62 protein-coding genes and 1 pseudogene (1 of these 63 only partly in view) are annotated in these 57,671 nt (G+C 29.0%); 9 read left to right on the top strand and 54 right to left on the bottom strand.

What is annotated here, in order from left to right; genetic code table 11:
* The 4 genes from LEQ07_RS03865 to LEQ07_RS03875 form a co-directional block, all read right to left on the bottom strand.
* Positions 1 to 662, bottom strand: partial view of a PAS domain-containing protein gene (locus tag LEQ07_RS03865; protein ID WP_263329615.1) — the 5' portion only. 409 nt of this gene lie to the left of the window's left edge; only the first 662 of its 1,071 coding nucleotides appear in the window; the start codon lies at positions 660 to 662; its stop codon lies off the left edge, out of view.
* Positions 663 to 766: 104 nt separating this feature from the next.
* Entirely contained in the window at positions 767 to 1,261 is a 495-nt protein-coding gene (locus tag LEQ07_RS03870) for a thioredoxin family protein (protein WP_263329616.1), read from the bottom strand.
* Between the two features lie 198 nt (positions 1,262 to 1,459).
* Positions 1,460 to 1,582, bottom strand: a complete 123-nt coding sequence (locus LEQ07_RS20700) for a hypothetical protein (RefSeq protein ID WP_332842898.1) — start codon at positions 1,580 to 1,582, stop codon at positions 1,460 to 1,462.
* Positions 1,549 to 3,438 (bottom strand): molybdopterin-dependent oxidoreductase, encoded by a 1,890-nt coding sequence (locus LEQ07_RS03875; protein WP_332842899.1) that lies wholly within the window; start codon positions 3,436 to 3,438, stop codon positions 1,549 to 1,551. Before LEQ07_RS03875 ends, LEQ07_RS20700 begins: the two co-directional genes overlap by 34 nt.
* Before the next feature lie 176 nt (positions 3,439 to 3,614).
* Here LEQ07_RS03875 and LEQ07_RS03880 point away from each other — a divergent pair, with 176 nt between their 5' ends.
* Entirely contained in the window at positions 3,615 to 4,145 is a 531-nt protein-coding gene (locus LEQ07_RS03880) for a GNAT family N-acetyltransferase (protein WP_046822810.1), read from the top strand.
* A gap of 29 nt (positions 4,146 to 4,174) precedes the next feature.
* On the opposite strand, the gene LEQ07_RS03885 is transcribed toward LEQ07_RS03880, so the two are convergent.
* Together LEQ07_RS03885 and LEQ07_RS03890 are read right to left on the bottom strand one after the other, a co-directional pair.
* Positions 4,175 to 5,104, bottom strand: a complete 930-nt coding sequence (locus tag LEQ07_RS03885; protein WP_263329617.1) for a chemotaxis protein — start codon at positions 5,102 to 5,104, stop codon at positions 4,175 to 4,177.
* Positions 5,105 to 5,431: 327 nt separating this feature from the next.
* Positions 5,432 to 6,088, bottom strand: a complete 657-nt coding sequence (locus LEQ07_RS03890) for a hypothetical protein (RefSeq protein WP_263329618.1) — start codon at positions 6,086 to 6,088, stop codon at positions 5,432 to 5,434.
* A gap of 438 nt (positions 6,089 to 6,526) precedes the next feature.
* On the opposite strand from LEQ07_RS03890, the gene LEQ07_RS22855 reads away from it, so the two are divergent.
* Both LEQ07_RS22855 and LEQ07_RS03900 read left to right on the top strand, forming a co-directional pair.
* Positions 6,527 to 6,679 carry a hypothetical protein gene (locus tag LEQ07_RS22855; protein WP_263329619.1) on the top strand — a complete coding sequence of 51 codons (153 nt, stop codon included), beginning with the start codon at positions 6,527 to 6,529 and terminating at the stop codon, positions 6,677 to 6,679.
* A 5-nt stretch (positions 6,680 to 6,684) separates the two neighbouring features.
* Positions 6,685 to 7,125: a patatin-like phospholipase family protein gene (locus LEQ07_RS03900; RefSeq protein ID WP_263329620.1), complete on the top strand. Its 441-nt coding sequence runs from the start codon at positions 6,685 to 6,687 to the stop codon at positions 7,123 to 7,125.
* A gap of 40 nt (positions 7,126 to 7,165) precedes the next feature.
* On the opposite strand, the gene LEQ07_RS03905 is transcribed toward LEQ07_RS03900, so the two are convergent.
* Complete coding sequence (locus LEQ07_RS03905; RefSeq protein ID WP_263329621.1) at positions 7,166 to 9,082, bottom strand: methyl-accepting chemotaxis protein; 1,917 nt, start codon at positions 9,080 to 9,082, stop codon at positions 7,166 to 7,168.
* Complete coding sequence (locus LEQ07_RS03910) at positions 9,027 to 9,245, bottom strand: hypothetical protein (RefSeq protein ID WP_263329622.1); 219 nt, start codon at positions 9,243 to 9,245, stop codon at positions 9,027 to 9,029. The genes LEQ07_RS03905 and LEQ07_RS03910 overlap by 56 nt, the downstream gene beginning before the upstream one ends.
* Positions 9,246 to 9,544: 299 nt before the next feature.
* Here LEQ07_RS03910 and LEQ07_RS03915 point away from each other — a divergent pair, with 299 nt between their 5' ends.
* Together LEQ07_RS03915 and LEQ07_RS03920 are read left to right on the top strand one after the other, a co-directional pair.
* The gene (locus LEQ07_RS03915) at positions 9,545 to 10,102 is read left to right on the top strand and encodes a DUF6143 family protein (protein WP_046822920.1); all 558 of its coding nucleotides are present in this window, start codon (positions 9,545 to 9,547) and stop codon (positions 10,100 to 10,102) included.
* 103 nt (positions 10,103 to 10,205) lie between these two features.
* Complete coding sequence (locus LEQ07_RS03920) at positions 10,206 to 10,676, top strand: cupin domain-containing protein (protein WP_046822919.1); 471 nt, start codon at positions 10,206 to 10,208, stop codon at positions 10,674 to 10,676.
* Between the two features lie 52 nt (positions 10,677 to 10,728).
* Here the strand turns inward: LEQ07_RS03920 and LEQ07_RS03925 are convergent, their stop codons facing one another.
* From LEQ07_RS03925 to LEQ07_RS03975, 11 genes and pseudogenes are all read right to left on the bottom strand, one after another.
* A complete protein-coding gene (locus LEQ07_RS03925; protein ID WP_263329623.1) occupies positions 10,729 to 11,439 on the bottom strand; it encodes an MIP/aquaporin family protein in 711 nt (236 codons plus the stop codon).
* Between the two features lie 25 nt (positions 11,440 to 11,464).
* Entirely contained in the window at positions 11,465 to 12,622 is a 1,158-nt protein-coding gene (locus LEQ07_RS03930; RefSeq protein ID WP_046822918.1) for an iron-containing alcohol dehydrogenase, read from the bottom strand.
* A 48-nt stretch (positions 12,623 to 12,670) separates the two neighbouring features.
* Positions 12,671 to 13,096, bottom strand: coding sequence for a GlcG/HbpS family heme-binding protein (locus LEQ07_RS03935; RefSeq protein ID WP_046822917.1), 426 nt, complete (start codon positions 13,094 to 13,096; stop codon positions 12,671 to 12,673).
* A 33-nt stretch (positions 13,097 to 13,129) separates the two neighbouring features.
* Positions 13,130 to 13,489 carry a glycerol dehydratase reactivase beta/small subunit family protein gene (locus tag LEQ07_RS03940; RefSeq protein WP_046822916.1) on the bottom strand — a complete coding sequence of 120 codons (360 nt, stop codon included), beginning with the start codon at positions 13,487 to 13,489 and terminating at the stop codon, positions 13,130 to 13,132.
* Positions 13,479 to 15,326 (bottom strand): annotated as a pseudogene (locus tag LEQ07_RS03945) (diol dehydratase reactivase subunit alpha). The gene LEQ07_RS03940 and the pseudogene LEQ07_RS03945 overlap by 11 nt, the downstream one beginning before the upstream one ends.
* A gap of 28 nt (positions 15,327 to 15,354) precedes the next feature.
* Positions 15,355 to 15,777 (bottom strand): diol dehydratase small subunit, encoded by a 423-nt coding sequence (locus tag LEQ07_RS03950; protein WP_046822914.1) that lies wholly within the window; start codon positions 15,775 to 15,777, stop codon positions 15,355 to 15,357.
* A gap of 20 nt (positions 15,778 to 15,797) precedes the next feature.
* Positions 15,798 to 16,373, bottom strand: coding sequence for a propanediol/glycerol family dehydratase medium subunit (locus LEQ07_RS03955; protein ID WP_046822913.1), 576 nt, complete (start codon positions 16,371 to 16,373; stop codon positions 15,798 to 15,800).
* 16 nt (positions 16,374 to 16,389) lie between these two features.
* Positions 16,390 to 18,054 carry a propanediol/glycerol family dehydratase large subunit gene (locus tag LEQ07_RS03960; RefSeq protein WP_046822912.1) on the bottom strand — a complete coding sequence of 555 codons (1,665 nt, stop codon included), beginning with the start codon at positions 18,052 to 18,054 and terminating at the stop codon, positions 16,390 to 16,392.
* A 296-nt stretch (positions 18,055 to 18,350) separates the two neighbouring features.
* Positions 18,351 to 19,085 (bottom strand): response regulator transcription factor, encoded by a 735-nt coding sequence (locus LEQ07_RS03965; RefSeq protein ID WP_263329624.1) that lies wholly within the window; start codon positions 19,083 to 19,085, stop codon positions 18,351 to 18,353.
* 11 nt (positions 19,086 to 19,096) lie between these two features.
* Positions 19,097 to 20,302, bottom strand: a complete 1,206-nt coding sequence (locus LEQ07_RS03970) for a sensor histidine kinase (RefSeq protein WP_332842915.1) — start codon at positions 20,300 to 20,302, stop codon at positions 19,097 to 19,099.
* Between the two features lie 310 nt (positions 20,303 to 20,612).
* Entirely contained in the window at positions 20,613 to 20,963 is a 351-nt protein-coding gene (locus tag LEQ07_RS03975; protein WP_332840881.1) for a hydrogenase maturation nickel metallochaperone HypA/HybF, read from the bottom strand.
* Between the two features lie 208 nt (positions 20,964 to 21,171).
* Here LEQ07_RS03975 and LEQ07_RS03980 point away from each other — a divergent pair, with 208 nt between their 5' ends.
* Complete coding sequence (locus LEQ07_RS03980) at positions 21,172 to 22,095, top strand: DUF5692 family protein (protein ID WP_263329625.1); 924 nt, start codon at positions 21,172 to 21,174, stop codon at positions 22,093 to 22,095.
* A gap of 38 nt (positions 22,096 to 22,133) precedes the next feature.
* On the opposite strand, the gene LEQ07_RS03985 is transcribed toward LEQ07_RS03980, so the two are convergent.
* The 10 genes from LEQ07_RS03985 to LEQ07_RS20710 all read right to left on the bottom strand — a co-directional run bounded on the left by LEQ07_RS03985 (position 22,134) and on the right by LEQ07_RS20710 (position 30,593).
* Positions 22,134 to 22,466: a winged helix-turn-helix transcriptional regulator gene (locus tag LEQ07_RS03985; protein ID WP_046823547.1), complete on the bottom strand. Its 333-nt coding sequence runs from the start codon at positions 22,464 to 22,466 to the stop codon at positions 22,134 to 22,136.
* Between the two features lie 142 nt (positions 22,467 to 22,608).
* Positions 22,609 to 22,806 carry a hypothetical protein gene (locus tag LEQ07_RS03990; RefSeq protein WP_263329626.1) on the bottom strand — a complete coding sequence of 66 codons (198 nt, stop codon included), beginning with the start codon at positions 22,804 to 22,806 and terminating at the stop codon, positions 22,609 to 22,611.
* Positions 22,807 to 23,080: 274 nt separating this feature from the next.
* Complete coding sequence (locus LEQ07_RS03995) at positions 23,081 to 23,668, bottom strand: FtsX-like permease family protein (RefSeq protein ID WP_263329627.1); 588 nt, start codon at positions 23,666 to 23,668, stop codon at positions 23,081 to 23,083.
* A 158-nt stretch (positions 23,669 to 23,826) separates the two neighbouring features.
* Positions 23,827 to 24,198, bottom strand: coding sequence for a hypothetical protein (locus LEQ07_RS04000; protein ID WP_263329628.1), 372 nt, complete (start codon positions 24,196 to 24,198; stop codon positions 23,827 to 23,829).
* Between the two features lie 2 nt (positions 24,199 to 24,200).
* A complete protein-coding gene (locus LEQ07_RS04005; protein WP_263329629.1) occupies positions 24,201 to 24,887 on the bottom strand; it encodes an FtsX-like permease family protein in 687 nt (228 codons plus the stop codon).
* Between the two features lie 96 nt (positions 24,888 to 24,983).
* Positions 24,984 to 25,748: an ABC transporter ATP-binding protein gene (locus tag LEQ07_RS04010; protein ID WP_263329630.1), complete on the bottom strand. Its 765-nt coding sequence runs from the start codon at positions 25,746 to 25,748 to the stop codon at positions 24,984 to 24,986.
* A 139-nt stretch (positions 25,749 to 25,887) separates the two neighbouring features.
* Positions 25,888 to 27,432: a murein biosynthesis integral membrane protein MurJ gene (murJ, locus tag LEQ07_RS04015; protein WP_263329631.1), complete on the bottom strand. Its 1,545-nt coding sequence runs from the start codon at positions 27,430 to 27,432 to the stop codon at positions 25,888 to 25,890.
* 154 nt (positions 27,433 to 27,586) lie between these two features.
* Entirely contained in the window at positions 27,587 to 28,867 is a 1,281-nt protein-coding gene (locus LEQ07_RS04020; protein ID WP_263329632.1) for a YeeE/YedE family protein, read from the bottom strand.
* A 44-nt stretch (positions 28,868 to 28,911) separates the two neighbouring features.
* Positions 28,912 to 30,180, bottom strand: coding sequence for an FAD-dependent oxidoreductase (locus LEQ07_RS04025; RefSeq protein ID WP_332842900.1), 1,269 nt, complete (start codon positions 30,178 to 30,180; stop codon positions 28,912 to 28,914).
* 14 nt (positions 30,181 to 30,194) lie between these two features.
* Positions 30,195 to 30,593 carry an NAD(P)/FAD-dependent oxidoreductase gene (locus LEQ07_RS20710; RefSeq protein ID WP_332842916.1) on the bottom strand — a complete coding sequence of 133 codons (399 nt, stop codon included), beginning with the start codon at positions 30,591 to 30,593 and terminating at the stop codon, positions 30,195 to 30,197.
* Positions 30,594 to 30,852: 259 nt separating this feature from the next.
* On the opposite strand from LEQ07_RS20710, the gene LEQ07_RS04030 reads away from it, so the two are divergent.
* The gene (locus LEQ07_RS04030) at positions 30,853 to 31,746 is read left to right on the top strand and encodes a LysR family transcriptional regulator (RefSeq protein ID WP_263329633.1); all 894 of its coding nucleotides are present in this window, start codon (positions 30,853 to 30,855) and stop codon (positions 31,744 to 31,746) included.
* A 162-nt stretch (positions 31,747 to 31,908) separates the two neighbouring features.
* Here LEQ07_RS04030 and LEQ07_RS04035 read toward each other — a convergent pair whose 3' ends face one another.
* From LEQ07_RS04035 to LEQ07_RS04075, 10 genes are all read right to left on the bottom strand, one after another.
* Positions 31,909 to 33,099, bottom strand: a complete 1,191-nt coding sequence (locus LEQ07_RS04035; protein WP_263329634.1) for an APC family permease — start codon at positions 33,097 to 33,099, stop codon at positions 31,909 to 31,911.
* Positions 33,100 to 33,282: 183 nt separating this feature from the next.
* Entirely contained in the window at positions 33,283 to 33,579 is a 297-nt protein-coding gene (locus LEQ07_RS04040) for a hypothetical protein (protein ID WP_263329635.1), read from the bottom strand.
* Between the two features lie 131 nt (positions 33,580 to 33,710).
* Positions 33,711 to 34,241, bottom strand: a complete 531-nt coding sequence (locus LEQ07_RS04045) for a helix-turn-helix domain-containing protein (RefSeq protein WP_263329636.1) — start codon at positions 34,239 to 34,241, stop codon at positions 33,711 to 33,713.
* Positions 34,242 to 34,411: 170 nt separating this feature from the next.
* Entirely contained in the window at positions 34,412 to 35,242 is an 831-nt protein-coding gene (locus tag LEQ07_RS04050; protein ID WP_046824082.1) for a 4Fe-4S binding protein, read from the bottom strand.
* Positions 35,235 to 35,372: a CD1871A family CXXC motif-containing protein gene (locus LEQ07_RS04055; RefSeq protein ID WP_167335613.1), complete on the bottom strand. Its 138-nt coding sequence runs from the start codon at positions 35,370 to 35,372 to the stop codon at positions 35,235 to 35,237. The genes LEQ07_RS04050 and LEQ07_RS04055 overlap by 8 nt, the downstream gene beginning before the upstream one ends.
* 9 nt (positions 35,373 to 35,381) lie before the next feature.
* Positions 35,382 to 36,113 (bottom strand): TlpA family protein disulfide reductase, encoded by a 732-nt coding sequence (locus LEQ07_RS04060; protein WP_263329637.1) that lies wholly within the window; start codon positions 36,111 to 36,113, stop codon positions 35,382 to 35,384.
* Positions 36,110 to 36,481, bottom strand: coding sequence for a hypothetical protein (locus LEQ07_RS04065; protein ID WP_263329638.1), 372 nt, complete (start codon positions 36,479 to 36,481; stop codon positions 36,110 to 36,112). Before LEQ07_RS04065 ends, LEQ07_RS04060 begins: the two co-directional genes overlap by 4 nt.
* Positions 36,482 to 36,660: 179 nt before the next feature.
* Entirely contained in the window at positions 36,661 to 37,461 is an 801-nt protein-coding gene (locus LEQ07_RS20715) for a POT-type proton-dependent oligopeptide transporter (RefSeq protein ID WP_332842901.1), read from the bottom strand.
* 80 nt (positions 37,462 to 37,541) lie between these two features.
* On the bottom strand, positions 37,542 to 38,018 hold the full coding sequence (locus LEQ07_RS20720) for a hypothetical protein (protein WP_332842902.1): 477 nt from the start codon (positions 38,016 to 38,018) through the stop codon (positions 37,542 to 37,544).
* A 1,296-nt stretch (positions 38,019 to 39,314) separates the two neighbouring features.
* Positions 39,315 to 40,460 carry a hypothetical protein gene (locus LEQ07_RS04075; protein ID WP_263329639.1) on the bottom strand — a complete coding sequence of 382 codons (1,146 nt, stop codon included), beginning with the start codon at positions 40,458 to 40,460 and terminating at the stop codon, positions 39,315 to 39,317.
* 531 nt (positions 40,461 to 40,991) lie between these two features.
* On the opposite strand from LEQ07_RS04075, the gene LEQ07_RS04080 reads away from it, so the two are divergent.
* Complete coding sequence (locus tag LEQ07_RS04080; protein WP_263329640.1) at positions 40,992 to 41,132, top strand: hypothetical protein; 141 nt, start codon at positions 40,992 to 40,994, stop codon at positions 41,130 to 41,132.
* 101 nt (positions 41,133 to 41,233) lie between these two features.
* Here LEQ07_RS04080 and LEQ07_RS04085 read toward each other — a convergent pair whose 3' ends face one another.
* From LEQ07_RS04085 to LEQ07_RS04130, 10 genes are all read right to left on the bottom strand, one after another.
* A complete protein-coding gene (locus tag LEQ07_RS04085) occupies positions 41,234 to 41,746 on the bottom strand; it encodes a superoxide dismutase family protein (protein WP_046821917.1) in 513 nt (170 codons plus the stop codon).
* Positions 41,747 to 41,869: 123 nt separating this feature from the next.
* Positions 41,870 to 43,267, bottom strand: coding sequence for a PTS fructose transporter subunit IIC (locus tag LEQ07_RS04090; protein ID WP_046821918.1), 1,398 nt, complete (start codon positions 43,265 to 43,267; stop codon positions 41,870 to 41,872).
* 2 nt (positions 43,268 to 43,269) lie between these two features.
* Positions 43,270 to 43,731 carry a PTS sugar transporter subunit IIA gene (locus LEQ07_RS04095; RefSeq protein ID WP_046821919.1) on the bottom strand — a complete coding sequence of 154 codons (462 nt, stop codon included), beginning with the start codon at positions 43,729 to 43,731 and terminating at the stop codon, positions 43,270 to 43,272.
* A gap of 28 nt (positions 43,732 to 43,759) precedes the next feature.
* Positions 43,760 to 45,637 (bottom strand): BglG family transcription antiterminator, encoded by a 1,878-nt coding sequence (locus LEQ07_RS04100; protein WP_263329641.1) that lies wholly within the window; start codon positions 45,635 to 45,637, stop codon positions 43,760 to 43,762.
* Between the two features lie 220 nt (positions 45,638 to 45,857).
* Entirely contained in the window at positions 45,858 to 46,307 is a 450-nt protein-coding gene (locus tag LEQ07_RS04105) for a GNAT family N-acetyltransferase (RefSeq protein ID WP_332842903.1), read from the bottom strand.
* 101 nt (positions 46,308 to 46,408) lie between these two features.
* Positions 46,409 to 46,864: a thioredoxin-dependent thiol peroxidase gene (gene bcp, locus LEQ07_RS04110; protein WP_046821922.1), complete on the bottom strand. Its 456-nt coding sequence runs from the start codon at positions 46,862 to 46,864 to the stop codon at positions 46,409 to 46,411.
* Between the two features lie 227 nt (positions 46,865 to 47,091).
* A complete protein-coding gene (locus LEQ07_RS04115; RefSeq protein WP_263329643.1) occupies positions 47,092 to 47,475 on the bottom strand; it encodes a CarD family transcriptional regulator in 384 nt (127 codons plus the stop codon).
* Positions 47,476 to 47,706: 231 nt separating this feature from the next.
* Complete coding sequence (locus LEQ07_RS04120; protein ID WP_263329644.1) at positions 47,707 to 48,579, bottom strand: 4Fe-4S binding protein; 873 nt, start codon at positions 48,577 to 48,579, stop codon at positions 47,707 to 47,709.
* A gap of 203 nt (positions 48,580 to 48,782) precedes the next feature.
* Positions 48,783 to 49,211, bottom strand: coding sequence for a hypothetical protein (locus LEQ07_RS04125; RefSeq protein WP_263329645.1), 429 nt, complete (start codon positions 49,209 to 49,211; stop codon positions 48,783 to 48,785).
* A 96-nt stretch (positions 49,212 to 49,307) separates the two neighbouring features.
* Complete coding sequence (locus LEQ07_RS04130; RefSeq protein ID WP_046821926.1) at positions 49,308 to 50,375, bottom strand: sulfurtransferase; 1,068 nt, start codon at positions 50,373 to 50,375, stop codon at positions 49,308 to 49,310.
* A 329-nt stretch (positions 50,376 to 50,704) separates the two neighbouring features.
* On the opposite strand from LEQ07_RS04130, the gene LEQ07_RS04135 reads away from it, so the two are divergent.
* Positions 50,705 to 51,451: a hypothetical protein gene (locus LEQ07_RS04135; protein WP_046821927.1), complete on the top strand. Its 747-nt coding sequence runs from the start codon at positions 50,705 to 50,707 to the stop codon at positions 51,449 to 51,451.
* Positions 51,452 to 51,583: 132 nt separating this feature from the next.
* On the opposite strand, the gene megL is transcribed toward LEQ07_RS04135, so the two are convergent.
* The 5 genes from megL to nhaC form a co-directional block, all read right to left on the bottom strand.
* A complete protein-coding gene (megL, locus tag LEQ07_RS04140) occupies positions 51,584 to 52,777 on the bottom strand; it encodes a methionine gamma-lyase (RefSeq protein WP_046821928.1) in 1,194 nt (397 codons plus the stop codon).
* 194 nt (positions 52,778 to 52,971) lie between these two features.
* The gene (locus LEQ07_RS04145; RefSeq protein ID WP_046821929.1) at positions 52,972 to 54,549 is read right to left on the bottom strand and encodes a sigma 54-interacting transcriptional regulator; all 1,578 of its coding nucleotides are present in this window, start codon (positions 54,547 to 54,549) and stop codon (positions 52,972 to 52,974) included.
* A gap of 20 nt (positions 54,550 to 54,569) precedes the next feature.
* Entirely contained in the window at positions 54,570 to 55,463 is an 894-nt protein-coding gene (locus LEQ07_RS04150) for an SPL family radical SAM protein (protein WP_263329646.1), read from the bottom strand.
* Between the two features lie 118 nt (positions 55,464 to 55,581).
* Entirely contained in the window at positions 55,582 to 55,857 is a 276-nt protein-coding gene (locus LEQ07_RS04155) for a hypothetical protein (protein WP_046821931.1), read from the bottom strand.
* A gap of 16 nt (positions 55,858 to 55,873) precedes the next feature.
* Complete coding sequence (nhaC, locus tag LEQ07_RS04160; protein ID WP_046821932.1) at positions 55,874 to 57,304, bottom strand: Na+/H+ antiporter NhaC; 1,431 nt, start codon at positions 57,302 to 57,304, stop codon at positions 55,874 to 55,876.
* Positions 57,305 to 57,671: the final 367 nt, after the last annotated feature.

A 57,671-nucleotide genomic window follows, 5' to 3' on the forward strand; every position in this document is an offset into this window, starting at 1 on the left:
AAAAAATCAAATTGATTCTCTAATTTAGTTTGGGTTACTAAAAGCTTTTCTGTTATATAGCTAATTGGGACAATCTTATCCATAAATTTTTTTACTAAATCCTCTTGAATAAGACTTTCTAAATTGAGCTTCATAGCTATATCTGCAATAGAACTTAAATCTATTATTCTATATTCTAAATCTATAATCTTGCAATTTTTAGCTTCTATATTTAATTTTTCTCCTGGTGTAAGAACTATTGAGTTTTCTGGTATCTTTTTCATCTCAGGATAGCAAGGTATAAGATTTGGTATATCTACACCTAATCTACATATAATTGCTATTGTTTCTAATGCCATACTTTTTGATAAATTATAAACAAATACAGTTTCATTTTTATTTATCTTGCATATTTTTTCAAAACTTGATTTTTCAAAAGTTAAATTAGGTATGATTATCTGTGCATCTAAATTGCACATCTTTAAGATTTCTTCATATTTTAAATTTACAGAAAGAAGAATTAGTTTTTCTTCAAAGAAAGTAAATCCGCCCTCTTCAAAAGAATACAGGTTTATCTTTATACTGTCTCCTAAAAAATAATTTATTTGATTTGCATATATCTCTCCTGCATCTTTTTTTAATGTTACTATAGCTAATTCTCTTTTTTCATTTTTATCCCTCATATCTAATATTCTATAATCATTAAATAAATTATAACAATATCATATATAAATTGCAAAATATAGTAAAGAGAGATAAATTAGCTTTATCTCTCTTTACTATGTTTCTAATTACATTTTTTTATATAATCAACAATCTCTTTTGCTGTATCAATTAAGTAATCCCCTTTAAAGTAATTTAATTTAATTTCTTCAAAATTACCAATTGCTGACACAACTTTAGGAGTTTCTTCAAATACACCTAAAACATTCATATCTTTATCTAAAACTGCAATTGTGGGAGCTTTATAATTTTCAATTTTTAAAATAGGAGCTAAAAACTTTTTACCTCTTGTTATACTTATTACTGACATATTGAAATTCTGATTTAAATCGCAAAGTCTTTTAACTACACTTACATTAAGTTGGAAATCTGGACAAAAGATTTCACCTGAAACTAAAAAGTTTATTTCTTTATCAAAATTTTTAACCTCTTCTATTAAATCATTTGGTAAGTTGATGCGAGAAGTATTTTTTACTACTATAGCTCTTTCTTCTTTCGTTCCTACTCCTACAGCTGATTCAAAACTTACTCCTACTTCAAATAGCTCTTTGATGTTCATTCCATATTAATAAATCCTCCAATATATAATTTTTGTACTATTAATATAAAGCAATTACTATGCCAGTTTTTGAAGGCTTACATTAAATCTTATTTATAAGTTTCAACCTACTTAAAATATCACATTCTATAAATTTTTAATTTATAGAAACTAGTTAAATTTAATTTTTAACTTTGGTTTTATTGGTTATTATGGTTGTTATTTAACCCTGTTAACCCATTTATCTATTTCTACAAATGTCTCATTATAGGTTACTTGGCCTCCCATATCTGAAATTCCACTATCTGTTAAAACATTTGGATTACCATGTTTTTCCACCATCCAACATAAATTAAAATTATATCATCCCCTACACTATCCGTTATTTTAATTTGAACTTTTATACTTCTATTTTTACTAACTAATTTTACAATGTCATTTTCTTTAATATCTTCTCTATCTGCCATGTCTTCATTTATATAAGCTTTTGCTATTTCCTCTTTATCCATCATATGCTGACTAGAAATACTATCTCTACAGTGATTAGTTAGTAATCTATACTTATTTCTTTTCTCAGATTTTATATATATAGGAATTGGATTTACACCATCTAAGATGGCATCGTTTGAATATAGTTCAATTTTTTTTGATGGAGTGTCAAATATTTTTTCTTCCCATGCTATAGGATTATGTATAGTCAAATAATTGTTTTTTATTGTATCTAAATTTATATTTCTATCAAGTTCCACCAATGGCTTTATTACCTCGCATATATATTCTAACTTAGATACCATTGGATAATCTTTCATGTTTAAACGTTTTGCTAATTCCATAAAAAAATAATATTCATCCATTAGTTTATTTTGGGGATTTACTGCTTTTTCATTATATATAATATAAGGATTTGTCATTGATGAATATAATAAATCTTCACTCTCCAAAGTATTTGTACATGGTATAAATAAATCACACTCTTTTGCAGTATCTGTCATAAACATATCGAAACATACTTTGAAATCTATATAATTAAAAGCTTGTTTTATATCTACTACATCAGCTAGTTGATTCAATAAATTACTCTTTGTTATAACTGCCATTTTGATAGGAGTTTTACTATTCATAGCTTCTTTTATAAACTTACTAATGTGGCTAGTGTAAAAAAATCTATTATCACAATAATCCTCACTATTAAATGGATCTGTATTTAAAACTGATGGATATACTTTGTTTGCATAATTAATACCTCCACCAGCAAATCCTACTTGCCCAGTTATAGCCCCTAAAGCATCTATAGCTCTTATATTATTTCCTCCATTTTTATATTTTTGTATTCCATACCCTATATATATAGTAGAGTACTTGTCTGTATATAATTCTACTAATTCTTCTACTATATTCATCTGTACTCCACATTCATTTAATAATTCATCTAAATCTAAATTAAGTATATAGTCCTTATAGATATCAAATCCTACTACGTATTTATCTATATACTCATTATCACAAATTCCTTTTTCTATTATAATTTTTGTCATAGCCATAGCTAATGCTCCATCTGTACCCGGATTTATTCGTATATATTTATCTGCAATTTTAGCTGTATCTGTATATATCGGATCTATAACAACTACCTTTACTCCTTTAGCTTTTGCTTTTTTTATCATTTGAAATGTATGTATTGTAGTATATGCTGGATTTTTTCCCCATATACAAATACTTTTACTATTTAAAATATCTTCTAACGAATGACTTTTAGATGTTCCATAATCATATTCTTGTGCTTTTATTCCAGCACTCCAACAAGGGCCTCCCTTGCTTTTACTTACTCCTCCATAAAAATTAAAGAAGATATCACCTATGTCTTTTAAAACTGAACCACTTCCGTATTGAGTGTAATATAATATAGATTTTGATGAGTATTTATCTTTATATATCTTTAGTTTTTTGGCAATTATATTTATAGCTTCTTCAAAACTAATTTCATTCCAAACTCCATCTATTTTTATTAACGGATTATATATTCTATCTGGGTTATTTAATCTTTTTAAATGAGATCTTCCTTTATTACATATAAATCCTTTTGTATAGGGATGATTTTTATCACCCTCTATTTTTATAACTTTTTCATCTTCTACATATACATTAAACTTACAACAATCAAAACAATCTAGCGTACATCCATGACTTAAAATTTTCATTAATAACTCCCATCCCTCTTATTTATTTTGATAAATAATATTTTCTTTATAGATAATAATATAAACATCTATACACACAATCAATACTTTATATACTTAATTTGCATAAATTTTTAGATATGATATAATGTTAGACAATTTAACCAAAATGTAGATAACTTTTATGAGGTGATAATATGGAATTTTTAAGAATTCAATCTGAGAATAATAAATATTGGAATGAAATAATGGAGATGTATAATACAAGCTTTCCATTATTTGAACAAAGAACTTTAGAGGATCAAATCTTAGCTTTACAAGATGAAAAATATTACTGCATGGCACTTTGTGAATCTGATTCACTAATTGGACTTTTATTTTATTGGGATTTAGGCAAATTTGTATATATAGAACATTTTGCAATTTCTTCAAATTTAAGAGGTAAAAGTTATGGCTCTAAAACTATTAAAGAGTTTTGTAAAATTAATAAAAATGTAATTTTAGAAATAGATCCACCTTTGGATGATGTATCTATTAAAAGATTAAATTTTTATTCAAAATTAGGGTTTAAACTACAAGAATTTGATCATACGCATCCATCATATAGAAAAGATACACCTGCTCATGAACTAAAGATCATGACTTATCCAGATGATATAAATAAGTCTGAATTTAATAATTTTAGTAATTTTTTAACTAATATAGTAATGAAATACTCTGAAATATAAAAATAGGTACATGCTAGCATGTACCTATTTTATTTATTTTCTACTAGTCTATCAATTATACTAACTAAATTAGCAATTTCCGGTTTAGTTATTTGTTCATCTGCACCTATAGATTTTCCTTTTATTCTCATTTCTTCGCTTATCAATGAAGAGAACAGTATTAAAGGTATATCTTTAAGCACACTATCATCTTTTACAAGTTTTGTTAATCTATGTCCATCCATTAATGGCATTTCAATATCTGAAACTATGCATGAAACATGGTTTTTAACAGGTTCTCCGCAAGTCTTAACTTCTTCTAAGTATTCCCATGCCTCTTGTCCATTATCAACTTTTATTGTGTTTTTGTATCCCGCTTTGTGTAAACATTCAACTATCATCTTAGAAAGTAACATTGAATCTTCTACTATTAGTATAGTTTTGTCATTTTCTTTACGTTTACCTAATCTATCTATTTCTTCATATTGAATACTTGACTCAGGACTTATTTCTGCAATAATTTTTTCAAAGTCTAGTATAGTTATAAGTCTATCTTTATATTCTGCTATACCAGTTGAAACTCCTTCGTCTCCACCGTAAATTACTTTATCTGGTTTTTTTATATCTTGCCATGAAACTCTAGCAATACCTACTACAGATTCAACATGGAAAGCAAAGTTTAACTTATTGAAATGAGTTACAATAAATATATCATTATTTTTATGTTCTCCCTTAGGCAAGTTTAAATACCTACCTAAATCTATAACTGTTATTATTTCATTTCTAGGCTTAAATACACCTTCTACTAATTCATGTGAATTAGGCATTTGTTTTACTGGTTGTGCAATCATTATTTCTCTAACTTTTGCTACATTTATACCAAATAATTCACCTGCTATAGTAAACTCCATAATTTCAAGTTCATTTGTTCCCGACTCTAAAAGAATTTTTGTTTTACTAGTATTCTCTGAAACGCCCATAGTTACCTCCCGATTTTTATTTTCAACTATAAAATATACTTTCTATATATACGGAAGATTCTTTTAAATCTAGAGATACGTATTTACCTATATTTATATATATACTATTAAAAATATTATATATATTTCAAATAGCTATAATTATTATTATAATTATTAACACTCCACTTAAATTATCTACTAGTGATGAAGGATTTAAATAAAAATAAGGATTAATCCAAAGCTGCTTATTTTATTTTCTTTTTATTTCCTTTTCTAAACCATTTAAATAAAATAAATTTAGTTTAAACTCTAAATCTGAAATTCTATTACTTTTAAATAAACTTTCTAAGTCATAAAGTCTTTGATATTTTGTTGTTTTTCTTCAGTTGTATTACAATTGTTAATCTCATCTTTTAATGATTTATTCTCTTTAATTATTTTGTTAATTATTTGCTTTATATCTGGTATTTTTTCTTCTATTAAAGCAAGTTCTTTTGAAGTTAAATTTTGATTCTTCAATAACTTTATTGCTATAACCTCAATCTTTTTATTTTCTATTTTTATTGTATTTGAAAATTTTTCAACTTCACTTAAAGCTCCTAATTTTAACTTCACTTCAACTTCCGATATTAACCCCTTTTTCCCCATAATCTTTACATTATTTATCCCTCTATTGATTAAATCTTTTCTTTCTTCATCTGAATTACAATTTTTTATTAAAATCTTTAATTGTTTTATATCTTCTTTCAATTTTTCAGCTAATTTTTTTATATCAGGATATTTAAGGTTTATAAATTTTTCTTCTGATTTATTTATACTTTCTCCACTTATAATTTTCATCGCTATTAAGGTTGCTTTTTGCAATTCGTCTTTAATTCTAATTACTATAGCTTCACATTCTTGGTTTGGAGTTTTAATTTGTTGTTTTAACTGTTCTTTATTACCTATAGCCATATTTGTTTTATTTCCTACATCATAAGAATTTTTATTTATATTAATCATCAGTTCACTCCTAAATATGATAATAATTTATAATCATATTGTTTATATACGGATTAAATAATTTATAGCTAAGTTAAATCCTCCAAAGCTAGACAATATAAAGTTATTAATTTATAATAATTTTATATTTAAAGTAATTTACAAGTTAATAACTTTTCATATATAAGTGCTTTTGTAGAAAGGATATACTATGAATAAAATAGGATTAATATTAGAGGGTGGCGGTATGCGCGGTATATACACCGCTGGAGTATTAGATTTTTTATAGAAAAAAATATAGAAGTTGATATAACAATCGGTGTATCTGCTGGTAGTTGTCACGCTTCTTCATATTTATCAAAACAATATAAAAGAGCATATAATGCTACTGTAGACTATATAAACGATAAAAGATATCTAAGTTTTTCTAATTTAATTAAAACTGGATCAATCTTTGGTATGGATTTTATGTTCAATAAAATTCCTAATGAACTAAATATCTATGACTATGATACTTTTGCCAAATCTAAATCTAAATTTGTAGTGGTTGCTACTAATTGTGAAACTGGATCTCCAGAATACTTTGAGTTAAAAGATTTGAAAAAGAAATAATTTATATGCAAGCATCTTGCTCAATACCTATGTTTGCAAATATAGTAGAAATAGATGGTTTTAAATTGGTGGATGGAGGTGTATCTGATTCCATACCTATCGAATACGCTTTAAATCAGGGTTATAAAAAAAATATAGTTGTTTTAACTCGAGATATTACTTACACAAAAAATAAGCAAAAATTTCTTCCTATCGTAAATAAAAAATATAAGAAATACCCAAATCTCGTTAAAGCAATTGAGAATAGACATTTAAATTATAACAAAAGTCTTAATTTAGTAAATAAATTAGAAAAAGATGGGGACGTTCTAGTTATTAGACCTAAAAACCCAGTTAATGTTAGCCAAATTGAAAAGAATGCTAAAAAACTTACAGCGTTATATGAAGAAGGATATGATAATGCTAAGGAGTTGTATGATAAAATTTTAGATTTTATAAAAAAATAACTGAACTTACTTACGTAAGTTCAGTTATTTTTATTTAATGTTACATTTCAAAATCTTCTGTATCAAATAACATTTTTCCATCAAAATACTTATCTTTCTTATCTTGATTATTTTTTAATTTAAACTGACCGATAAGATCTCTTAGCATATTAGCTTGGCTTGATAGTTCTTCACTTGCTGCAGCACTTTCTTCAGAAGTTGCTGAGTTTGTTTGAACTACCACTGAAATTTGTTCCATTCCAGTGTTTACTTGATTTATATGCTGAGCTTGTTCATTACTTGCATCTGCTATTTCTTGTATAACTTCAGATGAAGTCTTCGCTCCATTAACAACTTCTTCAAGAGATATTGCTGTTTCTGATACAATCTTTGATCCATTTTCTATCGCTAGTAAAGATCTTTCAATTAGCTCAGCTGTATCTTTTGCACTTTGTGCAGATTTTTCTGCTAGATTTCTAACTTCATCTGCAACTACTGCAAATCCTTTACCTGCTTCTCCAGCACGAGCTGCTTCTACTGCTGCATTCAATGCTAAAATATTAGTCTGGAATGCTATATCATCAATATTTTTAATTATATCTCCAATTCTATTTGAAGTACTGCTTATTTCATCCATAGCAGTAATCATCTCTTGCATTTGCTTTTTACCTTTATCCGTAGCAACACTTGATTTTGTTGATATAGCCTTAGCTTTTACTGCATTTTTAGCTGTTTGCTGAACTTGTTCAGATACTTCACTTATAGTTGCAGAAAGTTCTTGAATAGAACTAGCTTGTTCTGTTGCTCCTTGAGAAAGAACTTGAGCTCCTTCTGATAACTGTATTGAGCTCATTGCAACTTGTTCTCCAGCTATACTTATTTGGTCTAAAGTGCTATTTAAACTATCAATAATTTTATTTACAGCTACTAACATAGGTTCAAAATCATTTATAAATAAGCGATTTAACTTTTCATCATTTGTATCTAAATCTAAATTTCCATTGCTTATTTCTGTTAATATATACATTAACGTACTAATCATTTCACTCATATCAATAACTATTTCATTTGTAGCACTAGCTAATAATCCAATTTCATTTTCTTCATTTATTTGTGGAGTTTCTGAGTTTAGATCACCTTCTGCTAATTTTTTAAGTCTTTCACTGCAAGCTTTTAATGGATTTCCTATCTTATTAGCAAACTTTATAGCTGCTATAAATGATACTATAGTAAATATTATTGCTAATCCAATAGTTGTACCAATTGAAGTATATACTGGACCAAGGAAATCTGCCTTATTAGTCATTATTCCTACTCCCCAACCATTAGTATCATTAACAGGAGTATATGCTAGCAACCATTTTTCTCCATTTAACTCTACATCAACTTTTCCAGTTTTTCCTGATATAAGATTTTTATCAATTTCTGCAAAAGCTTGTTCTTTAGGGTTTGTTTGAGCTTCTTTTATAGAATTTTTAACAGCTACAAGTTTTTTATCTTTATGTGCTATTATAGTTCCTTGACTATCTATTAAATAAGCATAACTATTTTCACTTATTTTTATGTCATTAACTATATCATTTAAAAAATCTTTATCTACGTCAAAAGTTACTATACCTACAATCTTACTTCCTTGTACTCCATTTTCCCAAATAGGTGCTGAAACTACCATTGTAAGATCTCCTGTTACTTTACTTACAACAGGACTACTCATATATGCATCTCCTTGCATAGATATTTTAAAGTAATCCCTAGATGAATAATCTTTTCCACTAAAAAGATCTTTTCCATCTGCATATATAATTTGTCCTAGAGTTAAACCTGTAAGTTTTTCTTGTCGTGTAATAATATTTTGCTTCTCCTCAACACTTACCTTAGGATCTGAAAGCTCTTTTATTATCCCCGTTTGTATTGTAGCATCTTTAAGATTTTTTATTTTGCGTAACTGTTTGCGATGCTTCTTTAGTAATTTCTGCAACTGAATTTGCTAAAATCTCATTCGAAGTTTTATAGTTTAAGTAACTCGTAATTGATCCTAACAATAAACAACAAACTACTACTACACATACTATTATAAAAGTAAGTTGAGTTTTTATACTTTTGTTTTTGTACTTCATATTCGTTTTCATTTTTGATTTCATACAATTATTCCTCCTTTTTAACTTTATTTGTTAACCTATAATTTACATTAACAACTTTTCAACAACCATTTTTTAACATTTAACCTGTAAAATATCCTACTTATAATATTACGAACCATCGATGATTTTCTTTAATACTAAATTCAATAATTCCTCATTATTTTTTATAATTATTTCATCATCTTTATTCGATATTTTTCGTATATTTAATTAAATTTTTTAACACATTTTAAATAATTTTGAATAATATATATTAGGGATAACTATTATCCCTAATATATATATAAAGGTGATAATATATGACATGTAGTAATAATTCATTTAAAAGAGAAATTTCTATCCCTTATGCTTTGTATCAATCTGAATTAGGAAGATATTTTATAGGTCAAACTCCAACATTAAATCCAACAGGAGTAAATACTACAGCTATAGCTGCATTAGTTAACCCAACTACATCTGCTAGAAATTTATTTGTAGATGTAATAACTATAAAAAATCCATCAGGTGCTGCAGTAGATGCTGCTTTCTACGTTAATTCTACTTTGCCAGCTGGAATGAGTACTAGTAATCTAGTGAACGTAACTAATTTAACTATTAATCCACAGCCTATTCCTTATGGACAAATACAATATTTAGTTGATGCTGCTGTACCTACTGGTGTACCAATTTTTTCTAGAATAGTAGGGCCTGTTTCAACAGAAATCGTAGATGGCGGTCAAATAATAATTCCTCCAGGTCAATCTCTAGTTGTTTATTTGACTGGATTGACTACTACTTCAGATGTTGTAGTTGCTTTTGGATGGTGGGAAGAGTATCCTTATACTTGTAAATACTATTATCATGAGCATACTTGCTAATTTTATTTTTTAATTAAATCTAACTAAAGGCACTCTTATTAAACTAAGGTCAGAGTGCCTTGATTTATGTTATAATGAAAACATTATACATAGGAGGTACAGTATGAAATCAGCAAAATATTATATAGAAAACCTAGATATGGCACCTCATGTTGAGGGTGGTTACTATAAGGAATCAGTAGTTTCAAAAGATTTATTTAGAGATAATAAAAATTTATTTACTAGTATATACTTCTTGCTTGAAACTGGAGAAGTATCTAATTTTCACAGACTAAAGTCAGATGAAATGTGGTACTATCATGACGGACAACCCCTTACTATATATATGATTACTCCAGACGGTGAGCTAATTACTAAACAGTTAGGACTAGATGTTGAGAACGGAGAATTTCCACAAGTTTTAGTTCCTAAAGGATATATATTTGGATCTTCAATGAATAATGATGGTTTTGCATTAGTTGGATGTATGGTAGCACCTGCATTTACATTTGAAGACTTTGAGTTATTTGAAAGAAACGAATTATTAGATATGTATCCTCATCTTGAAGATATAATAATAAAATTAACTAGATAATAAATTATGCCTCAATAGTGATTTTATTAATTCACCATTGAGGCATAATTTTCTAGAATATACTTATATATACTAACGCTCCTGCAATTGCGCCTACTATTGGACCTACTATTGGTATCCATGCATAACCCCAATCAGAATCGCCTTTATTTGGTACAGGCATTAAATAATGCATAAGCCTTGGCCCCAAATCCCTAGCTGGATTTATAGCATATCCAGTTGGTCCTCCTAAGCATAAACCTATTGCTCCTACTATCATCCCAACTACTATTGGCTGAATCCCCTCAGCAAGCGGGGATTGTCCTATTCCTAATATTGCAAAAACTAGTACAAAAGTACCTACAATCTCAGTAATAAGGTTTATTTTTGTGTTTCTTATTTCTGGTCCTGTACAAAATACAGCTAATTTAACTTCCTTATCTTCTGTTTTTTCAAAATGATTGTAATAACAAATAAGAACTAATAATGATCCTATAAAAGCCCCTATAAGTTGAGCTACTATATACATAGGTACATTTTCCCATGGAAAGCTTCCAATAACGGCAAGGGATATTGTAACTGCAGGATTAAAATGAGCTCCAGTAACGCTTCCAAATATAAAAACTGGAATTGCTACTGCTAAAGCCCATCCTGTTGATATCACTATCCACCCTGAGCCATTTCCTTTAGTCTTATGAAGTATTACGTTTGCTACAACTCCATTTCCTAATAATATTAGCAATAAAGTTCCAACTAGCTCTCCTAAAAATACTGAAATATCCATTTATTACCTACCTTTTTTATAGTCTCTAAAATGCAGCTTTAAATATCTCTATTATGTCATTTTTATTTCCTTTTCTAGGATTACTGAATGCATTGCCATCTTTTAATGCCATTTCTGCCATATATTCAAAATCCTCTTCTTTAACTCCCATTTCTTTTAAGCTTGAAGGTATCCCTATGTCTTTAGATAACTTAAACATTGCATTTATTGCTTTTTCTGCAGCTTCCACTACTGATAATCCATCTATATTTTCACCCATGAACTCAGCTATATCGGCAAATTTTTGAGGGTTAGATATTACATTGTATTTTTCAACATGAGGAAGTAACATTGCGTTTGCAACTCCATGAGGCATATCATATAATCCACCTAGTTGGTGTGCCATAGCATGAACATAACCTAAGTTTGCATTGTTAAATGCCATACCTGCTAATAATGAAGCATATGCCATGTTTTCTCTTGCAACTAGGTTTTCACCTAATGCAACAGCTTGTCTTAAATTTCTTGATATTAATTTTATAGCTTGAATAGCCGCAGCATCAGTTACAGGATTTGCATCTTTTGATACGTAAGCTTCTATAGCATGAGTTAATGCATCCATTCCTGTTGCAGCAGTTAATCCCGCTGGTTTTTTAACCATTAATTCCGGGTCATTGAAAGAAACCAATGGTAAGTTTCTCCAACTTACTATAACATATTTCACTTTAGTTTTAGTGTTAGTTATAACACAGTGTCTTGTAACTTCACTTGCTGTTCCAGCTGTAGTGTTAACAGCAACTATTGGTGGTAATGCATTTGTTAAAGTTTCTATACCTGCATATTCATAAAGATCTCCTTCATGAGTTGCAGCTATTCCTATTCCTTTACCACAGTCATGTGCACTTCCCCCACCAACTGTTACTATCATATCACAATTTTCTTCTTGATATATTTTAAGACCATCTATAACATTAGTATCTTTAGGATTTGGTTCTACTTGATCATAATATTCAACTTCTATTCCAGCTTCTAATAAAGATTTAACTGTTAATTCAACAGCTCCACCTTCCATATGTCTTAAAAAGTTATCTGTAACTATTAAGGCTTTTTTCCCACCTAATATTTTACATCTTTCCCCAACTAATTTTACACATCCAGCTCCCATAAAGTTAACGCTTGGTACTAAATAATCATACATTCTCATTTGTCATTTCCTCCGATTAATTTTTGTTGTATTATTAAATCTAAATGCCTACTTGTTAAATTCATCTATTGCTGCTTGAGCTATAGCCATGTCTTCTTCTACAGTTCCTCCACTTACTCCAACTGCACCAACAACTTTACCATCAACTATTACAGGAAATCCCCCTCCAAAAGGTACTATTTTACAGTTGTTTGTAAGTTGAAGCCCGTAAAGACTTTGTCCTGGTTGAACACACTCTGCAATACTATGACTTCCTTGCTTTAAACAAGCTGCTGTATAAGCTTTGTTTATTGCAATATCTATACTAGTTATAAATGCTTCTTCCATTCTGTGCATTAACATTAAGTTTGCACCTGCATCTACTGCTGCAAATATTACTGGGACATTCATTTCTTGCGCTTTTTCTTCTGCTGCTTTTGCCATTTCTTTTACTATATCTAAGCTCAATTCTTTTATTTCATTTAATTTTTTCATAACTAAAGCCTCCTAAGCTATTTTAGTTTTTTACTATTTAAATGGTATTCCTTTTACTAATCTGCCTGCATTTGATCCTAAACTTCTTAAAGTATTAGAACTATCATCAATATGAGCAATAAATAAAGGTTCATTTTCTTTTAACTTATTTAAAGTTAATGTAACTTTACCAGTTTTATCTATACCTATGCCTACTGATAACCTAGAAATTTGAGATGCAATATAGCTTAATTTTTCTGATATAAGAGATTCTTCATTTTCTAATACTTTACAAGGAATTCCTTCTTCTTCTATACCCCATAAAATTTCATCTATATTTTTTAAATCTTTAAGTTCTTTACAAAGGTACATATATATTGTTGGTGTATTGTGATTAAAACCTTTAGTTAACATTACCTTTTTCTCCATTTCCATTAAAAGCTAACACAAGCCCTGTAGCTACTGCATTTCTAGGTCCTTCTGTTCCTCTAATGTTCCCTCTTCCCGCTACTACTCCATATTGAGATAATGAGTTAGTTACTAATTGAGGAACTTCAAAATCTAATGATGATCCACCAACTAATACAACAAATTCTATATCTCTTATATTTCCTGTAGGTGATACTATTGTCAGTGCCCTTATACAATTAGTTACAAATACTTTTTCTTTAGCAGACTTTCTTATATTTTTAATTTTTTCTATAGAATTTTGCCCCTCAATAGGTACAATTTCTCCATTTTTTAATATTACTACTTTTGCAAAAACTGAAGAATCTAATGATTTTTACGAAAACTCTACGGTCCCATCTTCATGCCTTATATGGAATAAACTTTCAACTTTAGCAAGTGGATATTTTTTTATATCTTCTGCTAAGGTAAAATCTTCAAGTCCTAATTCAGACTTTATAAGCATAGTTACCATATTCCCTGCACCAGCTAGATGTATTGAACATATTTCACCTTGCTTATTTATTATTGATGCATCTGTTGAACCCGCTCCCATATCTAAGATTGCAAGTGGAGTGCTACTTCCTGGAGTTGTTAAAGCTCCTCTTATAGCCATATCAGCTTCGACCCCTCCAACCTCAACTAAAACACCTAATTTTTCTTGTAATTTATCAGCTATCATTTGCATTTGAAGTTTGTCAGCTTTAACCATCGCAGCTATTCCAACTGCATTTTCCATTGAAAACTCCTCAGCTATCCCACCTTTTACCTTTTGTGGTATAAATGTGTCAACTGCTAATAAATCTTGTATAGTAATATCTGCTATTTTTTGTTTAGTAAGATTTGCCATAACTTGTCTTACTCTTTCAAGCATTCCACCTGCATTTGTTCCAGGTTCCCCTTTTACATCTTGTATAGGAACACATAAACCAACTGCATCCATAATATTTTTGGCTCCGTGTTCTACATCTACAGCCTCTTTTCTTTTTAGTCCATTTATATGAATTTTCCCAGCAGGTATAACTTTTTCTTGAACATCTCCTTTTGGAGTTTTTATTACTACTGCTGACCTATTTCCTATTAAGGCTCTAGATATAGGAACTATCATTTTAGTTTCTTCTGAAGTTAATTCAAAAACTGTTGCGATTCCGTATGGATTTGATAAAGTTTCAATAACATCTCCTTGTTTTGCAACTTCTACCGCTGCCTTCATTCCTACTGAAACTTTTTCTAAGAGCATGACTTCATCAACTATTGGTATTTTCTTTTCTATCCTATTATTTATTAAAACCCCATCGTCCCTTTGAACAATTGCTGCTTGTATATTTATTCCCTTTTTAGTTGCTGCATTTATTCTTGCTGAAGCTTCTAAGAAATTAACTCTACTTAAAATAAGTGGAATAAATTGTTCATCTTTTACTTTCTCTACATCTAATTTATCTAAATCTTCTATATAGATAGTTTTTCCTATACCTAGCCCCACTCCACCTGGAGTAGATGGATTATGACCTATCATTGTAGATTCTGTTATAATTGTTTCAGTAATAGTTTCCATAGCAACATCCCCGATAACAGGAGCTGCTTCGTTTATTCTTACCAAATCTAAATCTTCAAGTTTTAGATTTACTTTATCTAAAGCTTGTTTTAAGGAGGAAAAGACTCCTTCTATATTTTCTTCAGTTCCCTTTATTCCTGTTGTTGGAACTATTCCACTTGAAAGAAATTTTATCTTTTCATTTTCAACTTTTGCTAATACCACTTCTGTTGTAGCATTACCAATGTCTACACCTGAGATTATCTTCATTAACTTTTCTCCTTAAATTCAAAGCAAATTACTCTTGTCTTAATTTTTTTCTTTCTTCGTAAACTTCGCTAGCTTCTCTTATAAATTCAGCATTAACTTTCGCTCCATATACATTTTCAACCTCATCAGCTATAGCTAGGAGCTCTTCTTTTGTTGATCTATATGGTCTTAATGCATTATATATTTCAATTATTCTATCATCAGGAAAGTTTATAAGCTCGGCTGCTCTTCTAAAGTTTCTCGCAATAGCATTTCTATTCATATCTTCAGCAATTTGAGCTTGCATTTCCAAAGTTTCTGGAGATATTCTAACATCTTCTGGTTTAATCTCTCCGTTTAGTACATTTTCCAAAGTTATTTCTTGCAAACCCTTTCCAGTAGGTGTCTTTATAACATCAGTTCTTTTTCTAGCTAAAGGGTAGTCGTGAGAATTCATCTTTTTTTGTTCCATAAAAATTACTCTCCTTCAAATTAAAATTTCACATCTATTTGTATAGGTTTTGCTCCAACCTCTACATATTTAGTTTCTTTTATATGGAATAAAGCTGCTTTTGCCATAAATTTAGGTCTAACCATTTGATCATTTTTAGTTGGCACTGGGTTAGGAGATTCTCCCTTAGCATATTTGGCTGCATTTTTTCCTATCAATCTATATATATCTAATGTTAATAGCGGTGCTTGAGGAAATAATTCTAAGTTATTTAACGGTAATAAGTCCTTTTGATGAATAACCGTTGTTCCTTTTGACTGTATACCAATTCCTATTCCTGACCCACTTATTTTTGCTGCATCATTTGCTATAAATGAAACATCTGATGTTCTTATAACTCTAACAAGTCTTGCCTTTAACCCTTCTTCCTCTATACCTGCGATAAGTTCGGTCAATATATCACTATGTGAAGTATCCACTAATGTCTTGCTTTGAAATTTTAGAAATGCTGGTGCTAATCCTATAACAACTTCATCTACATTAGTCCCAACTTTTGCATTTCCAGTTTCATTAAGTTCAAGTGCTTTAATTTCGTATTGATTCGCTATATTTTCCATATCCTTCACCTCTCACTTATTTTATATCTTCTGGTTTTACTACGTTAGGTATATTCTTTATTTCTTCCCATCTTTCAGGACTTATTCTATATCCTGTTCCTGGGCCTTTATAATCATTTTTATCGTTAACTGCACTTATAACATCAAAGTTTGTATTTAATATAGCTGATGTTTGTAAGTAATCCCCTGTTACTCTTTGCTTAAGCATGTTCAATATGTTGTTTGCTATATCATCAAATCCATTAACACTTAATGCTTTTACTACGTCAAGACCTACTATTCTTCTATTTAACATTTCTTCTGCTGCCTTTAAATCTTCTACTATATTTCTTTCAGGCATGTCTTTACTTCCATGAGCATAAGTTGCAGCTTCAACCTCTTCATCTGTTATAGGTGGGAATCCTAATTCTTTAAATACAGCTTGTATTGCTCTTGCAGCTTTATTTCTTATTGCAATAGTTTCTGCTTCTGATACTGGTCTTAATCCACCATCTACCATTAAGTCTCTTTGTAACACGTTGTAATCATCGAAATCTTCAGCATCAAAGTTTGAGCCTGCAAACATATTATCGTAGTTTGGAACTGCACTATATCCAGAGAATATAAAATCTGTTCCTGGTAACATTTGCATTAATGTTCTCGCTGTTCTTCTTATATCTGAATGTGAAAAAGTTTGGTCATTTCCAGAAGCAACCTCTATATCAAGCATCGATGCTATTAAGTTTTCAGCTAAAACAGCTCTTATTCCTGACGGAACTGCACCTGTCATACCTATACAACTTACTGCTCCATTTTGAAGACCTTGGACTCCAGCTCCTTTAGTTATATATATACATCTCGCCTCTAGATAAAGCATTGATTTTCCTTCTGAATATCCCATTAATGCTTCTGAACCTGTACCTGATGTAAACCTCATCTTAAGCCCTCTTGATGCATACGCTGATGCTAGGAAAGCTTTTGACCATGGAGTATCATCTCCATCTGTAAATACAGGTTCTGTTCCATATACTGAAACTGTTTCTGCATAACATGTAAGTCCTCTCATTCCAAGGTCAAGTTCAGTGGCTTCTTCAACTGAACATTGAGTTAAGACCCCAGGACGTCCTACTTGAGCTCCAATTAATAGTGATAATGCATTAAATGGTGCGTATCTAACGATAGCAACTGTAGTTTCCTGTTCAGAGAACCCTCTTAATCCAGCTTCTGCTGCATCTGCTGCAATTTGAACAGGGTTATCTTTTAGGTTTGTAACATGACATTGATTTGAAGGAGTTTTTCTAGCTCTCATTTTTTGAAGTGCAAGCATCATTTCAACAACATTCATATGAGAAACTACCTCCACTACTTTAGCAGGAGTTATGGCTGTTATTATCTCAACTATTTCATCTCTACCAATATTTATATCAACAAGCTTCTTGGCTATTTCTAAAGAATCAATTTTCATAGCTTCTTCAGCTTTATTTAAGTTGATTGCATAGTCAGCTATGAATCTATCTATCATATCAAAATCTTCTCTTTTTACACTATCTAGCTCTAATACTTTTCCATTTTCAATCTTTATAGACGGTTTGGGATCGTTAGGACTGTGCATTGCTACTAATCCCTCTTCTGGCCATTCGCCTATAATACCATCTTGATTTACAGGACGTTGTGATAAAACTTGGAATCTTTTTGATTTCACTTATAGTTCCTCCCTTTAATTCAAATAAAATTGTTGGCTTTTGTCGTTAAATAAATATTAATATATATTCACATTTATTCCATTACAAATTCTTGCTATCTTATTGGATTTTATTGTTTAATTTTTATCAATTTTAAATAGTACTTTTTTATTTTATAAAATAAAAAATACTATTTTTATTAATTAAATAGTATTTTTTTATACTTTCGTTCGGTATATTAAATTTTATTCTATAAAATTATATTTTAAAAAGCACTTTACCAGTAATTAATTTTAATTATTGGTAAAGTGCTTTTTTACTTAGATCTATATAATTCTCTATACTTTTTTGGAGTAACTCCCTGTAATTTTTTAAATACCCTTATAAAGTATCCACAATCCTCAAACCCTAAGTCAATAGATATATTTGTAATAGGAATGTCCGTAGTTTCTAAAATTTCTTTAGCTTTATTTATTTTTTTATCATTAACGTATGAAATAAAATTTATACCTACTTCTTTTTTAAATACTTTACTAAAATAGCAAGGGCTTAAATTACATATAGAAGCAGCCTTTTCTAAGCTAACGTTTTTCCCTAAATTATTATTTATGTACTCTATAGATGAATTAATTGATAAATCTCTTTTATCTTTTGAATATCCCCCTATTTGTAACTTATTGTTAGTTTCTAGATTAACAATAGATTTATTAACAATATTTATTAGATCAATTGGTTTAATAGGCTTTAATATGTAGTCATCTATACCTTCAGTTAATAATTTATGCATTAATTCAAAATCATCATATACCATCATTATAACTATTTTACTTGTATTTTGCTGCTTTATTGCCTTTGCAGCTTTTATACCATCTATACCAGGCATCTTAGCATCCATTATTATAATTTCTGGATTAAACTGTTTATCTAATTCTATTGCCTCTTTTCCATTTTTAGCTTGAGCTATAATTTTAATATTTTCACATTTATTGATAATTATACTTAAAGCGTCTCTTTCTAATTCTTCATCGTCAACGATCATTATCTTAACCATATATCCAACTCCTAGCTATATCTATTTAAAATAGTTATTTTTACTAAAGTTCCAAAATTTTCTGTACTATTTATTTCTATCTTATAATTTTCTTCATAATAGTACTGCAACCTCTTATTAACCCTTTTTATTCCCATACTATCCATATCCGTATAATCTTTTAAATCTAAATCCTTTTGAATTAAATTTAATTGTTCTCTCTCAATTCCAATTCCATTGTCTTCAACCTTTATAACTATATAATTTTCTTCCCTTTCTACGAAAACCTTTACATATCCGCCATCTTCTTTGTCTTCAAGGCCATGTATGACAGAATTTTCAACAAAAGTTTGTACAATCATAAATGGTATTTTTATATTTTTAAATTGCTCATTAATGTCAACTTCATAATTTAGCCTTTCAGAAAACCTTATCTTTTGGAGTTCTAAATATGATTTTATATAATCAAGTTCTTCTTCTAAAGTAATTATTTTATCCGATTTTTTTAACCCATACCTTAACAGGTTTGATAGATTGTATATTATCTCATGAGTTTTTGGTGCATCTTCAACTATAGCTAAAGACGAAATACTATTTAGTAAGTTGAATAAAAAATTTGGATTTACCTGTGATTGAAGAGATTTTAATTGGTATGCCTTGTATTCTTTTTCTAACTCATCTTTAATTTTTTTAGCTTCTTCAAATTCTTCTCTTTTCTCATCTAGCTCTTTTTGAAGTGTTTTTGATAAACATTCTGATACTATATAATTACTTATATGTGACATCATTTCTGCTAATGATTCTACCTTATTAAAACTTACTACGGGTAATTTATTATATGCATTTTCTAATTCTTCTTTTTCCATTGAACCATCAAAGTTTATTTCCACTGGTACTATATTTTCCAAATCTAATATCTTTGTATCCTCTATTAAAACTTGTCCAGCCATTAATGCTCCTAAATATTGACCATTGACAATTATGGGAGTAGCAAAGTCAATTAAGCCTTTGTGGCATACGTATATGTATGTTTTTTTTAATCTAGCAGCTTCAACTCCCCCTCTTGAATCGCATCGTTCACATAAATGAGCATATACATCATTTTTCCTAATAAGTTTACAGAATTCACTACACCCACTATGTTTAGTTAACGCCTTTCCTATATAGTCAACTGTTATTATAGCTATACCTGTAGCTGCCGCTATATCATCTTGTATCTTTTGAAATTTTTTTTTTATCTATAATGTCATCTAAATGGAGTATCTTTTTCATCCTTTAATCTCTCTCCTCACCAGTTTTCGCAAAATTCCAATATTTAATTAATTTTATTATATTATTTTTCGTCTATAAATTACAAGACTTAATTATAAGCACAAAAACAGATTTATACATCTATATTATATAAATATTTTTTAAATTTTTCATAATGTAGGATAATTCTTATAAGGATTAAATGTCTCTTTTATTAAAAATACATAAAAAAACTGTAGCATAGTAGTTCAAACTTATTCTATGCCACAGTTCTAAATTTTATAGTATTCAATAATTTTAACAAGCAATAATTTCTTTTATAAAAAATTCTTTTCCCCCTAAAATTTCCCACTCTGTATTATTACAATTTGGGCATTTACGATTATTTTCAAGTAAATTAAATACTTTGTTGCACGCTTTACAAATCCCGTTACCTGGTAAAATTTCTATTTCTAACTTTGTGTCATGTAGCATAGTTCCATCAACTGCAGCAGGATAACACTCTCTAATATATTTTGGTATCATAGATGATAGTTCACCTATCTGGAGTACCACTGTGTCAACCTTATTTAAATTTTGTTCTAACACAACTCTTTCTACAGTTTTTACAACCTCAATTACGACCCCTAACTCATGCAAGTCATTCACCTACCCCTATTTTGTTGATTTTTTAAGATATATTTATAATATAAATCCCTTGATAGTATTATAACACCAAATTTTTATCAATTCATTACCCAAGAATATATTTTGTTCGTTTTCTTACTTTTTTTCAGTAAATCGCTTTCATTTACAAATAAATAGTGCTACAATATTCGTGAATAAACACTTTACATTCGATGGGGGGATAATTATAATGTTTTTATTCGAATCTCAGCCAATATCAAATTGGCTAATGTTATTTTTTGTATTTATAGTATTAGTTGTGTTAAATGAAATTGGACGACGTTATAAATGGGGTGGGGTTTCTCTATTTATAATACTTCCAATAATTCTTACATTTTTTGTTTGGCCTAAAACTACAAAAGGTACTAGTGTAAACGATTGGTTCCATTATGCAAAAGTTTACTCTGCCTTAGCTGGTTGTGTAGGTTTCTGGTTATTACGTCATATAGATGGAGCTACTAAGCATAAATGGGTTTTATGCTTTCCACCATTAATACTTGCTATTAATATTATGGAAGCTGTTGCTCGTGATTTCCAAATAGGCTCTCTTGGACTTACAAGACAAGTCTTTGAAGGTATGATGACATATAGTGGTTCTTGGAACTACTTAAATGGTGTTGCTGGAATTTTAAATATTATTACTATAACAGGTTGGATGGGAATATGTATCAGTAAAGATAAAAGTAAAGATATGTTATGGCCAGATATGTGCTGGTTCTGGATTATAGCTTATGACCTTTGGAACTTTGCATATACTTATAACTGCTTAAGTGATCATGCTTGGTATTGTGGAATCGCTTTACTTGTTGCTCCAACTGTAGCTGCTTTTACATTGAAAAAAGGAGCTTGGCTACAACATCGTGCTCAAACACTTGCACTATGGTGTATGTTTGCAATGACATGCCCTTCTTTTATAGATGAGTCACAGTTTGCAGTTAAGTCTACACAAAATTCAACCGCTCTTTTTACAATAAGTGCAATTGCTTTAATTGCTAATGTAGCATTATTTATTTATATGATTTATAAAGTAAGAAAAACTAAACGCAATCCATATACTTCAGAACTTTATACTGATCTACAGTGTTATGAAGAAGTAAAAGCGTATGCTGAATAAATTCTAAAGCCATCTCAAAAAAATTGAGATGGCTTTTTTTATTTGCCACATTCAAGATTTTTATTACTCCAATTTATCATATGTTTCATTATTGGTAATAAGCCTAATCCAGATTCACTTAAATAATAAATAGATTCAACCACTTTGCTATCAGTATTTTTTTCATTAATTATGATGCCATTTTCTATTAATACTTCTAATTGTTGTATTAGCATTTTCTTACTGCATCCTTCTATAGATCTTTGCAACTCTCCAAATCTTATTTTATTATCTTGGATTTGCCATATTATAGCAGGTATCCATTTTTTACCTAAGATACTAGATAGAGCTTCAACCGGACAATCATATATCAGATCCTCTACGTTGTACATTCTCACTCCTCCTACTTATCATAATTTTCTTAAATTTAAGTTTTATTATACCTATTATACTTGTATATTTCAAAAATAAAAGCGTAGAATAATCTACGCTTTTATTAAAAACTCATTTCTGGGTATAAAAATTTAATTATCTTTATATTTTTTCAATCTTAGGAACATAATATTCTTTAGCATATGCTCTTCTATCAATAGTATCATCGACTTTATTTCTTACATTCCATTCTTGAATCATTTTACTTAAACCTTCATCTTTAAATTTAGATAAATAATATGCACCTAACTTTAAACTCGTCTTATCGTCTACTAAGTCACTAGGCTTAAAATTCTTCATCTTTAATTCATGTGCTAATTTTATTGAAGATTCATCACTAAATCTTAGTATCCCATTATTATCATTTTTTCATAATCTTTTCATCAAATCTAGATTCAAAGTGTCCTATAGCAGCTAAAAAGTATGGGTCAATATTATATTCTTTAGCTACAGATTTTATTTCAGATACATCTTTACTGGATATACCGCAGTTCTAGCGACAACAATTACTCCAACTACAAATACTAGTGTTAATATTATTATTGTAGATAATATTTTTTTCATAATACGCCTCCTAATTTTGTTTAGTTACTATATTGAAGTAGAACTTAGAAGTAATTAAATAATATATTATATAAATTATCGAATACGGAATTAATGTCCACAACATTACTACCGATAAATTTTGTCCAAGTAGATTGCAAACAACATAATTTGCCACGACACTGTGTAAACCTCCTAATACTAAAGGTAAAAAGAAGTTAAACCCAACTTGCTTATATACAGATGACTTGATATCATCCTCATCTACTCCAATTTTATTTAGTACAGTATATCTAGGCGCTTCATCTTGAGCTTCTGATAGTAATTTGAAGAAAATTACACTACCTGTACAAACTAAGAATACTAAGCCTACAAATACACCTATAAATACCATAATTCCTGAAGTTGTAAACCCATCCTTAAAAGCTTCATAGTAAGATAATACATAACTTGAAGCTGGTCTTTTTTGATCCCCAGTATAGTATTTCTCTGTTAATTTTGATACTTTTCCATCAAATTTGTCACCATCTTTTTGATTTGTTATATTGTATGTGTAATAATGTTTTAACTCATTATTAGCTTTTAAATTTTTAAACTCATTATCTGAAACAACAACCATCTCTGATGGGCTAAATGAATTATATAATTTCTCATCTATATGTGACTTAAGGTTTAATTTTACATCTTTTCCATTGTTATTTATATTTATAAATGATTTAGTATCAAACCCTATTTCTTCAGGGTATACATGAATAAATTCATTGTCATCTATACCTTCTATCTCTTTTTTCCATTCAACTTTAATATTTCATTTAAATTTGATAAAGACATTATTTGATATGTGTCTTTGAATCCATGTGAATTCTCCTTATATGATTCTAAATCTATATAGCTAAGTACAAATTTATCAACTAATTTATGATCTTTTGAATCTTCTAATATCTTTTCAAATTCTTTTATATACTCTTTATTATCGAGTGATAAAGTATAAGAGTATGGGGCCTGTTGCTCAACTAATTGAGAGCTCATAAAGTACACTGAAATAGACACCCCTATCGCAGTTAACGTAGTAGCACTTAATATAGCTATTATAGATAACATCTTTGCATTACTCTTTATTCTGTATAATAATTGAGATGTTGATATCATATTTAATCCTTTATAATAATTTGCCCCATTTTTTGTTGTTTTTTAATTATAAAAAACATAAATGAACTAAAAAATAAAAATGTACCAACAACTACCATAAATAATGTGACAAATGCTCCAAGAATTAAATCCATTCCATTTGTTGTAGAAAGATATACTCCATATCCAACTAATATAAAAACTATAGATAATACAGCTAATAACTTTGATCCTCTTTTAGCTTTTTCAGATGTACTTGAAGCTTTAAACAATTCAATAAGCTTAAATTTATATATTATTCTATTACTTTGATAAGCAATAACTAAAAATATTAATATGAATAATACAAATGTCTCGAACATTCCTTTTATTGAAACTGCAAAATTTATGATTAAATTTAATCCTATAAGCTTTATAAGTATTCCTAACATCATTTTAGAAAATACAACTCCAGCTATTATCCCAATTACAATAGCCGCTACACCTATTATCAATGTTTCAAAGAATAATAAAAGCCCTATATCCTTGTTTTCAATTCCTAATAATGCATATAGTCCAATCTCTTTTTTCCTCTTTTTTATAAAGAAACTATTTGAGTACCATATAAATAAAACTGAAAATAATGCTATTACAATTGACGCCGCATTAAATGCTGCTGATGCTTTAGAACTTGCTGATAAAGCTGCATCTATACTAGGATTATATTGCAAATTCTTAAATGCATAATATATTCCAACTGTAAAAACTATAGAGAAAAAGTATAAGAAATATCCTTTAAGATTTTTTTGTATGTTTTTTTCGCTATATTAAATAAGATCATTGTCTCCACCACCTATCAATGATAATACATCTAAAATTTCCTTAAAAAATTCTTTTCTTGTTCCTATTCTATTTATCTCTTTAAATATTAATCCATCTTTAATAAATAAGACTCTTTTACAATAACTAGCTGCAAATGCATCATGTGTAACCATCATTATTGTTGCATCTTGTTCTTCATTTAACTTTGTCATTGCATTTAAAAGGTCCGTAGATGATTTAGAGTCCAGTGCTCCTGTTGGCTCATCTGCCAATATCAACGATGGATTTGTAATTATAGCTCTTGCACAAGCTGTTCTTTGTTTTTGACCTCCTGATATTTCATAAGGATATTTACCAAGTAATGTTTCAATCCCTAGTGTTTTAGCAATTGAGAATACAGTCTTGTTTATTGTCTTTTCATTTGCACGAGCAAGTGCTAAAGGCAATGCTATATTATCTTTTACTGATAATGTATCTAGTAGGTTAAAATCTTGGAATATAAATCCTAAACTTTCTCTTCTAAATTTTGATATTTGCTTATTGTTTAAATTTGTTATGTTTTTTCCTTCTATTTTTACATCTCCACTACTTGCAGTGTCTATAGTTGAAACTATATTTAAAAGTGTACTTTTACCTGCCCCAGATGGTCCCATTACTCCTACAAACTCACCTTTGTTTATATCAATATCTATTCCATTTAATACTGTTTGCGTATTTTTATTTGTACCATATGATTTCATTAAGTTTCTAACTTCAAGTATTTTTGTCATGTTTATTAACCTCCTTTAATTATTACAAAATTAAGTATATAGCTTTTTATAATTTTCTAATATCGATTTATCTATCATTAAAATTACATATTTGTAAGCTTAACAAAAAAAGGTATTGATTTCATCAATACCTTTCTGCTTATCTTTTTATTTTGTTTTTTACAGTCTCTAAAATTAAATTTACTTCATCTACTCTTAATAATATTATGCATATACCATATGTTAATGCTCCACATCCTATTGATATAGCTAAAGTTATAGTTTCATATAATTTTCCAACTGGTAACATTCCGCCTAAAAACTTGTATACAAATATTGTAATTACTGACATTAACCCTGCAGATACAATTGACTTTATTAAAACTACTAAAATTTCTTTTCCACCAAACTGTCCAATTTTTTTTCTTAAACTTATAAATAACAATATTATAGTGACAATAGCAGATATACTAGTTGCAAATGCTAATCCAGCTATTCCCATATTCGTAAATCTTACAAATAATAAATTTAATATTATATTTAATATAATTGTTATTATCGCATTTTTCATAGGTGTTTTTGTATCTTGTAATGAATAAAATACTTTTCCAAGTATATCTCTAAGACCAAAACCTATCATACCTATAGAGTAAAACACAAGTGCTATAGCAGTCATTTGTGTAGCTCTTGCATCGAATTCTCCTCTTTCAAAAAGCATTTTTACGATTGGTTCAGCAAGTATCATAGCTCCTGCTGATATAGGTATAACTAAAAGTGTTACTGTATTTACAGATGTTTTTATAGACTTATAAAATTCTTCTTTATTATTTTCTGTAGTTAACTTAGATAACATAGGATAAATAACAGATGAAATTGACACTATAAACATACCCATTACGAATTGATTTAATTTGCTGGCATAGTTTAATGCAGATATACTTCCTTCTGCAAGAGTCGATGCTATAGTTCTATCAACTATTGTACTTACTTGATTTACTGCAACCCCTATTAAAACTGGTATTACAAGCCAAAGTAATCTTCTTAAGTACTTATCATTAAAATCAACAATTAGTTTGTATTTAAATCCTTTTTTTCTTGCAAAAGGGTATTGAAATAAAAACTGTAATGATAGTCCTAGTAAAGCTCCCCATGGAAGTAAGTGTATATTTATCGTCGCACTTAAAATAATTGAAGCTATTACAATAATATTATTTGGTACACTCATCAATCCTGGAACTACAAAGTTATCTTTAACCTGTAAATATGCAGTCATAATATAGCTCATACCTAAAACTGATAATCCAAGTATCATTACCCTAGTAAAGTAAACAGCTTGATCAAATACCTCTCCTTTAAATCCAACTGCAAATAATTTTACAATTTGAGGTGTAAATATCAACCCTACCACAGAAAGACCTAAACAAATTAGTATTACTGTATTTAATACGTTATTTGTAAATTTATTTGATTCTTCTTTACCGCCATTTTTTCTTATATCATGATACAAAGGAATAAACGCTGTATCTAAAGAAGTCCCTATTGCTGCAAATATAACTGCAGGTATATTCATAGCTACTAAAAATGCATCGCTTGTCCCAGAAGCTCCATATACTGAAGCTAGTGTGAGCTCTCTTGCAAACCCTAAAACTTTTGCTATTAATGTCGCTATCATCAATCCGACAGCCGCTTTTGCTACTTTTGACATATATATTTCTCCTTGTAATTATATTTAAGCTTATTATTTTACTCTTCATATAATTATAGTTATCAAAAGTTAAATTAAAGTTAAATTTAATTAAAATTAAAATAAAAGCGCTAATTTATATTAGCGCTTTTGAACTTAATTATATATATTTTAATTATGCTGATTGTTTTTCACAACATTTATTTGTCATTATTTTCTTATATACAATGTTACCTATAATTCCACCTACAACTAAAAATACTAAGAATATCCACCCCGATAAAGAAAAATTTGCTATTGGAGTGTATAATGCTCCTACATTGCATCCATTTGATAGTCTTGTTCCAAATCCCATAGCAAACCCACCTATAACATATATTAATGCTTCCTTAAATGTTATAGACAGTCCTTCTTTAAAAGTTTTTATAAAGCTTCCTGATAAAAGTAAAGCAATAAGCGTTCCTAATATTATTCCAACATTTTGTACATTAATTGCATTTTGGAAAAACGGTCCTGTAAACATTTCAACTGGCTTTCCTGCAAAGCTTGCTATGCTTTCAGGAGACATTCCAAATGCTACAAGTAATCTTCCAAACCAGAATCCATAAGGAGTTGATGCTCCCCATCCAGCTTTAGTTACTCCCATTAGAAGTATAAATATACCTCCTATCACAACAGCTCCCATTCCTAGAGTCCACGGTCTAACAAATAATATATCGTAAGTTTTTTGACTAAATAATTTAAATTGTTTATCATCATTATATACTTTTACTTGAGCAACTTCTGTGTCTACGCCTGTATATGAATTTTTGGCTTTTCTTTTATCTTCATAAATTTTAGCAATCCAAATTGCTATACATGCAAATAATATTGTTAATATTATAGCTCCTAAATATCCTTCTAATCCGTCCCACTTAAATAAGTCTGGTAAAAATACTCCATTTTCAAATGTTTGAGATGAAAACATTGTTTTCGATACCCATGTCGCTGAATTTTGTACAGGAAATCCTACATATACCCCCATGCCAAAAAATATAATGGTAATTAAAGCACGAGGAAGACCCGTTACTATATCAGTAAGAACTCCAGATGCACAACAACTACAAAACGCCATCCCAAATCCAAAAGTTATTCCTCCTAATATAAGACCTACGTTAATAGGGTTAATCCATAAGTCATATTGAGTTGGATCTTGACCTATAAAGAAACAAGTGCTAACAATTGCAGTTCCCACAAATAATAAAATTAATGTTCTCATTAATTTTGTAGATCCAGCTCTATAACTTCTATTTACACTGCCTGCAAACCCGAAAAATGATCGTGTAAGTGCATATCCTAACCCTAATCCTACAATTAATCTAAAAAATAGCATTGAACCTTCTAAACTATTTTTTCCAATTACTAAAATAGCGGCAAGAAGTAAAAATCCAATAATATATTCTATATTTTTTTTCACAACAATTTTCTCCTATCATTATATTATTTTAAGAACTTATCATTTTATTTAAAATTATATGCAGTTACTATAGGTGATTTATTTTCAGAATTATCTTTAAAGTATTCATAGAAACAAATCCCTAAGAAACTTCCAGAAATGTTCCAAATATTATTAAATCCTAAATGCCCCAGTGCAACTGTAGCATTATAACTTCTTTGAGCGCTACGGCAATGTAAATATACAGGCTTATTTTTAGGTATTTCATCTATTCTATTTCTTATTTCACTTAGAGGTATATTTACTGCTCCAATTAAATGGCCTTCTTCAAATTCATCTTTCTCTCTTACATCTATAATATATGCTTTATCTTCAACTAACTTACGAACCTCACCTACATGTACTTGTTTAAAAGTCCCTTGCATTATATTAAGAGCTACAAGTGCAGCATGGTTTACCGCATCTTTAGCTGTTCCAAATGGTGGCGCATAACATAACTCTAAATCTCTTAAATCATCTATTGTTCCATCCATTTTTATTAATGTTGCAATTATATCTACTCTCTTATCTACATTACCTTTACCTATTGATTGAGCTCCTAGTACTTTCCCTGTTGGAACTTCAAATACTAATTTAAAATGAATGTGATTATTATCAGGCATTAAACCAACTTTATCTTGTGGTATTACATATACACTATCATAATTTATTCCAAGTCTTTCACATTGTGATTCTGTTAAACCTGTGCATGCAGCATTATAATCAAATACCTTTATGCAAGATGATCCTATATATCCAGTATTACTAACTGGTAATCCATATATATGATCGGCTACAGCTCTTGCTTGCTTTTGTGCTGGCCCTGCAAGTGGAAGGTGTTGTATTTTCTTTGATATTGCATTAGTTACTTCTATTACATCCCCTACTGCATATATATCTTTGTCTATCGTTCTATAATTTTGATCTACTTTAAGGGCTCCAGTTTCACCTAATTCAAGTCCACATTCTTTGGCTAATTTTACTTCTGGCTTTACTCCAATAGCCATCACAATTGCATCTGACTCAATTTTTCTTCCAGACTCTAATATTATGTCATTATTCTCAAACTTTGTAACTTTATCACCTAATATTAAATCTATTCCTTGATCATATAATTCTTTGTGAATAATTTGAACCATATCTTCATCAAAAATTCTCATAACTTGACTAGCCGCTTCTATTAAAGTGACATTATATCCTGCTTCTTTTAGGTTTTCTGCCACTTCCATACCTATAAATCCAGCACCTATAACTGATATATTTTTAGATCCTCTCGATTGTATAAACTGATTCAATCTAGATATATCTACTACGTTTTTAACAACAAAACTTTTGCATTCTCTATACCTTCAATAGGCGGCACAATAGCGTTTGCCCCTGGTGCTAAAATCAACTTGTCATAACTTTCATCATAAGTTTTTCCTGTAACAACATTTTTAACTTTTATTTTCTTATTTTCTCTATCTATAGATAATACTTCATTAAATATACGAACATTTATGTTATATTGATTAAAAAACTTATCTGGTGTCATAAGTACCAAATCTTCATGATTCTCAATTTGACCACTTAAATGGTATGGTAAGCAACAATTTGAAAATGAAACATGAGGCCCTTTTTCAAACATTATTATATCCGCAGATTCATCTAATCTTCTAATTCTTGCTGCTGCCGATGCTCCTCCAGCTACTCCACCTACAATTAATATTTTTTACTCATCTCATTATCCTCCTCATATTCTTTATATAATTTATTTAAAATTATTAATTTTTTAACAATTATCTTTGTTTATATTTTAACATCTATCTTCTTCTCAGTAAAATAAGTATCTTTTATACCGTAATAAGCTTTTTTTATACGACTATTCTTTCTTTTTAAAAATTTTAAAAAAGTTGTTAATTTATTGATTATTAGTTAAACTATATTTATATTAAAACAAAATTTTAAAAATTAATTTGGAGGATAAAATGGACATTACTTATCTAAAATCCTTGTATGTTACTGCAAAATGTAATAGTATATCTGTGGCTGCAAAAAAATTGCATCTTAGTCAACCTGGTCTTAGCTTTCAATTGCAATCTTTAGAAAGCAGTCTTGGAAAAACACTTTTACAGCGTAGCAACAAGGGCGTCACTCTTACACCAGAAGGTGAAATAGTTTTCAATTATGCTAAATCAATTCTTGCCCTTGAAAAAAATATGAGAAAAGACCTTTTAGAACTAGATGAAATGAAAAACCAGTTGACCATAGGAGCATGCTCTAGTTTAGCAGACTATGCTCTACCTTGCAGTGCTTATACCTTCAAAAAAATTTATGAAAATATAGATATTAATATTTTGAGTTTAACTTCTTGTGAAGTTTTAGAAAAGCTTAGAAATCATGAAATTAACATAGGTATAATACAATCATTAGAAAGTGTAGAGGATATGGTAGAAGTCCCTATTATTAAAAGTGATGTAATTCTAGTTTGTAACTATAATCTACCTATATCTAGTATTAATCTTGATAGCTTAACAACTTTACCTATAATTACAAGAGAAACTAACTCAACAATAAATAAATTTATTGCAAGAGATTTAAAGACTCATGGTCAAGATTTTGAAAATTTAAATATTCAATTCACATTGAATTCTGATGAGGCTATAAAAAGAACTCTTATTCATAGTGGCAGTTATGCTTTTCTTCCTGAAATAGTTACAAAACATGAGCTTCATGATAAATACCTAAAAAAAATATTTGTTAAAGGGTTATCACTTCAATGTAACTATTCATTGGTGTATAGATCTGATTATAACTTAAAATACCACGAAAAATCATTTATTGATTTTATAACTTCTGGAAATAGATGTTTTTGTTACTAAACATTTTTATTGTATAAAAACAAAGTGTAGATTTAAACCTACACTTTGTTTTTATACCAAAATATCATTCCTAAAAAAGACCATATTAATAAAGCCATAAGAGATTCTATTGATAATCTAGCTGGAGAAAATGGTGCTAAAAGTAATATTATAAATAAAATACTACTTGCTAATCCTAGAAATGATATTATTTTTTTTTGATATTTCTTTTTGTTTCATAAAAGTTACTATACATACATAAAAATAAGCAATTGCAGCTCCTAATGAAGACATATCAACAATCCATATTATAACTTCTCTCCCAAACATAACAGCTATAAAACTTATTATGCTTACAAACACAATACTTTTTCCTAATTCTCCATTTTTATTCTTTTTACTAAATGAATATGGTATAACTTGTTTTTTCCCCATCGCTCCAATTAGTTTTGTACTGCAAACCATAAATCCATTTATCCCACTCGAAACTGCTGCACCTAACGCTAATACAAGTACTAAGAATCCTGTTCTCCCTATATATTTAATTACTCCACTTCCTAATGCCCACTCCAAGCTAGTAGCTTGCGCAGGTGTAAATGCTATAGCTGTTGCTATATTTAACACATTGTAAATCATCATCCCTACTAGAAGTGATACTATAGCTAATATGGATGCCTTTTTATTATCAAATCCAAAATTTGTTGCTAGTTGTGGAACAGCATCAAATCCAACATATAAAAATGGGGTTATAGCAAATACTTGTAAAATTTGATTTAAATCAAATTCATAATTATACACATAACTGTTAAAAAGAGTCTGGGTTCCTGCAGTATAAGTCATTCCAAAAAATACAAAAATTACACATATTACAAGTAGTAATATTATATAAGTCTGAACTCTACCAGTCTCTTTTATTCCTTTTAAATTTATTAACATAAATAAGAAAATAGCTATGCACGATACAATAACTTCCCCTATATAAATACTATCTCCAGCTACAGTGTATAAGTATCCAAAATCTAATGCTCCTTTAAATAACTTATTTATTACAAGAGGTAGAGCACTTGCATTTAATGGAATCATTGTTAAATAGGCTAAAGATAAAAACCATCCTACTATAAATCCATGGTTTTTACCTAATTTATTATATACATATGAAAACTCTCCACCTTCTTCACACGTATCTTTCATCATCATATGATAACTTCTTTCGATTATTATTATACAAATTGATCCTAGTAATAGACCTATAAACGTGTTTATTACCCCTGCACTTTTTAAAAATTTGCTACCTGGAAGCATAAATGCTCCCCATCCTATTATAGCACCAAGAATAATTGCAAACACTTCGATAATAGACAACTTTTTATTCATATTTTCTCCTTTGTTATTTTTTTAATTATCTTAAATATACTATATAACGACAATCCACCGTTATAATAAAGATTTATACAGAATAAGTATTTCTTATATTTACTCTAATTATTAAAATCCTTTTATTTAAAATCCACATTAATAAAATATAGCTCATATATAATATATATGAGCTATATTTTATTAATATGGATAAGGTGGAGCTATAAATGGATAAAGCAATAACGATAATCCAACCAATGAAGCAATAGGAAATCTTCTTCTTCTATAACGTCTATACCTTCTAGGCATTTGTCTTGATGTTGTTTCATCCTCATTTTCTATTACATCTTCTCCAACTAATACAGTTACCCCATAGTCATCTGAATCTGTAATTATTCCATCAAATTTACTTCCATCTTTTAGAGTTATGATAACATGAAAGTCTTTTAGTTCATTACATTTTTCCTGCATTTTATTTATATTTCTAGATGTATTCATTTTCTTTCATCTCCTTTCCTTTACATAATATGAATTATTCCTAACCTTGTTACTTTTCAAATTTATAGACTTATAAATTTACAGTAAAAAACTCATACCTAATTTGATATGAGTTTCTCTAGTCTATAATCTTAAACTATTTGATAATATAATCCGTCATTTGTGCAGTAAAAATATAGTCTTCCATGACCTTGTTTACGGAATCTAAATTGCATATTCCATTCAGGGTATTGCTTTACAATAAGAGCTCTATCTCCTCTTACATATGCTACAAATGAGATGTAATGTTCTTTCTTCATCTCATGTTCAGAAGTTACAAATAATTCATCTTCAACAGGTTCTATATTAAGTAAATGTTTATCATCTGCTTTTTTAACTTCTAATGGTTCTATTTTTTTCCCACAACATGATATACTAGCATCGCCTGTAGCAGTCATTAAATTATTACATTGTGGACATACATAAAATTTTAATTTGTTCATATTTCCTCCTACGAATTCGTTTAAATTTATTTCTCCTGATAAAATTCCATCAACACTTGTTCCTAATATTTGTGCTAACTCTGGTAATAAAGAAATATCTGGGCAGCCTTGCCCTCGTTCCCATTTACTTATTGTTTTATCACTTATATTCATTTCATCAGCAACTTGTTTTTGAGTCATATTTTTTCTTTTCTTAATTGGTAAATTAAATTACCAATTTTTTACAATCCATCGGCCCCACCTCTTAATAATAATTTAAACTACTTAAAGATTTTATTCAATAAACGAATCGTAGAGTAAAACAAAAGACATACCTGATAATTCAAGTATGCCTCAATTTATTTTAAATATTATAGTTTAAATCCTTTTTTTATAGCATTAGTTGGACATGACTTAACGCATTCTCCACATCTTATACAATCTATGCTATTTGGCTTTTTATAAACTTCTATATCCATATGACATTTTTTAGTACATACATTACATCCTACGCACTTCTCTTTATCAATACTGTATTTATAAAAGCTAAATTTATTAAAGATTGAATAAAATGCTCCTAATGGGCAAAGGTATCTACAAAACGGTCTATATACAAATGTAGATAATATAATAATTGCTATAAGTATAAATAACTTCCAAGCATATAAAAAGCCTATAGTACTTCTTAAAGATTCATTTAATAGTACTAGGGGTATACCTCCCTCTAAAGTACCTGCTGGACATATAAATTCACAGAAATATGGTTTGGATAATCCAAATTCATTAGTTACAAACATAGGTAAAATTATTACAAATACCAATAATATTACATATTTAAGATATTTTAAAGCTCCATCTAGTGTCTTATTCACTTTAACTTTTTTTACCTTCACTTTATATAATAAATCTTGGAAAAATCCAAATGGACATAGCCACCCACATATGAATCTTCCAAATACAACACCAAATAAAGTCATTAACCCTACTATATAATAGGAAAAATTGTACTTTATGCTTCCTAAAACAGCTTGTAATGATCCTATAGGGCATGAACCTAATGCTCCAGGACATGAGTAGCAATTAAGTCCTGGAACACATAATTTCTTAGTATCTCCTTGATATATCCCTTTTTCAATGAATCCCTTGAAGTTAGCATTTGTGAGTAATGTAGCTATTAATTGAGTTATATTTCTTTTATCCAATTCCAATACACTCCAAGCATATGTTAATAGCTTTCTTTAATACTACTTTAACCTCACCTCTACTAGATCCTACTGCAATAAAGCAAATACTCATAGCTAACACTATATATCTTGTTAATTTCTCTTTCATATAATAATCCTACTTAATAGATTTTAAAACTTCATCTATTTTTGCATTGTATTCAGCTTTACTTGCTGTTCCTACTAAAGCTGTACTTACTATTTTACCGTCTTTGTCTACAAATATTGTAGTTGGAGTTCCTTTAACATTTTTAAGTATCCACTCATGTAAATCTTTATCTGGTATTACATTATCAAACTTAACACCTTTTTTATCCAATATTGATTTAGCTAATGCTTCATTATCTTCATCTGGCGTATCTGCTACCACCCCAATAACATTAACACCTTTAGATTTAACTTCTTTAGATAATTTTTGTAATTCTGGCATTTCATCTATACATGGCATGCATGATGTACCCCATATATTTATCATTGTAAGTTTATTCTCTTTAAATATAGAACTATCTATGTTTTTTCCTTGTATAGTTTTAGATTTAAAAGATATATTTCCATTTATACTCTCTTCAGTTGCTTTTTCATCTTTAGTATTAGATTTTATTTTAGATGGATCAATTGGTTTTATACTATCCTTAAACTCATTTATAGACTTTTCAATATTTTTAACCTCAGATTTTGAATCATCTGATAAGTTGCTGTCGTCTATTTTTTCGTTATATACAAAGTAGTATACATAGTTATTTAGCTCTCCAACTTTATCTTTTTTACTATAATTTGAATATTTTTCACTTTTTAATACTTTCTCAGCATCATTTTTATTTAATTTTAATATAGAACCTATATTTTTCATTTTTCCATATATAAATTCATTAATTTTTCTTCATCTGATTTATCTATTTTCCCTTTATTAGATACTTTCTTTTCATCCATTTTCTTAGACAATTCACCCAGTTCTTTTGCATCATCAGTACACATGAAACTAAATGACATTTCACTTTCATCTAATACCGCTCCTCCAGCTCCAATTTTTTCCCAAGAAGTAGGTAACTTAAACTTAACTCCTAACTCTTGTACTACTGTTTCATCAGAACTTTCTTGATTACTACTTTGTGTTTGTGCTGACTTATTTTTATCTGATGTTTTGCTTCCTAAATTGCTACATCCCCCTAATGCTAAAGCTGCAATTAAAAAACCTGTCATTAGAAATCTTCTTTTCATTTTATCTCTCCTCGTTTGTTATTATTTACACTATACATCTTAAATGATTAACTTTAACTGTAATTAAACTCAATCTTAAATAAACCTTAAAAATAAATTGTTAGTACTTTTAGTAAAATCAATAATATTTAGGCATAAAAAAACATCGGATGATTTTAACATCCGATGTTTTTATTATATTAATCTTCTACGAGTTTGCTTAATTTTTTATCAAAACTCCATAGTATTATTCCACATACAATTACTACAGCTCCTACCATAGCATATGCAGGTGCAAATGAGAATTTTGATAAGAATTCATATAAGTAACCATGTGCTTTAGCAGCTATAAATACTGCTAGTGGCCATATACCCATCATTAATCCCAATACTTTAGCAGGTGAAAATTTACTTATAAATGAATTTCCAAGTGGAGAGAATACCATTTCACCAAGCGTCATTAATACTCCAAACATAACTATCCATATTAAACTCGCTTGACCATCTCCTCTTAATACTTCTGCTAATGCCATTACTGCAAATGATAATCCTAGTAATATCATACCTAATGCAGTTTTCTTGAACATACTTAAATCCCCTTTAGGAGATCTTGCACGTTTATTCCAAACCATAGCTAATATTGGTCCAAGAATTATACAAGAAAGAGAATTTAATGAGTCGAACCAAGCTGATGGTACTCTAAAACTTCCTATAATCCAATTAGCTTTATTAGCATCAGCAAAATCTGGTCCCCAATGATATAGTATTGGTAGAGTTGCTAAGTAGTATACTAACCAAAATGCTATAGAGAATACTGTGACAAATATAATTGCACTTATTCTTAATTTATCTTTTTTAGTTAAAGGCTCTTCAGAAGATTTTTGCGCTTCTAATTCAGATGCAACATTAGTTTCATTTATTTTAAATGGTTTCTTACCAACATCTCCAAATGAAGCTTTTCCTCCAATTATAAACCATATTGTATCTAAGAATAAAAGCAATCCACATATTAAGAATGTTCCTCCAAATCCTACTGCAGAGTAAGCTATAAAAGATACAGCTGTTGTTCCTATAAATGCACCTATGTTAACAAAAGAATATTGAACAGAAAATGCACCATCCAGGTCTTCTTTGTTTTCAAATAATCTACCATTATACCTGCTAGATTCCCTTTAAATAATCCTGTACCTATTGATACAAGTATTATCATTGCCCATACAAGTCCAATTGATGTTTGAGCAGACGCTTGCCACCCACACATATATCCAAGTCCCATAAGTATCGTTCCTATAGGAACACATAATCTTGGACTTAACCATTTATCTGCTATATATCCTCCAAGTATAGGAGTTACATACGTAAATGCTACTAAGTTGGCAATCATTTTAGCTCCATCTGATGAACTTAATCCAAGTCCTCCTTTTGCAACTGCTGCAACTATGAATATTCCAATTAACCATTTAGAAGAATAAAATGCCATACGTTCTAATGTATATGAGAATGAACAAACATAAAAACCAAAAGGATATTTATTTTTATTTTTTACTGCGCTTTCCATATTACCCTCCAAAATATTTAATATAATATTTTCTTGTATATGATTAATTTAATTATTGCATATACAAATTACTAGTATCTATAAAAGATAACTAGCTACCCCTTTTAAATTTTGTTGGATATCCCCTCCAACTATTAATGTTATAATTTCATCGTTTTTTACTACTTATCAGTGTCAATTAAGTATAAATATTCTGAATATAATAAATAAATGTAATGATTCCATTTTGACTTAAACACTGATTTTAAAACTGCACACTTAATAATATTTTAATTTTACAATACTCTTGGATTATTGTTTGATAGACTTAGATGTTATATGATGCTTTTTAAATGATTGAAAACTAATTTTATTTAGTCTGTTAAGATTATGTCTGAGTTGATAAATTTCATTAGAAATTTTTAGATGTCTATATAGCTTGAATTTAAATAATATGTACGATTAACTTTTCGCTATATATTTTTTAATTTAGTCATTTTATGAAGTAGTCTTTTACTACTATAGTTGAAATATTAGTACTTTTTTCTGCATGTACTATATTGTTTTTGTCAAAATAAAAGTGATGATTATAATCGCCTCCAATTTTAACAATTTTCCAACAATTTACATTATACCCTCCCTTAAACTATTTACCTCCTTATGAGAAATTTAGCAAAAAAACTTTTTACTGTCAATATAAATATTCTTTATATTAAAAACTAATTTTTAAATATATATTTTTAATATAAATGTTTTAATTCTAAGGTCCAATTTATAATTAATCAATACTATCATTATAGTTTATTTATTAAATTGGGACACTTATTTCTTTTCTAATAAACTAATTTCACACTACTTCTAAATAAATAATTTCACATCAAACATCACTTCCTCATTTATTTAAAATTATTATGAGAAATATAAATATATTATTAATTATCTCACAATAAACTTATTCGAAAACTAACTGTTATATGTACACAATAAAAAAATTTAATATCCTTTTATGTAACTTTTCTATAAGTTTAAATCACTTATAGAAAATCCTCCATTTTTTTACATTAAATCTCTAATTTGAGTGTCAAATTTTGCAAAATTCTATATACATATTATATGGGTAGATAAAAACTACCTACACTAAAAAACACATATAGGAGAGAAATATATGCGCAAACCAATAATTGAGAATAGATCTATGCCAAAGTCTTGTTGTAAAAACAATAAGGACCAAATGAGTTCTCTTAGAGATTTAATAAAAATGCTTGAAGAAGCTCAATGTAAAAGAAAAAATAGTTGTCATTTTGATGATGACGATGATTATATAAATCCAAGATCAAATGTAGATATAAACACGAGCTTAGATAATGATTCTAAATCTTGTTCTTGTGCTGATTCTGACTCAGATTCTACTGCTGATTCTAATGCGGATTCAGATTCTACTTCTACTTCTGACTCTACTGCTGATGCCGACGCTAACTCTGATTCTACTTCTACTTCTGACTCTACTGCTGATGCCGATGCTAACTCTGATTCTACTTCTGATTCAGACTCTACTGCTGATGCTGACGCTAACTCTGATTCTACTTCTGATTCAGACTCTACTGCTGATGCTGACGCTAACTCTGATTCTACTTCTACTTCTGACTCTACTGCTGATGCTGACGCTAACTCTGATTCTACTTCTACTTCTGACTCTACTGCTGATGCCGACGCTAACTCTGATTCTACTTCTGATTCAGACTCTACTGCTGATGCCGATGCTAACTCTGATTCTACTTCTGACTCAGACGCTAATGCTGATGCTGACGCTAACTCTGATTCTACTTCTGACTCAGACGCTAATGCTGATGCTGACGCTAACTCTGATTCTACTTCTGATTCAGACGCTAATTCTACTGTAGATACTACTTCTGATTCTGACTCTGCTGCTAACTCTACTGCTGATGCTGATACTACTTCTACTGCAGATACTGATTCAGCTTCTACTTCTGGTTCAGATGCTAGCTCTACTGCTGACACTGATTCTACTTCCGATTCAGCTGCTAATTCTACTGTAGATACTACTTCTGATTCTGACTCTGCTGCTAACTCTACTGCTGATGCTGATACTACTTCTACTGCAGATACTGATTCAGCTTCTACTTCTGGTTCAGATGCTAGCTCTACTGCTGACACTGATTCTACTTCTGATTCAGCTGCTAATTCTACTGTAGATACTACTTCTGATTCTGACTCTGCTGCTAACTCTACTGCTGATGCTGATACTACTTCTACTACTAACACTGACTCAACTTCTACTGTAGATAATAATGCTGACGCTAATACCACTTCTGATTCTACTTCTACTGCAGATACTGATTCAGCTTCTGTTTCTGACTCTAATTCTACTGTAGATGCTACTGCTGACGCTGACACTACTTCTACTGCTAATGTAGATTCTGCAGCTGAATCTAATGCAAACAACAATAACCAATCTACTGCAACTAATAACGTTGGACCAATAACTGTTAGTACGCCTATAAATATATATATAACTTGCCCATGTTGTGGTAAGAAACATCACTGTCATACAGATCACTGCGAAACACATTTCTGTAATAGAGGTGAAATGATTAACTCTAACCCTGATATAGAAGTTACTACAATCGAAGAATGTGAAGACGATAATATAGAAGATTAATTGCAAAGGGGATTAAGTATTATGAATCAAGAAAAAATATAAATAATAAAAATCAAGCTCCTAAAAAAGAGAGCCATCATATATCAACTGTTAAACGCCAACGCATTCATAATGGTGAAGTTATACAAGACGATGTTAAACACAAATATATCCTAAATGGTGAAGTTATAGAGGATGATTTTAATAATATCCCTAACGATGGTATTGAATCTAACTCTAATAATAATCATATATCTGATCATCAGCACCAGCATGTTCATAATGGTAAAATTATAGACGATGATAGTTTAACACCTTCTAATGAAAGTAATCATGTGTCTGATCATCAACACCAACATGTTCATAATGGTGAAATTGTAGATGATGATGATTTTAAACCTTATAAGAATAGTAAGCATTCATCTGACCATAAGCACCAACATGTTCATAATGGTAAAATTATAGATGAAAAATAGTTTATTACAAATTTTAAAATTGAAATAGTCTAAAATGAAATGGTGAGCGTTAAATAAGCTCACCATTTCTCATTGTATAAAATTTTTTATTTATTTTAAGTTTACATATAATTAGAAACAATTACCCCACACGCTAACCTTGGCCCTGCATTTCCTGACGGTTGAGTGGTAAAATCATCATAACCTTCATGAATTATAAAAGACTTTCCTATTATTTCATCAACAGTAAATCTATTGCTAAATGTAGAAAGTAACCCTACTCCATCAGCAGATAGTATTGGTGGTAAATCCCCTGCATGCATAGGATGCTCTACTTTAGTTGGATTATAATGAGATTTAGCTGCCATAAATGGTTCCTTTTCATTCCCTACTGAGCAGTCTCCAACCTCATGAATATGGAATCCATGAAATGCACTAGTTTGATTGTTTTTATTAGGAATTCCAGTTATATATGCTTTTACATATACTCCTTCATCTAATTGGTATAAATATACCATCCCCTTTATACAAGGCCCTAGTGGCCCTCCTTGTATTTTTGCATATGCATCTGGCTTAGATGGATTGTAATTAGAAAAAACCTTTTGAATATCATACTTTTTACAAGAATTGTCCATAATATCCTCCTTAAGTTGTAATAAATTTTCTCGCCCTCTATATTATGATTAAAACTTTCAAAATGTTAATATGTGATTGCATAAAAAAGACTTGGATCTTCCAAGTCTTTTTAATTGATATATTTAATTTGCATTTAAGCTTTTTTTCTTAATACCTATTAAAAGTAATGCTGCTACAACTGTTCCTATTGCTATTGCAGCTAAGAATAGTAATAAGTTACTTGTTGCTCCTAGCAATCCAACAATTGGACCTCCATGAGGAACATTATCAGTTATTTTAAATACCATTCCCATAGCTCCTGCTATTGCACTTCCTACTACTATAGAAGGTATAACACGTTTTGGATCTCCTGATGCAAAAGGTATTGCACCTTCTGTAATTCCGATAAGTCCCATTAAGAATGCTGATAATCCAGCTCCTCTTTCTTCTTCTGTGAACTTATCCTTAGCTATGAATGTAGCAAACCCCATAGCTAATGGTGGAACAGGTATAGCACAAGCTACAGCTCCCATTACCAAAGGATTACCTGCTGCTATTGATGCAACTCCAAATAGGAATGCAGTTTTATTAATTGGACCACCCATATCTATTGCAACCATAGCTCCAAGCACTAATCCTAAAACAATACTTAACGCTGGATTTGCTGCAAGAGATGCTAACATTAAGTTTAATCCATCCATAATCCATGAAATTGGTGCTCCTAATATTAATATTAAAGCTGCTGAAATAACTGAAACACTTATTATTGGAATAACAAATATCGGCATAATTGCTCTTAAATCTTTTGGTACTTTCCATGTGTTCATCCACTTAACTAAGTATCCAGCCATAAATCCAACTATTATCGCACCTATAAATCCTGTACCATTTGAAGTTCCTAATATTGCTCCATCATTTGCAACCATAGCACATATCATAGCTGGTGCTAATGCAGCTCTTCCTGCTATAGACATTGCTATAAATCCAGCAAGTATAGGTATCATTAATGTAAATCCAATTCCTCCTATTGCACTAACTTTGTTCCATATAGAACCTTCTGGTATCACCATTCCAGATGCAGTAGGATTTCCTCCTATTGCAATAGCCAATGCTATAAATAATCCCCCTACAACAACGAATGGTATCATATGCGAAACTCCATTCATAAGTTCTTTTACAGATCCCCCTGAAGCAGATTTTTTATCCGACTTATTTTCAGCTTTTTCTTCTTGTATTTTTGCATTAGTAGGTAAATTTTCTATAAGAGTTTTTGCACTTTTTATAGCTTCTTTTATAGGAACCTCTATAACCTTTTTACCTGCAAATCTATCTTTTCCTTCTATTGCGACATCTGCTGCTATTATTATGTAATCGCAATTTTTTATATCTTCATCAGTAAGTGAATTTTCTACACCTTGTGATCCTTGAGTCTCAATTTTCATTTCGTGTCCTAATTTTTTACCTACAATTTCAAGCTTTTCAGCTGCCATATAGGTATGAGCTACCCCCACTGGGCATTTAGTAACCCCCAATATTTTCATGCTTACCCCTCCATTTCAGATATTATATAATTGTATAGCTTTTCTTTATCACTTTCATTTAATAGTACCTCTACAAAATCATCATCCATAAGTTTTCTTGCAAACTTTGATATAATTTGAAGATGAATATTGCCTTCATCTGTAGCAGGCATAACTAAAGCTATAGCAACTTTTACAGGTTCATCATCTAATGACTCCCACTCTATATTATTTTCAAATTTAATTATAGATATAAATGGATTTTTTACTCCTTCAAGTTTTGTATGTGGTATTGCCACATATCCACCAAATCCAGTTGATGATTCTTCTTCTCTTTTTAAAAATCCATTTAATAAATCTTGTGAACATACATCTGAGCTATTTACAACAAGGTCACTTATAATCTTTAATGCTTCCTCTTTATTTCCTCCATTTACTTTTATACCATCAAATATTAATTCTTTTTTTAATAAATTTTTTATCATTTTATTTCCTCCTAATACATTAATTCAATTAATTTATTTTATCTATAGATTCCATGTTCTCTATAGATTCTTCACTATCTATTTGTGCAATTTTCCTATAAAAATTATTGAAAAACTCTGGGTTTTGTTCTAATAATTCATTATCAAAAGCAATTAAGAATACATGGTAAACTATTGTGTCTCCCCACTTTACTCCATCTTTTATATACGCTATACATATTGAGCTTTCAATAACATGACTCGCTTTCCCATGTGGGATAGCTATATTATTTATATTAGTTGTAGATAGTTGTTCTCTATTTATAACACTATCTAAATATTTATCATCTACACTAGATTTTTTCTTAAAAACTTTTACCATTTCTTTCAAAACATCTTCATAGTTTTTAGCATTTTCTACTTCTATAAAAGCTCCTTTTTGTAACAATTCTTCAAATAGTTTTTTACTTTCACTTCTTTTTATATAAGCTTCAATATTTTCTTTATCTTGTTCTTTAATAAGAGGGGATACGTAAATTACATCTTTATGTTGATTTGGAAGTTGTTCAGTTGATATTATAAAATCATAACAATCTTTTTTCATCTTTAAGAAAGTTTGAACTGAATATGCTCCAACAATCTCTATATCTTTATACATATTTTTTATTCTGTTTACTATTAAATCTGTTGATACTTGTCCTAAGTGGCAAACAATTAATACTCTAATTTTATCCTTATTACTCTTTGCTCTTTCTATAGCTGTCTGAAAATGCAAGGATAGGTATATAAGCTCATTATCTAAAAATCGATATTTATAATCTTCATTTATTACATCTGCTGTTATAGTAGACATTTCAAATGCAAATGGATATAATTTTTTTATATCACTTAAACTGTAAATTTCACTTAATACAGAGTATCCTCCCCTGCTTATAGTCGAGTATAAATGTATAGATAATCCTTTTTTTAATTGTTCATCCATAAATAAGTCAATTGATAATTCACTTTTAATTCTATCTAAAATCCTATTTATAGTCGGCTTTAATTTTTCAATTTTCTCACTTGTGTTTAATGAGTTGTTTTTTTTCAATACAGAAAATAAATAACATAGATAGTGCTTGTCACCTTCTCTTAAAGATAAATTAAATTTTTTATTTATATCACTAACTATTTCAGAATACTTATTGAAATTTGGTAAGTCTTTTATTAATCTAGTAAAAGACTTATTTTCTTTATGAATATTTTCTTCTCTTATATCTTTCAATAAAAATAGTAAATATAAAAATAGTTGCTTTATAGATTCATCTGTAAATGTAAATATATTGATTTCTTTTATATAATCTATAATCAATATACAGATATCGATTTCCCTAACTTTAAAATAATCCCTCATATTAAAGTGCAATTTATCAAATCTATTTACTTCTTCGAAAAAATCTATTCCTTTCATATAAGGAATCACTAACTTTACAAATAAAGACATTCTATCTAATTTTGAAGATGAATACCTTATTCCATAATGCCTAATAGATTGAATATCATCCTTATATTTTTTTAATATTGATACCAATTGTTTTTCTATCAATGATTTACTAACAAATAATTTATCTGCTATTTCTTGCATTGTTATAAAATCTCTTTCTAATATTATGGTCATCAATATTTGATTTTGGATTGTAAACTCTATAAGAGACTGTGCTTCTTTTAAAAAAACTATAAATTTTTCTTTATTTATAATCTTTATTTTATTATTTTCTTGTATTAATAACTGTGTATCATAATTTGCTAATATCTCATTAATTAATATAATTTCATTTTTTACTGTTGCTGTAGTTATTTCAAATTTTTTAGCAATTTGTTTTAGTGATATGTAATGATGATCATTCAAGTAATTTAATATTAAACTTTGGCGTTTGCTAATTTTCATCTATAGGTTTCATCCTCCAGACTCTCTATTATGATTTAATTTTATCCTATGTTCTTTTTTTGTAAAACATACAATAATTTACCCTTTTAAAATTTCGTGTGTTTATATCAATTTTCTACATTTTTCTTAATTGTTAAATTGATGTTTATATTATAAATCAAAAAAAAAGCTAACCTTAGCTTTCTTTTTATTATTTTTAAAATAAAGTTATATTTTTTCTCTACATATTTATTACCATTACACTTTCCCCATTTATATCAAACTCTCCGTTAAATTCAAACCCAATTTTTTTATATAAAGAAATAGCTCCTGTATTGTTATCATATACACTTAAATAAATCTTATTGTATCCATATTCATCTTTTAGCTTATTTAGCAAAAGTCTTACTCCAGCTTCTCCATATCCCTTCCCTTGATTTTCATGAGAAATTAAAAATCTGTCTAGCCAAACTCTACCTCTTTTCCCTTCATCTTTAAATAATCCATACATAGCAAATCCTACAGCTTTATCTCCATCATATATTCCTACCGGCCTCCATAACGAAAATTCCTTTGATTCTTTTAAACAATCTTCTACAGTCTCAATATATCCAAGTTGTTCTTTCCCTACTTTTAAACTAGTTATTTCTTGATAATTTTTTTCATTAATTTCTTTTATGTTCAAGTTCATGTTCATCACTCCCTAATACTTTTTTTAAGTAGTTACAAATAAAAAGTACATTGATAAATATCAATGTACTTTGTTATCGCTATAAGGTAAAAGTAATATATCTATCCTATATATTCTAATATTTCACCTACATTTTTATCTGCCTTAACTTTATCATATACCTTTTCTATAAAACCATTTTCATCTATTATATAAGTTGTTCTAACAACTCCAAATCCAAGTTTGCCATATAATTTCTTTTCTTGCCATACATCGTAAGCTTTTATTGCATCAAGATCAGGATCTGATAAAAGTATAAATGGTAATTCATTTTTTTGTGCAAATCTTTCATGTGATTTTACACTATCCTTACTTATACCTATTACTACCATATCTTTTGATTTAAACCTATCAAAATTATCTCTAAATGAACATGCTTGCTTAGTACACCCTGGAGTACTATCCTTAGGGTAGAAATATAATACTACTTTTTTATTTTTAAACTCTGATAAACTTACTAAGTTTCCGTCTTTATCTTGTAGTCTGAAATCTGGTGCTTTTGCTCCTGCTTCTAACATATTATTTTTCCTCCGGTTTATATTTATTAAATATATACCAAATATGCTTTGTTATTAAACTTTTACTTACTATAATTTTTTCAGGTTGCATTTAAAATGATTTAATTAAATATTTTGTTGCGGTATATGACTTGTTATATATGGAATTACTTCATCTGGAGATATGTTTAAAGCAATTGCAAGTTCTTCGTTTAAAAGTCTTTCTGCTTCTTTCATAACATTATCATCTACTTGATGTGGTTTTTTCCAATAGATTTTACTTTTTCATTATTGCAATATATATTTCTTATTAGTTTTATAAGTTCTTCACATTTACCGCTTTTCAGCATTGCATTAAACTCTTTATTTCTTGTTTTATCATCGTCGATCCATGAAATATCCATGTTAGCCATATCATTTAGTAGTGAAGTTGCACTGCTTTTAGATATAGTCTTTCTCATTGGAATATTTTTATTATCCACAGGGGCTTTTATTATTATATTTTCAGCATAAACTGGACTTAATACATAATACTTTCTGTTCTCTCCGTTTATAAACTTTTCATTAGTTATGTCTATAACTTTACATGCTCCTGTCATACCGTACATTACACAATCGTCAATCTTAAACATTAAGATTTCACCATCCTTAACATAATAAAAAAGCTACCTACTTTTAGGCTGGCTTTTTTGACCCATAATAGAAATTATATTTATATATATAATTTCACATTCATTATATAAAAAAAGTAGTTTTGACAACAGGACTTACGTCATCAAAACTACTCGTTGTAATATTATTTTACCACATTTTAAGCTTTTAATGTAAATAAAAACTTTTTTTTATGTATTTATAGTTAAAAACTATATAGAATTTATAATACAATCTTCAACTTTATCAAATCCAACTCGATCTATAAGCTGAGCAAATCTCTCTCCTTCATTTGCATTTTCTTTAAAATAGTTAACTACGCTGTCTATAACTCGTAATGTATCTTCTTGTTTAAATTTCTTTCTTAATGGCTTTCCTAAGCTAGCTTGTCTACCCATTCTTCCACCTATAAAAACTAAGATATCTATTTTTTTATTATCACTCTCTACAGCATGTGCTGGACAAAAACTAATGCACTTACCACAGTTGCTGCATTTATCCTCTACTATTGAATACTTGCTATCTTTACACTCAAATGCTTTATCAGGGCATACCTTTAAACATACTTTACATTCAATACACTTTCTATTGTCTATCCTAACCCCTGTTAATGGTAATATACTCAAATCATTAGATTGAGCCTTACCATAGCTATTTTTACAGCCTAATACTGCTATTTTAAATTTAGCAGGTAGCTCTCTTCCAAAAAACTCATTATGAACTTCTTGAGATATCTTTTGAGTATCTATAAGACTGTTAGCACAAACACTACCTTTGCAAGATAAAATTGCTCTTACAGTCTTACCTCCTCCACCTACTATTAATCCATTTTCTTGTACTATTTCTATAACTTTTTCTATATCATCATACTTTATATATGGTATTTCTACAGTTAACCTACTAGTTAAATTCAATTCTTTGTTCCCATATTGCTCTGCAACTTTAGATAATATGCCAAATTCTTTTGAAGTAAATACTCCTGATTTACCTATTACTCTTATAGCAAAGTAACCGTCTTGTTTTTGAGGAACTATTCCTTTAGACTTTAATTCATTTTTTTCTTGTAATGATAATATTCGTTCCATTGTATTTACCTCCTAATGTTATTTTGATTATTATATAATTTCATCCGGAATAAATTATATCATTACATGTGCACATTTATTAATTGAAATTATTTATAGTAATTATACGTTTTTCTAATAATAAAAAAGTCTCAAAATAGCTTAGTAATAGCAGTAATTACCTAACTGTTTCGAGACTGTTTTTATTTTAATTAATTTCTTATTTAATTTTTATACCATATAACACCTATAAAAGTTTTTATAATTTGGATTAAAGTTACTATCCCAAATATAGCACTCATATAATAAAACGCTCTTATTTCTTCAGATGAATACATTAATATAAATGTAGCAAATGCAATTACAAATACAACCATAGTAACATTCATTATAGTCACTATTTTTTCAAGAATATGCTTTCTTTTTAAATACATTCTTAATACAATAAGCATTAGTATAACTACAACTAATATCGATACATATTTTATATTTTGTATTGAATATTGTTGCTCCCAAACATAGTTTTTATGTGCTACATGTCTTAACATACCCATTTTAGCATGAGTAAAATAATTTACTAAATATGCACCAACTAACATTATTGCTTCTACTAAAGTTAGTAAAACATAAAAAACCTTCTTTGATGTTCCCATATAATATCAACTTCCTTGTCTAAAATCTAAGATAAGCACTGCAATCTATGCAGTGCTTATTCTTATTATAATATATTTTATATAATTTTATATAATTTATTTTTTTGCAGCCTTATCTGTTGGCAACTTGTCTACTGTAGTGTATTGACAATCTCCACTATTAGGATCTCCTACTTGTACTGGAAGATTTCCATGCATTTGCCACTCATTCCAACCACCATCATAAACAGTCATTCCTTCCCATCCTGCATCATAAGCAATTAACCAAGGAACTGAAGCTCTCCATCCTGTACCACAGTAGAATGAAAGCTCATTATCTTTTTTGATATCAGAATCTGACCATAGTTTTTGCATTTCATCAGCAGTTATAACTGTACCATCTTTGTGTAAGTAATCTTCCATACTATACGCATTACTTCCTGCATGACCCCAAACTGCACCCTTAGGCTCACCAGCTCTATCTATATAAGTGTATCCACTTGTTTTCCCATCAAACTCATCTTTACTTCTTATACTAACTAAACGGAAATTCGAATCGTCTTTTAATTTCTTTTTAACTTCATCTATAGACATCCAATATTCTGGATGTGCAGGTACTGTAGCTCCAAAATCTTTTGCTGGAGTAGCTTTTTCTACTTTAGTTTCAGTCTTGTATCCAGCTTTTTCCCAAGCATCGATTCCACCGTCTAATACTTTAACATTTTCAACTCCTGCCCAAAGATATGCATATGCAACTCTACTTACAGCAGAAATATCATTTCCATATAATATAATAGTTTTATCTTTTGTAACTCCTAAATCTAACATTCCTTTTTCAACTACTTTAGGATCTGATATATTCCAAATTGGTTCAGATTCAACACTTGAAGTATCTACATGTATTGCCCCTGGAATATGTCCTTTTGTATAAGTTGGACTATCTTTGTAAGTTCCCCAAGAAACTTCTAAAACCTCATAATTTTTAGATTCTGGTTGATTTCCATCTATTACACTTTGTACCCACTGAGGAGATACAAATACTTTTTTTGTATCTACTTGTTCAGCTTTTACATCTGACTTTGCTTTCGTTGACTCTTGTGATTCATTTGAAGATTTGCTACATCCTACTGCCATTGTTGCTACCATTGTGATTCCAATCAATGCACTAATTAATTTTCTTTTCATACATCTTCCTCCGTTATGATTTTCATTGTCTTAAAAAAATTATTCTTTCAGATGATTTCAATGTTTATTCTAGCTTTTCTTAATAAAAATAATTCTAAAAATTTTAAATTTATTAAAATTTTCTCCAACATTTTATCACATACGACATAAATCTCCAATCTTTATAGAAAAAAACTATACTTTATATTAACATCATTTATATTTTCTATATTTATTATGATCAAAATCCCTAATAAATCAAAATGTGACGAAAATTATAGGATGTGAATATTATAAACTAGATAATATTTTTTATCTAACTTATAACTCTATAGGAGAGTGTAATTTTCATGCTTAATGAAAAGATAATGATTATAGATATTCCATTCAATATATTAGATCATCCTTTTTGGTGTGGATTTAAAATTCTTTACTCCACAATATCCCAAAAAGCTCAAACCAAAGAATGGATAGATCCAAGAATAGACGTATTTATGGATTATACAGCTAAAAGTCTCATAAACCAAACTAATCAAAATTTTAAATGTATATTAAGACATACACCTGGAACAAAAGATATTATAGCTGATTCTCTTTCTAGATATCCAAAGTTGCCTGGCAATATAATTTTTACAGATGATGGAGATAACTTAATAAAAGAAATTATTAGTCCATATAAATATGTATTTCATATAAGAATTGATAGTGATAATATGTTCAGTCCAGACTATATAGATCAATTATATAAAATTGAAAACTATAAAAATTTACAATGTATATTATCTCAAACGGGATATATGTATGATGCTAATAGAGATATTTTAGCAAATATGGATCATCCTTCCCCTTCATTTTATGCTTTTATCTATACAGTAGAAAATTTTCTTTTGGGTCTACGATATCCTGTAAAAGATGACCATTGGGGTGCAATAAGCTATGTTCATGAAGTTGTTCCTACTCCAAGTTATATGATAATTATCCATAAACTTAATGTGAGCAATGATTTTCAAGTTATTTTAGAATATCCATTTATAAAAACTTGGCTTGCCAGTGAAGAAGAAAAAGAAAAAGCACTAAAATTTTTTAAATTAAAATAATCTAAATCATTTTAAATGCTATAAGTTAATGCTATATTTTTAGTTGCAAATAATAAGGGTTTATGACATTGTTCATAAACCCTTTAAACTAAAAAATAATATTTAATACATAGTTTACCTTAAATTTATTTTTTATAATCTATCTAAACCTTGTTTTAAGTCAGCTATTATATCTTCTGCATCTTCAAGACCAACAGATATTCTTATTAATCCTTCAGATATTCCAGCTTCAGCTCTTTCTTCTTGAGTATATGGAGAATGAGTCATTGAAGCCGGATGTTGTATTAATGTTTCACAATCACCTAAACTAACTGCAAGAGTACATAATTCTAAAGAATTTAGTAATTTTTTACCACCTTCAAGTCCACCTTTAACTTCAAATGCTATCATACCTCCTGGCATATCCATTTGTTTTTTAGCTAATTCATATTGTGGGAAACTTTCTAATCCTGGATAGCTAACTGCTTCTACATTTGCATGAGATTCTAAGAATTTAGCAACTTCTATAGCATTCTTAGTGTGTCTATCCATTCTTATTTGTAAAGTTTTCATTCCTCTTAATATTAAGTAAGCATCAAATGGAGATAAAACAGAACCTGTCATATCCTTAACTCCGAATAATCTAACTTGAGTTATAAAGTCTTTTTTACCAATAACGAAACCTGCGATAACATCTCCGTGTCCATTTAGGTATTTAGTGGCAGAATGAACAACAACGTCAGCTCCTAATTCAAGTGGTCTTTGTAAGTATGGAGTGCAGAAAGTATTATCAACAAATACCATACAACCTTCTACTGTATGAGCTATTTTAGATATAGCTTCTATATCAACTAATTTTAAGTCTGGGTTAGCTGGAGTTTCTAAGTAAACAACTTTAGTGTTTTCTTTCATAGCTCCTTTTACTTCATCTAAGTTAGTTGCATCTACAAAAGTAACTTCTACTCCGTATCTGCTTATTCCATGGTTTAACATTGCATAAGTACAACCATATAAAGTTTTACTTGCAACTATATGATCTCCTGCTTTTAATGCAGTCCATAATGCTGAAGTTATAGCACCTATTCCTGAACCTGTTGACATACAAGCCTCTCCATTTTCTAATAGTGCCATTTTTTCTTCTAGTTGCGCATTTGTTGGGTTCCCAAGTCTTGAATATATAAATCCATCTTCTTCTAATGCAAATCTTCTACCACCTTGTTCAGCACTATCAAATACGAAAGTTGATGTTTGATATATAGGTGTAGTTAAAGCCCCTGATACTGGATCCTTTTTATGTCCTCCGTGTATAGCTTTTGTTGCGAATTTTTTATTCTTTAAGTTTTCCATTTTGAGTTCCCCCTTTAATTTTATTTACGCTATTATATATGAGCAACTCTCATGCCAAACTTTTTAATTTTGGAATAAAAATATTTATTTAATTTTAAAATCGCAAAAACATTGAAAATACGCTATCTTTCGAAACGTTTACACAAAGCTGTAATTTATATTTTAAAAGATAATTTTTTAATGTAAATATTTATTTACAAATCATCTTCCTTTATATTATATTTTTTAACTTTATTCATAACTGCAGTGTGAGATATTCCTAGTGTTTTTGCACTTGATCTATAACTTTTATTGGACTTATATACTTTCATAATTATTTCTTTTTCATATCTTTCCATTTCTTCTTTTAATGAATTAAATTCTATCTCTTCATCTTCTTCTATAAAACTATCAGTAATATCTTCATCTTTATATATAGAGTCTATAACAATATGTTGAGTAGTTAAAATATCTCCATTGCATAAATTCATAGCTCTCTCAATTAAATTTTGAAGCTCTCTTACATTCCCTGGCCAATCATAACTCATTAACTCATCTATAAATTCTTTCTTAAAACCTCTTATATCTTTATTTAACTTCTTATTAAGTTTATTTATAAAAAATTGAACTAATATAGGTATATCATCTAATCGTTCTTTTAAATTTGGTATCTTAATAGGAATTACATTTAATCTATAATATAAATCCTCTCTAAAAGTTCCCTCTTTTATCATCTTTTCAAGATTTTTATGAGTAGCTGCTATTACCCTAACATCAACAGCTTCTTCTTTGCTACTTCCTATTTTTCTTATTTTTCCTTCTTGTAAAACCCTAAGTAGTTTAGCTTGAAGAATCATTGATAATTCTCCTATTTCATCTAAAAATATAGTTCCTTTATTAGCTTCTTTAAATAAACCTTCTTTACCGCTTTGCATTGCTCCTGTAAAACTTCCTTTTTCATATCCAAATAGCTCACTTTCTAATAAACTATCTGGCAGTGCAGCACAGTTAATAGCTACAAATCTTTCATCTTTTCTATCACTTAATTTATGAATGGCATTTGCAAAGAGTTCTTTACCTGTACCACTGTCCCCTCTTAATAAAACAGTAGAGTTACTCTTAGCAATTGTTGTAGTTACTTTTTTTACTTTACCCATGCTTTTACTATTTCCAATTATATCTTTAAACGGACCATCATCATTTTTATTTATTATTTTAACAAGTTGTTTAGCTTTATTAACATCTTTAATAGAAATAACTGCTCCAACAGTTTCATCATAATCGTTAGTTATTCTTCTACCTGTAGTAATATAACTACTTGTGGTGTTTCCATGCTTCAAACTAGATTTTATATTATCGTACTCGATTCCCTTATTAACTAAGTCCGCAATTATATCATCATTACCTACAATTTCTCTAATGTCTCTACCTACTACTTCTGCTTTTTTATAATTAAATAATTTTTGGCAGTAATTATTGAATATATTAATTTTAAAGTCCTTATCAATAGATATAATTCCTTCATCTACTGAGTTAATAACTGCAAGAAGTTGCCTCTCATTCTTTTCGTAAGATAAAAGTTCTACTTCATTTACTGATATTACATCTGCTATGCTACAAATGGCTTCTTTTAATACTTCTTTAGTTTTTGCATCGATATCATTTATCTTTATACAAACCTTTGTAGGAAAAACTTCCATAGATACCAAATCTATCTTTTTATTATAAAGCTTGTACAAAATCTCGGTTGTAATACCAAATCTATCTTTTGTATTTACTTCAAACCTAACCATACAAACGTCTCCCTTTTATATTAAAACCAACTAATTTGAGTTTTTTCATATTTATTTTTATAATCAGCTATAATATCTTTCATATCATATAAAAGATTATATTTTTCACACTCTTCTTTAAAAGTCTTCCATAGCTTATCATAATTTGTAGCCCCATTTTCATAAGATTCTCCATAAACTTTTATATACTTTTTATCTAAATTCTCATATGGAAATATTTTTCTTAATTGCTCAAAATAATACTCTCTTTGATTTTGCCTCAACGTTACTCCTAGTCCATAAGTGAATACAAACTTAGCTCCAGATTGATAGGCCTTTTTAATAATATTTTTTATATTATCTTCATTATCATTAATAAAAGGCAGTATCGGCATTAATAATACCCCTGCATATATTCCATTGTCTGAAAGTTTCTTTAAAGCTTTAAATCTTTTAGATGTTGGGCATACATTGCTTTCTATCTTTTTACATAGATTATCATCATATGTAGTTATAGTTATCTTTATAATAGTAGGTGAATGACTTTGTATTCTTTTTAATATATCTATGTCTCTAGTTATTAAATCACTTTTAGTAGCAATTGATATTCCAAATCTATTTTCATCTACTACCTTTAAAGCCTCTCTTGTTAACATAAATTTCTCTTCAAATGGATTATATGGATCACTCATAGCTCCTGTACCTACAACCCCTTTTGTTTTCTTCGACTTAAGTTCCTTTTTTATTATTTCAGTTGAATTTTCTTTAATCCTAACTCTATCAAATTCTATTATTTGATAGCAGTTGCTTCTAGAATCACAGTATATACAACCATGGCAACATCCTTTATATATATTCATACCATAGTTAATACCAAACCAATGTGGGTTTTCTTTATATCCAGATACAATAGTCTTTGCAGGTATAAATTCCATTGATACCTCAATCCTTTCTAAATTAGCATTTTGCTTAATACGGTTTTACCATATATAATTTTTAAAATCAATAAAAAACTCATATCCAATGGACATGAGTTTTATTTAATCTATGTATTTATATTGTTTTATCAGTTTTAACTATATTTGTAATTAATAAACTTAAAAGTATCAAGATTATACTTACAATCCAAGGCTTTAATCCAAAATTATTAAATAATAAGTTAACCCCAGCAATTGTAACTAAAGCATAGCTAATAGATATTAATATTCCATTTTTAGATTTTTTACTTGATAAAATCATTCTTATACTTAATGTAAACATCCTTATACCTATAAATGCCATAAGCACACCTACAATATCCTGAATTATATAATAATAATGAAACTCCATATTAATTTCTCCTTTTTTATATAGCTTCTTCAACCTCTCTCATCATAATAACTTCTTCTTCTGTGTATGTTTTCATTGTAAATCCTGTAACTCCATATATAAATGTTATTAAAGGCGTTATCCAGTTTAAGAAACAGTATGGTATAAATTCAAAAGAACTAACTCCTAATGTCTGACTACAAAATATTGCATTTGAATTCCATGGAATTAGTGGAGCTCCTAAGGTTGCAGTATCTTGTATAATCCTAGATAAGTTTTCAGGTTTTAAGTTAAATTCCTTGTATAAAGGTCCCATTATAGTTCCTACAAATACAGATGTAAACATCATCGAAGAACTAAAAGCATTTGCAAGATAACTAGATATAAATGTAGTTCCAATTAATTTAGTTCTAGACTTTCCTATCTTACTTAGCATAGGTTGTAATAAAACTTCTAAAAATCCTGTCTTTTGCAAAATTCCAGCTATAACAAATACTATAAATACTAATAATACAGTCTCTGCCATGCTCATTATTCCACCACGATTTAATAGTTTATCTGTATATTCAAGTCCTGTATCTATAGTAAAACCATTAAGCATATAATTTAGTAGCTTGCTAACACTTTCTCCTTCTTGGAAAAACGCTATAATTGCACCTACTACTCCAGAAGCTAGTATAGAAACTATAGATGGTTTTTGTAAAAGTAATAGAACAAGTAAAAATATTATTGGTATTATTGAAACAAATCCTATATTGAAATTAGCTTTTAAAACTTCCATTACTTGGTTTATTTGATTGTAGTCTATAGTGTTATTAGCATATTTAAATCCTATAACTGTATATAAAACTACACAAATTATATAAGCTGGAACTGCCGATAAAGTCATATGTTTTATATGAGTTATAACATCGGTTTTGCAAACTGCTGCTGATAAGTTCGTAGAATCTGAAAGAGGAGAAATCTTATCTCCGAAAAACGCACCAGATATTATTGCACCAGCTGTTAACCCAGCAGGAACCCCCATACTAGTTCCAATACTCATTAAAGCTATCCCTGAAGTACCTAAAGTTCCCCATGAAGTTCCCGTAGCTATAGATGTTAAAGAACATACTAGTAATGTTGTAACTAAAAAATACTTAGGTGTTATTATAGCAAGTCCGCTGTAAACTATAGTTGGAATAGTTCCAGCTGCTATCCATGTAGCAATTAATACTCCAACAGAAAGTACAATTATGTTAGATTGAAACGCTCCTTTTCCTACATCAAATCCCATTTCTTCAATTTCACTATTTGTATAACCTAATTTCATAGCAGCAGGAACTACTATTAACCATGATAATAAAAACATAGTTGTTATAGATGCTTTAAAAACAACCATTCCAACTGTAGTTAAAGATATAATTGCAACCATTACTAATACTGCAAACTGAAACGTAGGTTTTCTTTTTTCTATATTTTTGCTCATTTTAACTGTCCATCCTTTTCAATCTCTCTTGTTTGTATTTTACTCCTATGTTCATTATAAAAAATAATAAACATTCCAGTTATGGGAATGTCAATATATTTTAACTTTTGCTTGTATTCCCATTATAAATTCTTAAATATTTTTATCTAACTCACAACTAATTAATACCGTTCTAATTTGGTACCCTTTTCCTAGAATATTTAAAATCACCATCCCTCTTAGTTTCAATCTCACAATACTGTTAAGCAATATCTATGCCAAATTATTTATTTTTTTTAATATATTACGTATAACTATTGAAATTTAAGTAAATATTTTTATTTTTTAAAAAAACATTTACTTAAATTAATTTGAGTAATTATTAATT

It is taken from the genome of Paraclostridium sp. AKS73, assembly GCF_025671395.1.
Taxonomy (GTDB): Bacteria; Bacillota; Clostridia; order Peptostreptococcales; family Peptostreptococcaceae; genus Paraclostridium; species Paraclostridium benzoelyticum.

Bases quoted from the DNA above. Each gene is read 5' to 3' on its own strand.
- LEQ07_RS03870 (WP_263329616.1), bottom strand. From the start codon at position 1,261: ATGAACATCAAAGAGCTATTTGAAGTAGGAGTAAGTTTTGAATCAGCT.
- LEQ07_RS20700 (WP_332842898.1), bottom strand. From the start codon at position 1,582: ATGGTGGAAAAACATGGTAATCCAAATGTTTTAACAGATAGTGGAATT.
- LEQ07_RS03875 (WP_332842899.1), bottom strand. From the start codon at position 3,438: ATGAAAATTTTAAGTCATGGATGTACGCTAGATTGTTTTGATTGTTGT.
- LEQ07_RS03880 (WP_046822810.1), top strand. From the start codon at position 3,615: ATGGAATTTTTAAGAATTCAATCTGAGAATAATAAATATTGGAATGAA.
- LEQ07_RS03885 (WP_263329617.1), bottom strand. From the start codon at position 5,104: ATGGGCGTTTCAGAGAATACTAGTAAAACAAAAATTCTTTTAGAGTCG.
- LEQ07_RS03890 (WP_263329618.1), bottom strand. From the start codon at position 6,088: ATGATTAATATAAATAAAAATTCTTATGATGTAGGAAATAAAACAAAT.
- LEQ07_RS22855 (WP_263329619.1), top strand. From the start codon at position 6,527: ATGGATTTTATGTTCAATAAAATTCCTAATGAACTAAATATCTATGAC.
- LEQ07_RS03900 (WP_263329620.1), top strand. From the start codon at position 6,685: ATGCAAGCATCTTGCTCAATACCTATGTTTGCAAATATAGTAGAAATA.
- LEQ07_RS03910 (WP_263329622.1), bottom strand. From the start codon at position 9,245: ATGAAATCAAAAATGAAAACGAATATGAAGTACAAAAACAAAAGTATA.
- LEQ07_RS03915 (WP_046822920.1), top strand. From the start codon at position 9,545: ATGACATGTAGTAATAATTCATTTAAAAGAGAAATTTCTATCCCTTAT.
- LEQ07_RS03920 (WP_046822919.1), top strand. From the start codon at position 10,206: ATGAAATCAGCAAAATATTATATAGAAAACCTAGATATGGCACCTCAT.
- LEQ07_RS03925 (WP_263329623.1), bottom strand. From the start codon at position 11,439: ATGGATATTTCAGTATTTTTAGGAGAGCTAGTTGGAACTTTATTGCTA.
- LEQ07_RS03930 (WP_046822918.1), bottom strand. From the start codon at position 12,622: ATGAGAATGTATGATTATTTAGTACCAAGCGTTAACTTTATGGGAGCT.
- LEQ07_RS03935 (WP_046822917.1), bottom strand. From the start codon at position 13,096: ATGAAAAAATTAAATGAAATAAAAGAATTGAGCTTAGATATAGTAAAA.
- LEQ07_RS03940 (WP_046822916.1), bottom strand. From the start codon at position 13,489: ATGTTAACTAAAGGTTTTAATCACAATACACCAACAATATATATGTAC.
- LEQ07_RS03950 (WP_046822914.1), bottom strand. From the start codon at position 15,777: ATGGAACAAAAAAAGATGAATTCTCACGACTACCCTTTAGCTAGAAAA.
- LEQ07_RS03955 (WP_046822913.1), bottom strand. From the start codon at position 16,373: ATGGAAAATATAGCGAATCAATACGAAATTAAAGCACTTGAACTTAAT.
- LEQ07_RS03965 (WP_263329624.1), bottom strand. From the start codon at position 19,085: ATGGTTAAGATAATGATCGTTGACGATGAAGAATTAGAAAGAGACGCT.
- LEQ07_RS03980 (WP_263329625.1), top strand. From the start codon at position 21,172: ATGTTTTTATTCGAATCTCAGCCAATATCAAATTGGCTAATGTTATTT.
- LEQ07_RS03985 (WP_046823547.1), bottom strand. From the start codon at position 22,466: ATGTACAACGTAGAGGATCTGATATATGATTGTCCGGTTGAAGCTCTA.
- LEQ07_RS03990 (WP_263329626.1), bottom strand. From the start codon at position 22,806: ATGAAGAATTTTAAGCCTAGTGACTTAGTAGACGATAAGACGAGTTTA.
- LEQ07_RS03995 (WP_263329627.1), bottom strand. From the start codon at position 23,668: ATGGTTGTTGTTTCAGATAATGAGTTTAAAAATTTAAAAGCTAATAAT.
- LEQ07_RS04000 (WP_263329628.1), bottom strand. From the start codon at position 24,198: ATGATATCAACATCTCAATTATTATACAGAATAAAGAGTAATGCAAAG.
- LEQ07_RS04010 (WP_263329630.1), bottom strand. From the start codon at position 25,748: ATGACAAAAATACTTGAAGTTAGAAACTTAATGAAATCATATGGTACA.
- murJ (WP_263329631.1), bottom strand. From the start codon at position 27,432: ATGTCAAAAGTAGCAAAAGCGGCTGTCGGATTGATGATAGCGACATTA.
- LEQ07_RS04030 (WP_263329633.1), top strand. From the start codon at position 30,853: ATGGACATTACTTATCTAAAATCCTTGTATGTTACTGCAAAATGTAAT.
- LEQ07_RS04035 (WP_263329634.1), bottom strand. From the start codon at position 33,099: ATGAATAAAAAGTTGTCTATTATCGAAGTGTTTGCAATTATTCTTGGT.
- LEQ07_RS04040 (WP_263329635.1), bottom strand. From the start codon at position 33,579: ATGAATACATCTAGAAATATAAATAAAATGCAGGAAAAATGTAATGAA.
- LEQ07_RS04045 (WP_263329636.1), bottom strand. From the start codon at position 34,241: ATGACTCAAAAACAAGTTGCTGATGAAATGAATATAAGTGATAAAACA.
- LEQ07_RS04055 (WP_167335613.1), bottom strand. From the start codon at position 35,372: ATGAAAGAGAAATTAACAAGATATATAGTGTTAGCTATGAGTATTTGC.
- LEQ07_RS04060 (WP_263329637.1), bottom strand. From the start codon at position 36,113: ATGAAAAATATAGGTTCTATATTAAAATTAAATAAAAATGATGCTGAG.
- LEQ07_RS04065 (WP_263329638.1), bottom strand. From the start codon at position 36,481: ATGAAAAGAAGATTTCTAATGACAGGTTTTTTAATTGCAGCTTTAGCA.
- LEQ07_RS20720 (WP_332842902.1), bottom strand. From the start codon at position 38,018: ATGGAAAGCGCAGTAAAAAATAAAAATAAATATCCTTTTGGTTTTTAT.
- LEQ07_RS04085 (WP_046821917.1), bottom strand. From the start codon at position 41,746: ATGGACAATTCTTGTAAAAAGTATGATATTCAAAAGGTTTTTTCTAAT.
- LEQ07_RS04090 (WP_046821918.1), bottom strand. From the start codon at position 43,267: ATGAAAATATTGGGGGTTACTAAATGCCCAGTGGGGGTAGCTCATACC.
- LEQ07_RS04095 (WP_046821919.1), bottom strand. From the start codon at position 43,731: ATGATAAAAAATTTATTAAAAAAAGAATTAATATTTGATGGTATAAAA.
- LEQ07_RS04100 (WP_263329641.1), bottom strand. From the start codon at position 45,637: ATGAAAATTAGCAAACGCCAAAGTTTAATATTAAATTACTTGAATGAT.
- LEQ07_RS04105 (WP_332842903.1), bottom strand. From the start codon at position 46,307: ATGAACTTGAACATAAAAGAAATTAATGAAAAAAATTATCAAGAAATA.
- bcp (WP_046821922.1), bottom strand. From the start codon at position 46,864: ATGTTAGAAGCAGGAGCAAAAGCACCAGATTTCAGACTACAAGATAAA.
- LEQ07_RS04115 (WP_263329643.1), bottom strand. From the start codon at position 47,475: ATGTTTAAGATTGACGATTGTGTAATGTACGGTATGACAGGAGCATGT.
- LEQ07_RS04120 (WP_263329644.1), bottom strand. From the start codon at position 48,579: ATGGAACGAATATTATCATTACAAGAAAAAAATGAATTAAAGTCTAAA.
- LEQ07_RS04125 (WP_263329645.1), bottom strand. From the start codon at position 49,211: ATGGGAACATCAAAGAAGGTTTTTTATGTTTTACTAACTTTAGTAGAA.
- LEQ07_RS04130 (WP_046821926.1), bottom strand. From the start codon at position 50,375: ATGAAAAGAAAATTAATTAGTGCATTGATTGGAATCACAATGGTAGCA.
- LEQ07_RS04135 (WP_046821927.1), top strand. From the start codon at position 50,705: ATGCTTAATGAAAAGATAATGATTATAGATATTCCATTCAATATATTA.
- megL (WP_046821928.1), bottom strand. From the start codon at position 52,777: ATGGAAAACTTAAAGAATAAAAAATTCGCAACAAAAGCTATACACGGA.
- LEQ07_RS04145 (WP_046821929.1), bottom strand. From the start codon at position 54,549: ATGGTTAGGTTTGAAGTAAATACAAAAGATAGATTTGGTATTACAACC.
- LEQ07_RS04150 (WP_263329646.1), bottom strand. From the start codon at position 55,463: ATGGAATTTATACCTGCAAAGACTATTGTATCTGGATATAAAGAAAAC.
- LEQ07_RS04155 (WP_046821931.1), bottom strand. From the start codon at position 55,857: ATGGAGTTTCATTATTATTATATAATTCAGGATATTGTAGGTGTGCTT.
- nhaC (WP_046821932.1), bottom strand. From the start codon at position 57,304: ATGAGCAAAAATATAGAAAAAAGAAAACCTACGTTTCAGTTTGCAGTA.